This is a genomic window from Pseudofulvimonas gallinarii (genome assembly GCF_004343305.1).
Classification (GTDB): domain Bacteria; phylum Pseudomonadota; class Gammaproteobacteria; order Xanthomonadales; family UBA2363; genus Pseudofulvimonas; species Pseudofulvimonas gallinarii.
In genome coordinates, this window is the sequence record NZ_SMAF01000025.1 from 1 (window position 1) to 46,195 (window position 46,195).

Annotated in this window: 45 protein-coding genes and 1 pseudogene; 29 read left to right on the top strand and 17 right to left on the bottom strand. The window is 68.1% G+C overall.

The window, feature by feature from the left end:
• Nucleotides 1-224 precede the first annotated feature (224 nt).
• Complete coding sequence (locus tag EDC25_RS12555) at nucleotides 225-908, bottom strand: YecA/YgfB family protein (protein WP_132577562.1); 684 nt, start codon at nucleotides 906-908, stop codon at nucleotides 225-227.
• Entirely contained in the window at nucleotides 905-1,681 is a 777-nt protein-coding gene (xth, locus tag EDC25_RS12560) for an exodeoxyribonuclease III (protein WP_132577563.1), read from the bottom strand. Before xth ends, EDC25_RS12555 begins: the two co-directional genes overlap by 4 nt.
• A gap of 109 nt (nucleotides 1,682-1,790) precedes the next feature.
• Here xth and EDC25_RS12565 point away from each other — a divergent pair, with 109 nt between their 5' ends.
• The 4 genes from EDC25_RS12565 to EDC25_RS12580 are packed head-to-tail and all read left to right on the top strand — an operon-like array spanning nucleotide 1,791 to nucleotide 4,898.
• Nucleotides 1,791-2,324, top strand: a complete 534-nt coding sequence (locus tag EDC25_RS12565) for a gamma carbonic anhydrase family protein (RefSeq protein WP_132577564.1) — start codon at nucleotides 1,791-1,793, stop codon at nucleotides 2,322-2,324.
• A 57-nt stretch (nucleotides 2,325-2,381) separates the two neighbouring features.
• Nucleotides 2,382-3,371, top strand: a complete 990-nt coding sequence (locus EDC25_RS12570; RefSeq protein WP_132577565.1) for a DUF2157 domain-containing protein — start codon at nucleotides 2,382-2,384, stop codon at nucleotides 3,369-3,371.
• The gene (locus EDC25_RS12575) at nucleotides 3,358-4,416 is read left to right on the top strand and encodes a DUF4401 domain-containing protein (protein WP_132577566.1); all 1,059 of its coding nucleotides are present in this window, start codon (nucleotides 3,358-3,360) and stop codon (nucleotides 4,414-4,416) included. Before EDC25_RS12570 ends, EDC25_RS12575 begins: the two co-directional genes overlap by 14 nt.
• Complete coding sequence (locus EDC25_RS12580) at nucleotides 4,413-4,898, top strand: GDYXXLXY domain-containing protein (RefSeq protein WP_132577567.1); 486 nt, start codon at nucleotides 4,413-4,415, stop codon at nucleotides 4,896-4,898. The genes EDC25_RS12575 and EDC25_RS12580 overlap by 4 nt, the downstream gene beginning before the upstream one ends.
• A 173-nt stretch (nucleotides 4,899-5,071) precedes the next feature.
• On the opposite strand, the gene EDC25_RS12585 is transcribed toward EDC25_RS12580, so the two are convergent.
• The 4 genes from EDC25_RS12585 to lepB all read right to left on the bottom strand — a co-directional run bounded on the left by EDC25_RS12585 (nucleotide 5,072) and on the right by lepB (nucleotide 7,958).
• Nucleotides 5,072-5,329, bottom strand: coding sequence for a YkgJ family cysteine cluster protein (locus EDC25_RS12585; RefSeq protein WP_132577568.1), 258 nt, complete (start codon nucleotides 5,327-5,329; stop codon nucleotides 5,072-5,074).
• A gap of 14 nt (nucleotides 5,330-5,343) precedes the next feature.
• Nucleotides 5,344-6,207: a shikimate dehydrogenase gene (gene aroE / locus EDC25_RS12590; protein WP_132577569.1), complete on the bottom strand. Its 864-nt coding sequence runs from the start codon at nucleotides 6,205-6,207 to the stop codon at nucleotides 5,344-5,346.
• Nucleotides 6,208-6,226: 19 nt separating this feature from the next.
• Nucleotides 6,227-7,219 (bottom strand): porphobilinogen synthase, encoded by a 993-nt coding sequence (gene hemB / locus EDC25_RS12595; RefSeq protein WP_132577570.1) that lies wholly within the window; start codon nucleotides 7,217-7,219, stop codon nucleotides 6,227-6,229.
• A 73-nt stretch (nucleotides 7,220-7,292) separates the two neighbouring features.
• The gene (lepB, locus tag EDC25_RS12600; RefSeq protein WP_132577571.1) at nucleotides 7,293-7,958 is read right to left on the bottom strand and encodes a signal peptidase I; all 666 of its coding nucleotides are present in this window, start codon (nucleotides 7,956-7,958) and stop codon (nucleotides 7,293-7,295) included.
• 205 nt (nucleotides 7,959-8,163) lie between these two features.
• Here lepB and EDC25_RS14760 point away from each other — a divergent pair, with 205 nt between their 5' ends.
• The 5 genes from EDC25_RS14760 (at nucleotide 8,164) to EDC25_RS12625 (ending at nucleotide 11,575) form a co-directional block, all read left to right on the top strand.
• Nucleotides 8,164-8,646, top strand: a complete 483-nt coding sequence (locus tag EDC25_RS14760; RefSeq protein WP_164483856.1) for an SPFH domain-containing protein — start codon at nucleotides 8,164-8,166, stop codon at nucleotides 8,644-8,646.
• Nucleotides 8,647-8,700: 54 nt separating this feature from the next.
• Nucleotides 8,701-9,357, top strand: a complete 657-nt coding sequence (gene rsmG, locus EDC25_RS12610) for a 16S rRNA (guanine(527)-N(7))-methyltransferase RsmG (RefSeq protein ID WP_123520655.1) — start codon at nucleotides 8,701-8,703, stop codon at nucleotides 9,355-9,357.
• Between the two features lie 10 nt (nucleotides 9,358-9,367).
• A complete protein-coding gene (locus EDC25_RS12615) occupies nucleotides 9,368-10,171 on the top strand; it encodes a ParA family protein (protein ID WP_132577572.1) in 804 nt (267 codons plus the stop codon).
• 18 nt (nucleotides 10,172-10,189) lie between these two features.
• Nucleotides 10,190-11,101, top strand: coding sequence for a ParB/RepB/Spo0J family partition protein (locus EDC25_RS12620; protein WP_132577573.1), 912 nt, complete (start codon nucleotides 10,190-10,192; stop codon nucleotides 11,099-11,101).
• Nucleotides 11,102-11,191: 90 nt separating this feature from the next.
• Entirely contained in the window at nucleotides 11,192-11,575 is a 384-nt protein-coding gene (locus tag EDC25_RS12625; RefSeq protein WP_132577574.1) for a hypothetical protein, read from the top strand.
• A gap of 71 nt (nucleotides 11,576-11,646) precedes the next feature.
• Here the strand turns inward: EDC25_RS12625 and EDC25_RS12630 are convergent, their stop codons facing one another.
• The 5 genes from EDC25_RS12630 to EDC25_RS12650 form a co-directional block, all read right to left on the bottom strand.
• The gene (locus tag EDC25_RS12630) at nucleotides 11,647-12,087 is read right to left on the bottom strand and encodes a hypothetical protein (RefSeq protein WP_132577575.1); all 441 of its coding nucleotides are present in this window, start codon (nucleotides 12,085-12,087) and stop codon (nucleotides 11,647-11,649) included.
• A 181-nt stretch (nucleotides 12,088-12,268) separates the two neighbouring features.
• Nucleotides 12,269-13,405 carry a PLP-dependent aminotransferase family protein gene (locus tag EDC25_RS12635; RefSeq protein ID WP_132577576.1) on the bottom strand — a complete coding sequence of 379 codons (1,137 nt, stop codon included), beginning with the start codon at nucleotides 13,403-13,405 and terminating at the stop codon, nucleotides 12,269-12,271.
• Between the two features lie 214 nt (nucleotides 13,406-13,619).
• Nucleotides 13,620-14,099, bottom strand: coding sequence for an Mpo1 family 2-hydroxy fatty acid dioxygenase (locus tag EDC25_RS12640; protein ID WP_132577577.1), 480 nt, complete (start codon nucleotides 14,097-14,099; stop codon nucleotides 13,620-13,622).
• Nucleotides 14,100-14,174: 75 nt separating this feature from the next.
• A complete protein-coding gene (locus EDC25_RS12645; protein ID WP_132577578.1) occupies nucleotides 14,175-15,413 on the bottom strand; it encodes a spondin domain-containing protein in 1,239 nt (412 codons plus the stop codon).
• A 1,090-nt stretch (nucleotides 15,414-16,503) separates the two neighbouring features.
• Nucleotides 16,504-17,397: a phosphoribosylaminoimidazolesuccinocarboxamide synthase gene (locus EDC25_RS12650; protein ID WP_132577579.1), complete on the bottom strand. Its 894-nt coding sequence runs from the start codon at nucleotides 17,395-17,397 to the stop codon at nucleotides 16,504-16,506.
• 61 nt (nucleotides 17,398-17,458) lie between these two features.
• On the opposite strand from EDC25_RS12650, the gene EDC25_RS14765 reads away from it, so the two are divergent.
• The 4 genes from EDC25_RS14765 (at nucleotide 17,459) to EDC25_RS12665 (ending at nucleotide 20,466) form a co-directional block, all read left to right on the top strand.
• The gene (locus EDC25_RS14765; RefSeq protein WP_240639582.1) at nucleotides 17,459-17,869 is read left to right on the top strand and encodes a c-type cytochrome; all 411 of its coding nucleotides are present in this window, start codon (nucleotides 17,459-17,461) and stop codon (nucleotides 17,867-17,869) included.
• Entirely contained in the window at nucleotides 17,866-18,612 is a 747-nt protein-coding gene (gene djlA / locus EDC25_RS12655) for a co-chaperone DjlA (protein ID WP_164483921.1), read from the top strand. The genes EDC25_RS14765 and djlA overlap by 4 nt, the downstream gene beginning before the upstream one ends.
• A 37-nt stretch (nucleotides 18,613-18,649) precedes the next feature.
• Nucleotides 18,650-19,363, top strand: coding sequence for a ribulose-phosphate 3-epimerase (gene rpe, locus EDC25_RS12660; protein ID WP_132577580.1), 714 nt, complete (start codon nucleotides 18,650-18,652; stop codon nucleotides 19,361-19,363).
• 77 nt (nucleotides 19,364-19,440) lie between these two features.
• Nucleotides 19,441-20,466 carry a sialidase family protein gene (locus tag EDC25_RS12665; protein ID WP_165910908.1) on the top strand — a complete coding sequence of 342 codons (1,026 nt, stop codon included), beginning with the start codon at nucleotides 19,441-19,443 and terminating at the stop codon, nucleotides 20,464-20,466.
• Nucleotides 20,467-21,213: 747 nt separating this feature from the next.
• Here the strand turns inward: EDC25_RS12665 and EDC25_RS12670 are convergent.
• From EDC25_RS12670 to EDC25_RS12680, 3 genes are read right to left on the bottom strand one after another with little or no spacing between them, the layout of a single operon-like run.
• Nucleotides 21,214-21,909, bottom strand: coding sequence for a rhomboid family intramembrane serine protease (locus tag EDC25_RS12670; protein ID WP_132577582.1), 696 nt, complete (start codon nucleotides 21,907-21,909; stop codon nucleotides 21,214-21,216).
• Nucleotides 21,910-21,928: 19 nt separating this feature from the next.
• Entirely contained in the window at nucleotides 21,929-22,783 is an 855-nt protein-coding gene (locus tag EDC25_RS12675) for a general secretion pathway protein GspB (RefSeq protein ID WP_132577583.1), read from the bottom strand.
• A gap of 4 nt (nucleotides 22,784-22,787) precedes the next feature.
• Complete coding sequence (locus EDC25_RS12680; protein ID WP_132577584.1) at nucleotides 22,788-24,356, bottom strand: ExeA family protein; 1,569 nt, start codon at nucleotides 24,354-24,356, stop codon at nucleotides 22,788-22,790.
• 412 nt (nucleotides 24,357-24,768) lie between these two features.
• On the opposite strand from EDC25_RS12680, the pseudogene EDC25_RS15055 reads away from it, so the two are divergent.
• Nucleotides 24,769-25,233, top strand: a pseudogene (locus EDC25_RS15055) (polysaccharide deacetylase family protein); the annotation flags it as partial.
• Nucleotides 25,234-25,421: 188 nt separating this feature from the next.
• Here EDC25_RS15055 and EDC25_RS12690 read toward each other — a convergent pair.
• A complete protein-coding gene (locus tag EDC25_RS12690) occupies nucleotides 25,422-26,126 on the bottom strand; it encodes a class I SAM-dependent methyltransferase (protein ID WP_132577586.1) in 705 nt (234 codons plus the stop codon).
• A 1,124-nt stretch (nucleotides 26,127-27,250) separates the two neighbouring features.
• On the opposite strand from EDC25_RS12690, the gene EDC25_RS12695 reads away from it, so the two are divergent.
• Both EDC25_RS12695 and EDC25_RS12700 read left to right on the top strand, forming a co-directional pair.
• Nucleotides 27,251-27,841 (top strand): hypothetical protein, encoded by a 591-nt coding sequence (locus tag EDC25_RS12695; protein WP_132577587.1) that lies wholly within the window; start codon nucleotides 27,251-27,253, stop codon nucleotides 27,839-27,841.
• 213 nt (nucleotides 27,842-28,054) lie between these two features.
• Complete coding sequence (locus tag EDC25_RS12700; RefSeq protein WP_243695122.1) at nucleotides 28,055-29,146, top strand: ISL3 family transposase; 1,092 nt, start codon at nucleotides 28,055-28,057, stop codon at nucleotides 29,144-29,146.
• 565 nt (nucleotides 29,147-29,711) lie between these two features.
• Here the strand turns inward: EDC25_RS12700 and putA are convergent.
• Nucleotides 29,712-32,888, bottom strand: a complete 3,177-nt coding sequence (gene putA / locus EDC25_RS12705; protein WP_377600843.1) for a bifunctional proline dehydrogenase/L-glutamate gamma-semialdehyde dehydrogenase PutA — start codon at nucleotides 32,886-32,888, stop codon at nucleotides 29,712-29,714.
• Between the two features lie 300 nt (nucleotides 32,889-33,188).
• Between putA and EDC25_RS12710 the strand changes: the two genes are divergently transcribed.
• From EDC25_RS12710 to EDC25_RS12750, 10 genes are all read left to right on the top strand, one after another.
• Nucleotides 33,189-34,244 (top strand): 2-dehydropantoate 2-reductase, encoded by a 1,056-nt coding sequence (locus tag EDC25_RS12710; RefSeq protein ID WP_132577589.1) that lies wholly within the window; start codon nucleotides 33,189-33,191, stop codon nucleotides 34,242-34,244.
• The gene (locus EDC25_RS12715) at nucleotides 34,241-35,464 is read left to right on the top strand and encodes a BaiN/RdsA family NAD(P)/FAD-dependent oxidoreductase (protein ID WP_132577590.1); all 1,224 of its coding nucleotides are present in this window, start codon (nucleotides 34,241-34,243) and stop codon (nucleotides 35,462-35,464) included. Before EDC25_RS12710 ends, EDC25_RS12715 begins: the two co-directional genes overlap by 4 nt.
• Before the next feature lie 382 nt (nucleotides 35,465-35,846).
• A complete protein-coding gene (locus EDC25_RS12720) occupies nucleotides 35,847-37,034 on the top strand; it encodes a peptidoglycan-binding domain-containing protein (RefSeq protein ID WP_207905715.1) in 1,188 nt (395 codons plus the stop codon).
• A 367-nt stretch (nucleotides 37,035-37,401) separates the two neighbouring features.
• Nucleotides 37,402-37,722 carry a BolA family protein gene (locus tag EDC25_RS12725; RefSeq protein ID WP_132577591.1) on the top strand — a complete coding sequence of 107 codons (321 nt, stop codon included), beginning with the start codon at nucleotides 37,402-37,404 and terminating at the stop codon, nucleotides 37,720-37,722.
• A gap of 50 nt (nucleotides 37,723-37,772) precedes the next feature.
• Nucleotides 37,773-38,051, top strand: coding sequence for a hypothetical protein (locus EDC25_RS12730; protein ID WP_132577592.1), 279 nt, complete (start codon nucleotides 37,773-37,775; stop codon nucleotides 38,049-38,051).
• Nucleotides 38,052-38,684: 633 nt separating this feature from the next.
• Nucleotides 38,685-39,560 (top strand): cytochrome c oxidase subunit II, encoded by an 876-nt coding sequence (gene coxB, locus EDC25_RS12735; protein WP_132577593.1) that lies wholly within the window; start codon nucleotides 38,685-38,687, stop codon nucleotides 39,558-39,560.
• Between the two features lie 23 nt (nucleotides 39,561-39,583).
• Nucleotides 39,584-41,194 (top strand): cytochrome c oxidase subunit I, encoded by a 1,611-nt coding sequence (ctaD, locus tag EDC25_RS12740; RefSeq protein WP_132577594.1) that lies wholly within the window; start codon nucleotides 39,584-39,586, stop codon nucleotides 41,192-41,194.
• 5 nt (nucleotides 41,195-41,199) lie between these two features.
• A complete protein-coding gene (locus tag EDC25_RS15110; RefSeq protein WP_279432527.1) occupies nucleotides 41,200-41,325 on the top strand; it encodes a hypothetical protein in 126 nt (41 codons plus the stop codon).
• Nucleotides 41,322-41,936 (top strand): cytochrome c oxidase assembly protein, encoded by a 615-nt coding sequence (locus EDC25_RS12745; RefSeq protein WP_132577595.1) that lies wholly within the window; start codon nucleotides 41,322-41,324, stop codon nucleotides 41,934-41,936. Before EDC25_RS15110 ends, EDC25_RS12745 begins: the two co-directional genes overlap by 4 nt.
• 4 nt (nucleotides 41,937-41,940) lie before the next feature.
• A complete protein-coding gene (locus EDC25_RS12750) occupies nucleotides 41,941-42,819 on the top strand; it encodes a cytochrome c oxidase subunit 3 (protein WP_132577596.1) in 879 nt (292 codons plus the stop codon).
• 103 nt (nucleotides 42,820-42,922) lie between these two features.
• On the opposite strand, the gene EDC25_RS12755 is transcribed toward EDC25_RS12750, so the two are convergent.
• On the bottom strand, nucleotides 42,923-43,141 hold the full coding sequence (locus tag EDC25_RS12755) for a twin transmembrane helix small protein (protein WP_132577597.1): 219 nt from the start codon (nucleotides 43,139-43,141) through the stop codon (nucleotides 42,923-42,925).
• A gap of 58 nt (nucleotides 43,142-43,199) precedes the next feature.
• Here EDC25_RS12755 and EDC25_RS12760 point away from each other — a divergent pair, with 58 nt between their 5' ends.
• Genes EDC25_RS12760 through EDC25_RS12770 form a run of 3 tightly spaced genes read left to right on the top strand, consistent with a single transcriptional unit; the run spans nucleotide 43,200 to nucleotide 45,632 of the window.
• Nucleotides 43,200-43,925 carry an SURF1 family protein gene (locus tag EDC25_RS12760; protein ID WP_132577598.1) on the top strand — a complete coding sequence of 242 codons (726 nt, stop codon included), beginning with the start codon at nucleotides 43,200-43,202 and terminating at the stop codon, nucleotides 43,923-43,925.
• On the top strand, nucleotides 43,922-44,470 hold the full coding sequence (locus tag EDC25_RS12765; protein WP_132577599.1) for a hypothetical protein: 549 nt from the start codon (nucleotides 43,922-43,924) through the stop codon (nucleotides 44,468-44,470). The genes EDC25_RS12760 and EDC25_RS12765 overlap by 4 nt, the downstream gene beginning before the upstream one ends.
• A 19-nt stretch (nucleotides 44,471-44,489) precedes the next feature.
• Complete coding sequence (locus EDC25_RS12770; RefSeq protein WP_132577600.1) at nucleotides 44,490-45,632, top strand: COX15/CtaA family protein; 1,143 nt, start codon at nucleotides 44,490-44,492, stop codon at nucleotides 45,630-45,632.
• Nucleotides 45,633-46,195: the final 563 nt, after the last annotated feature.

Below are 46,195 nucleotides of genomic sequence, written 5' to 3' on the forward strand. Positions count from 1 at the left end.
ATGGATCGGAGCGGATGGCTCGCCGGCACAAAGTCGGCGAGCTTGGCCACGGTGAACAACGACTCCTGGGTGACATCTGCACCACGCATCGCACGCCCTCGCTATACCTGAGTGCGGTATCGCAAATCGAAGGCGGCAAAGCAAGCGCTGGCGCGGGAGAAAAGCAACAGGCTGCTAATGCCGCGCGGACATCAATGGGCCTCCGGTGCTGCCGGGATGCGGCCTCAGTGGACCCAGCGCCCGCCGCGCTTGCGCGGCGTCGGCTTGGCGCGCACCGGCACGGCGGTATCAAGCTGCGGCGGGTTCTCGCGCCAGTAGTGGTAGAGGTCGATGACGGCGCTGGGGATCATCTGCAGGCAGCTTTCGCGCTCGCTGTCGTCGAGCGCCGGCCAGCGCGGATCGGTGTATTCCTCGAACAGGCCTTCCGAAAACGCCAGGGCCATGATCGGCGTCATGATCTCCATCAGCTTCGGATCGAAGCGCAGGCGCGGTTCCCACAGGTGCGCGCGCATGTCGACGCCCATCGAGAAGCCGGCGCACCAGCCATGGGCATCGACAACGATGTCGGGCTCGCCGTTCTCGGCGTCATCGTATTCGGACAGGATCGGCTCGTAGACGAGGTGCTCCAGCCCCTGTTCGACGCTGTGGTACAGGCGCAGGCAGAGGCTGGTCAGCTGTTCGGCCTGAAGGTGGCTGTCGAAGGCCTGATCGGAATCGAGCACGACCGGCAGCCAGTCATCGGAGACTACCGGCTGCGGACCCACGATCAGCGCCGTGACCAGTCCGTGCAGGCCGTCGAGCAGCAGGCCATCCTCGCCGTTGCGAGCCAGCAGCATCGCGTGCAGTTCGTCCAGTTCCTCGTTGTCCAGGGACTCGCCGAGCTGCGGCAGGAGCGGACGGTGGCTCATGACGTGGTGTCGGATAGCCGGACCCAGGCGGGCGCGTGATCGGAAGGGCGTTCCCAGGTGCGCGTCACGCGGTCGATGCCAACGTCGGCGACGCGCGCCTTCAGCGACTCGCTGACCAGCACCAGGTCGATGCGCAGGCCGAGGTCGCGACGGAACGCGGCCTGCCGGTAATCCCACCAGGAATACTGGCCGGGTTCGTCGTTGTGCAGGCGGAAACTGTCGTGCAGGCCAAGGTCGAGCATCGCGCGCAGGGCCTCGCGTTCCGGTGTCGAGCACAGGATCTGCTCGCGCCAGGCCTCCGGGTCGTGGACGTCGCGATCTTCCGGCGCGATGTTGAAATCGCCCAGCACCACCAGCTCCGGATGGCGCGCCAGTTCCTCGCGCAGCTGCGCGGTGACCGCATCCAGCCAGCGCAGCTTGTAGGCATATTTTTCGCTGCCCACCGACTGGCCGTTGACGACGTAGAGGTTGACGATGCGCAGGCCGCCCACGGTGGCGGCCAGGAAACGGCGCTGCGGGTCGTCGAGACCGGCGACATCGGTGACGACATCCGTCGGGGCTTCACGGGCGAGGATGGCGACGCCGTTGTAGGTGCGCTGGCCACTAAATACGCAGTGGTAGCCCAGCGCCTGGATGGCCGGCAGCGGGAACGCGCCGTCCTCCGACTTGGTTTCCTGCAGGGCCAGGATGTCCGGCGCGGCGTCCGCGCACCACTGCTGCAGGTGGGGCAGCCGCACCTTCAGCGAGTTGACGTTCCAGCTGGCGATCTTCATGGCCGGGAGTGTAGCCGACGGGCCCGGTGCCGGCGCCGGTGCGGTGGCTGGAGACGGCTGGGTGCCGGCCCGCCGTCAGGGCCGCAGTGGCGGCCGGTACAATGGCGGCATGAACATCCGTCCCTTTGCCGGCACGCTGCCCACGCTGGGTGCGCGTGTCTATGTCGATCCCGGCGCCCATGTCATCGGTGACGTGGTGCTGGGCGACGACGTTTCGATCTGGCCCGGCACGGTGCTGCGTGGCGACGTGCACCACATCCGCGTCGGCGCGCGCAGCAACATCCAGGACGGCACCGTCGTCCATGTCACGCACGACGGACCCTATACGCCGGGCGGCACGCCGACCCTGATCGGCGCCGACGTGACCGTCGGCCATGGCGCCCTGCTGCATGCCTGCACGGTCGAGGACGCCTGCCTGGTGGGCATGCATGCCACGCTGCTGGACGGTTGCGTCGTGCGCAAGCACGGCTTCGTCGGCGCCGGCGCGCTGGTCTCGCCGGGCAAGATCGTCGGTCCGGGCGAACTGTGGCTGGGCAATCCGGCGCGGCTGGTACGCCGCCTCAGCGACGTCGAGATCGAGGCGCTGTACTACTCGGCGAAGAACTACGTCGACCTGAAGAACCGTTACCTCGCGCACCCGTAAGCCGTCGGGCGCGGCGCCCCCTATCGCGGACCACAAGTCCAGTCCTACCATCGGCCCATGAACGACTGGGCACGGTGGCACGAAGGTACCCGCCAGCTCGACCTGCTGGCGCACTGGCGCGGCAGCGGTCACCTTGACGCCGAGGCCTGGCAGCGCGGTCACGCGCTGGTGGATGCGCCGGCCAGTGGTGCCCCCTGGCGGGGCGTCCTCGAGCGGCTCAGCCTCTGGCTGTCGGTGGCCCTGCTCGGCGCGGCGGTGATCTGTTTCGTGGCCGCCAACTGGGACGAGCTCGGTCGCTTTTCGCGGATCTTCGGCCTGCAGGCGCTGCTGGTGCTGGCGACGCTGGCTGCCTGGTGCTGCGGACTGGCGCGACCGGCTGGCCAGGCCGCCCTGTTGTTGGCCGGCCTGCTTCTGGGTGGACTGCTGGCCCTGGTCGGCCAGACCTGGCAGACGGGCGCCGATACCTGGCAACTGTTCGCATCGTGGGCGGTGCTGCTGCTGCCCTGGCTGCTGGCTGCGCAGAATCCACCGATGAGCCTGCTGTGGGCGCTGGTTTCCAACACCGGACTGTTCCTGTGGCTCGATGAGTGGACCGGGGGCGCCATGGTCTCCGGCATCGTCATCGGCCTGTTCAATCTCGGGCTGGCCAGGCTCTGGCTGTTCCTCGGCCGCCGCGTCGAAGGCCTGGCGGGGCGACTGGGACCGCGCTTGCTGTTCACGGCCGGTCTTTTTGCGCTGACACTGGCGGCGGTCGCTGACGTGTTCGGCTGGCAAGGCACCCGCGGTGGCGGCCTCGTGGTCTGGCTGGTCGCCGCGCTGGGCGTCGCCGCCGGGTCGCTGCGGCAGCGCGACCTGGCGGTCCTCGCGATGGCGATCCTGTCGGCGGTCGTGGTCGTCACCACACTGCTTGCCCGCCTGGTCTTCGATGCCCTCGACATGTCCAGCGGCGGCCTGCTGCTGCTGACGGTCGCCGTGCTCTCACAGGTCGCTGTCGCCAGTGATCGCCTGCGCCGCCTCCACGCCGGGTGGACCCATGAACGGACCTGAGGCAGAGGCACTCTGGCTCCGACTGCGCGAGGCGGGCGTGGTCAGCGGCGACGCGCCCATGCTGGATCCCGACGCCACCGCGCCCTGGCCGATCCGGCTGCTCGGCGGCGTCGGCGCCTGGATCGCCGTGCCGCTGCTGCTCGGATTCGTGCTCGCAAGCATCGACTGGAACGGCGCGCACGGCATGGCGCCGATCCTGGTCGGAGCCATCCTGGCGGCCGCATCGCTGCCGTGGCTGCGCGGGGGCCGCGATGAATTCCAGCGCCAGGCCGGTACCGTCGGCAATCTCTGCGGCCTGCTCGTCATCGCGGTCGGCATCGCCAGCGAAGGCTCCAGCACCATGGTGGCGCTGGTCATGGCCGGACTGGCGGCGGTGATGTTCAAGCTGTCGCCGCAGTGGCTGCACCGCTTCCTGTGCGCCGGCGGCCTCGTGACCAGTCTGATCTGGCTGCTCGTCGCAGAGCGTTTCGCGGCCGAAAGCCTGGCGCTGGTGCAGGCGCTGCTGGTCTGGGCGACCGCCGCGGCGTGGCTGTTGCGCATCCATGTCGATCCGGTGCGTTATCCGCGCAGCGCCATCGATCCCTTCGCCTGGGCGTTGACCATCATCGCGTTGGCCGCGGCGTGGTTCGGCAACTGGCTGACGGGCTATGGCCATGACATTCACCTGCGGACGTTGCAGGTGCTCAGCGTGGCGGAAGCCGCCATGCTGCCGGTGGTCGCCGGCATCCTCGTCGTTCCCCGCCGGGAAGTACTGGGCATGGCCACGACCGTCGGCCTGATGCTGGCGACGGTCGTCCTGGCCTGGCTGTGGCGCTGGGCGCCCGGCGTCTCGCTGTCGATCAGCCTGCTGTTGCTCGCCGTGCCGATGGGCGCATCGGTCCTGCTGCTTGTCAGTGTGCTTTCGCTGGCAATTTCATTGCTGCAGTACTACTTCCAAATGGCCGACACCTTGCTGGCCAAGTCGCTGGCGCTGGCCATCGCCGGCGGCGTCGTTCTGGCCCTGCACTTGATCCTCAGGGCGCGCGCGCGCCGGGTGGCGACATGAACTGGCGGCGCTGGACCGTGCCGGGTGGACTGGCGCTGGTGCTGGCCGTGGTCAACGCCGGCATCATCAGCCGGGAACGGCTGGTGCGCGAAGGTGAAACCGTGCTGCTCGAACTTGCGCCGGTCGATCCGCGTTCGCTGATGCAGGGCGATTACATGGCGCTGGCATTCGCGCTCGCGCACGAGGTGCCTTCAAGTGGCGACGACCGGCACGCCGATGGCTACCTGATCCTCCAGCGTGATGCCGAAAGGCGCGCCACCTTCGTTCGCGTGCAACCCGCCGCGCAGCCGCGTGCCGGCGACGAGCTGGCCCTTCGATACCGCGTCCGCGGCGGCCGCGTGCGCCTGGTCAGTAATGCCTGGTTCTTTTCGGAAGGCCAGGCTGAGCGCTATCAGCCCGCGCGCTGGGGCGAGATGCGCGTCGGCGACGACGGCGAAGCGCTGCTGGTCGCGCTTCGGGACGAAAATCTGAAGACGCTGTAAGGGCGCATCCCGGGCGAGCGAACAACACACCGTGACGCGGCATGTCCGCGCCGCGTCCGCCGGCATGCCCATATCCCGTGGCTGTCCGACGCCGCACCCGGCATGGCAGTCCGCTGGCGCGGAACGAAAGACTCTCGGCGCGATCCCGTGCATCGTCCAACCGCGCGTGGCGATCACGCCGTTGCCGTCGCCGCCTCCAGATCCAGCAGCCAGGCGAGCGCTTCCTCGCGATGGCTGCCGCACATCGCCGGCTCGGCACGCAGGCTGGAACAGACGGCCGGCCGTTCGGGACGACCGAACAGGGCGCAGCCGAGTTCGGCGGTCAGCTGCACGCAGGGAATGCCGGCCGGTTTGCCGCCGGGCATGCCGGGAATCGGCGAGCTGATCGACGGCGCGATGCAGCAGGCGCCGCAATGTGGCCGGCACTCCATGGTCGACGCCGGGCTCAGGCGCCGGCGCGCAGCGTGTCGTACACGGCATCGGCATCGGGCTCGACGCCGTGCCACAGCGCGAACGACACCGCCGCCTGGTCCACGAGCATGCCCAGGCCGTCGAAGGCTTCGATGGCGCCGGCACCGCGTGCCCAGCCGAGGAAGCCGCTGGCGAATTCGCCGTAGTTGAGGTCGTAGGCGATCGCGCGCGGCGACAGCAGGCGCATCGGCAGGTCGATGGCCTGGCCGTGCTTGCCCGCGGAGGTGCCGTTCACCACCAGGTCGAACAGGCCATGTTCGGCGAGGTCGTTCCAGTACACGCTGTGCACGCGGCCGGGTTCACCCATGCGCAGCGCCAGCGCGTCAGCACGTTCGGGACGACGCGCGGCGATCACCACCTCGCCGACGCCGCCATCGAGCAGCAGCGGCAGGATGCCGGCGACGGCGCCGCCGGCACCGAGCAGCAGGGTGCGGCGGGCGCGGATGTCCTGTTCCTTGCGCCGGCACAGGTCGTTGATGAAACCCTCGCCGTCGGTGTTGTCGCCACGCCAGCCGCCCCCTTCGAGGCGCTGCAGGACGTTGACGACTCCGGAGCGTTGCGCGCGCGGCGCCAGTTCGTGGCACAGCGGCACCACGGCCGACTTCACCGGCGTGGTGATGTTGGCGCCGAGGCCGCCCTCGCGCTCGAACTGCGCGAGCGTGTCGGCGAGATCGGCGGCCTGCGCCTCGATCAGTTCGTAGTGCAGGCCGATGCCGCGCTGCTCGCCGAACAGTGCGTGGATGCGCGGCGACCGCGAACCGGTCAGGGGATGGCCGAACAGCGCGTAGCGCCGCAGGTGCGGGGCGACACCGTCGTCGCGCAGGCTGGGTGCTTCCATGGCGGCCTCCCGTATTGACTCAGCCAGCTTCGCGCAGCCAGCGCGCGGCGTCCAGCGCGAAGTAGGTCAGGATGGCATCGGCGCCGGCGCGCCTGATCGAGACCAGCGCTTCCAGCGCGCAGGCACGCTCGTCCAGCCAGCCGTTCTGCGCCGCCGCCTTCAGCATCGCGTACTCGCCGCTGACCTGGTACACGAAGGTCGGCACGCCAAAGTGGTCCTTCACGCGACGGACGATGTCGAGGTAGGGCAGGCCCGGCTTGACCATCACCATGTCGGCGCCTTCCGACAGGTCCAGGTCCACTTCGCGCAGCGCTTCGTCGCTGTTCGCCGGGTCCATCTGGTAGGTGTACTTGTTGCCCTTGCCAAGATTGCCGGCCGAGCCTACGGCGTCGCGGAACGGGCCGTAGAAGCTGGAGGCGTACTTGGCGCTGTAGGCGAGGATGCGTGCGTTGACGTGGCCATGGTGTTCAAGCGCAGCGCGGATCGCACCGATGCGGCCGTCCATCATGTCGCTGGGCGAGACGATGTCGGCGCCGGCCTCGACGTGCGACAGCGACTGCCGCACCAGCGCCTCCACCGTCGCGTCGTTGACGACGTAGCCGTCCTCGTCCACCAAACCGTCCTGGCCATGCGTGGTGTAGGGATCGAGGGCGACGTCGGTGATCACGCCCAGTTCCGGGAAGCGCGACTTCAGCGCCGCGATCGCGCGTTGCGCCAGGCCGTCGGGATTCCAGGCCTCGGCGGCATCCAGGCTCTTGGCACCGGCGCCGACCACCGGGAACAGGACCAGTGCCGGCACACCCAGCGCGACGGCCTGTTCGGCGGTGCGCAGCAGCGCGTCGATGTCCTGGCGCTGCACGCCGGGCATCGACGGCACGTCGACGCAGCCGGGGCCGTCATGTATGAACACCGGCAGGATGAGGTCATCGGCATGCAGGCGCGTCTCGCGCATCAGCCGGCGGGAGAAATCGTCGCGGCGCATCCGCCGCATGCGGGTCAGTGGATAGCTCATGGCAGCCATTATCCGCCCAACCGTCGCCGGGCGGCTTGACCATGGTCAGCCGCCAGTGCGTTTTCCGCCAGCCTCAGGCCTCGTCTGGCATCGCCGACAGCGATCGGAAGAAGCGGTCGCGGCGCGGCAGCCAGCCGTTTTCGTAGTCCAGGGAAAATACGACGGCGCCGGCGCGGCCGACCAGTTCGCCACGCGGCACCAGTCCGTATACCCGGCTGTCGGCGCTGTTGTCGCGGTTGTCGCCCAGCACCAGGTAGTGGTCCTCGGGAATCGTGACCGGCCCGAAGGAGGACAGCCGGTTGCCGACCGGATGGCGACGCACGTAGTGGCGCAGCTGGCCCAGCAGTTCGATGGCCACGTCATCGTCGCTGGCGGTCGCCGGCACGTAGGCGACTTCCTCGCCATTGATCCGCAGCCCGTTGTCGACCATCGCGACGGTATCGCCGGGAAGGCCGACGACGCGCTTCACCAGGCGGTTGTCGGCCGCGACCGAATCGAAGACGACGATGTCGCCGCGCTGCGGCTCACCGGTGCGCCAGATGGACGTACCCAGCAGTGGCAGCCGGAGGTCGTAGGCCATCTTGTTGACGAGGATGCGGTCACCGGCGCGGATGCTCGGGTCCATCGAAGTCGTCGGAACGTCGTTCCAGTCGGCGAAGGAACTGCGGACCACCACCATCAGGGCGATGAAGACCAGGAAGTGTCGATGGCGGTGCAGGAAGGCGGCGGGGCGGGGCATGGGATCCGGACCAGTGTGGAGGAATCCCCGGTCGACCGGGCGACCCGGACCGAGTTCCCCGGAACCGGTGCTTTTCCCGTTCCCGGACAGCGTCTTGCGCAGGTCATTAAGAAAGCGTAAAAAAGTCACTGCGAGTTCAGCTAAACCCGGTAAACTGTCGATTCACAGCAGTTTTTTCTCGGATAAACGCCCCGGTCGAACCTCCATGTCCATCCTCGCGCCCGTTTTCACGACCCTGACCGCCCTGGCTTTCGCCCTGGTCTGGCTCGCACGGGTGCAGGTCGCCGAGGGCCAGGTGGCGGTGCTCCGGCGCTGGCAGCGCAGCAGCAAGGTGCTGGGCCCCGGTTCCTACTGGCGCCTGCCGGTCCTGGACCGCATCGAGCGTCGCGAACCCAGCATCGGCCGCAGCGTCGAACTGCACGACCACGAGGTGTCCGCCGATGGCACCTGGCACGTCCAGGGCCGCGTCTATTTCCAGATCGTTGACGCGCCGCAGGCCGCGCCGGCGCTGGGCCGCCTCGAAGAGACGGTCACCGAGGAGCTGGACCGCCTGTTGCCGGAGTTCCTCCCGGAGCATCGCGACGAGCCGGCAGACGCCTTCAACCAGGCGCTCAAGCAGTCACTGAATGCGCGCCTGCGCCGCCGCGGCATCCTGGTCGCCCGCACGCAGATCCGCGCCGCCGCCTGATCCGGCGCCGGCCGGCAGGCCACCACCCGCCCAGTCGGGCGATACTTCCCGCGCATGAGCGATCTTTCCCACCTGGCGCCCGACCTCGAGCGCGGACTCGCGGCCATGGGCCTCGAACTACCCGCGCGGGCGCGCGACGACCTGTTGGCCTACCTGGCCCTGCTCGCGCGCTGGAACCGCAGCTACAACCTCACCGCCGTGCGCGAGCCGGCGCAGATGCTTGTCCGTCACCTGTTCGACAGCCTCGCGGTGCTGCCGCATGTGCCCGGTCACCGGATCGCCGATGTCGGCGCCGGGCCCGGTCTGCCCGGACTCGTGCTGGCGCTGGCGCGTCCGGACCTGGCCGTTCTGTCCATCGACAGCAACGGCAAGATGGCTCGCTTCCAGCGCGAAGCCATCCGGGTCCTCGGCCTGGGCGAGCGCTGCCGGGTCGAACAGGCCCGCGTCGAAGCCGTGGATGGCGGCGGCGGATTCGACACCGTCACCTCCCGGGCCTTTGCCAGCCTGCCGGATTTCGTCGCCGCCAGCAGGCACCTGCTGGCGCCGGGCGGGCGCTGGCTGGCGCTCAAGGGCCGTCGTCCCGACGACGAAATCGCCGCCCTTCCGGACGGCGTCTGGGTCGAAGCGGTGCTGCCGCTGCACGTTCCGGACTTGGCAGAGCAGCGCCATGCCATCATCATGGCCGGTCCGTCAACCGAGACAGCCGCCTGACTACCGGGCCATGAGCCGCATCATCGCCATCGCCAACCAGAAAGGCGGGGTCGCCAAGACCACGACCTGTGTCAATCTCGGCGCCGCCCTGGCCGAGATGAATCGTCGTGTCCTGGTGGTGGACATGGATCCCCAGGGCCACGCCACCATGGCCGCGGGCATCGACAAAGATGCCGACGCGCCGAACGGTTGCGCCGTGCTGCTGGAAGAGTCACCGATCCAGGATGCCATCGTCCGCACGGAAACCGGCCTGGACGTGCTGCCGGGCAACAGTGACCTCACCGCCGCCGAAATCAAGCTCATGGACGGACTGGCGCGCGAGCATCGCCTCGGCAACGCGCTGAAGTCCGTGCAGGACCGCTACGACTACATCCTCATCGACTGTCCGCCTTCGCTCAGCCTGCTGACCATCAATGCGCTGACGGCGGCCGACAGCGTGCTGATCCCGATGCAGTGCGAGTTCTTCGCGCTCGACGGCCTCACCAAGCTGATGAAGACGATCGAGGCGATCAAGGCGCACACCAATCCGCGCCTGGAGATCGAAGGCCTGCTGCGCACCATGTACGACGGCCGCAACAACCTCGGCCAGGACGTCTCGGCGCAGCTGGCCGCGCATTTCGGCGACAAGGTCTACCACACCATCATCCCGCGCAATGTGCGCCTGGCCGAGGCGCCCAGCCACGGCCTGCCGATCACCGCTTATGATCGCGACTCGCGTGGCGCCATCGCCTACCTGGGCCTGGCCGGCGAAGTCCTGAAGCGGGAGCGGGACAGCCATGCCGAGGCGGCGCCGGCCGCCGCCGCGCACGGTTGACGAAGAGGAAACGGAAGAATGGCGGCAGCGAAGAAGCGCGGTCTCGGCCGCGGACTGGATGCCCTGCTCGGTAGTGGCGCGGTGCGCCCGAGCGCCAGCAGCGGCGTGACCGACGGCGAGGTCGCCGTTGACGAGGGCGAGCTGCGTGAACTGCCGATCGACAGCCTGCACGCCGGTCGCTACCAGCCACGACACAACTTCGAGCCGGAGGCGCTGGAGGAACTGGCGCAGTCGATCCGCGCCCAGGGCCTGATCCAGCCGATCATCGTCCGTCCGCACAATGGCGGCTACGAGATCATCGCCGGCGAGCGCCGCTGGCGCGCCGCGCGCCAGGCCGAACTGACCCAGGTGCCCTGCCTGGTGCGCGAAGTCGACGACCGCACCACAGTTGCGATGGCGCTGATCGAGAACATCCAGCGCGAAGACCTCAATCCGCTGGAAGAGGCCACCGCGCTCAAGCGCCTGATCGACGAATTCGACCTCACGCACCAGGAAACCGCCGATGCCGTCGGCCGCTCGCGTGCCGCCGTCAGCAACCTGCTGCGCCTGCTCGACCTGCCCCACGCGATCCGCGACCTGGTCGAAGCCGGGCGCCTCGACATGGGCCATGCCCGCGCGCTGCTGACATTGCCGGAACCGCTGGCGCTGCGCCTGGCCGACCAAGCGGCCAGCGAGGGCTGGTCGGTGCGCCAGCTCGAACAGGCCGCGCGCGAAAATCCGGGCGCGACGACCCACGGCAGCCCGCGTTCCGGCGGCAAGCCCGCAGTCTCCGCCGATCCCGACATCACGCGACTGGAGCAGGAACTGGCCGAACGGCTGTGCGCGCCGGTCAGCGTGCGCCACAGCCGCGGCGGCAAGGGCCAGCTGGTCATCCGCTACCACAGCGTCGACGAGCTCGAAGGCATCCTCGAACGGCTGCGCGGACACTGATCCGGCGCACTTCGGTGGCACTTACATCCGATCGCGGTCGGGCGTAGCGTGCGCCTGCCGGCAGTCCGGCCGGCTCACCAGGAGCGCAGGATGGACCTGCCTTCGTACTTGGCCCTCGCCGCCGTGATGGCGGCACCCGCCGCCTCCGCCACCGGCATTGCCGGCAGCGTTGCCATCAACGGTTTCGACTATTCACCCCCGACCCGGCAGGTCGAGCCGGGGCAGACCATCGACTTCGCCGCGACCGGCTTTCATCCGCTGAAGCTGGACGACGATGATTCGGTGACGTGTACCCAGGATTGCCACGTCACCTTCCTCGGCTTTGGCCACTACGGGTTCTATTGCGGGAACCACGGCAGTCCCGGTGGCAATGGCATGTCCGGCGTCATCGGCGTCGTTGGCGACCCGGATTCGGCGCCGGTGTTCGTCGGCAGCTTCGAGCACGCGCTGATCGCGCCGCGGGTTCCCGGGTAGCGCAGCCTCCGGCCAGGCAAAAAAGCGACGGACGCCGAAGCGCCCGTCGCTGTCCACATTTATCCGCCCGCTTACTCCTGGGGCGGCGCTGCGCGACGCATCCCGCCGCGATGGCCGTGTCCATGGCCCTTGCGGTGACCACCGCGCTTGCCCTGCCAGGCCTCACGGCGCTCCGCCATCAGGCTTTCCAGCTTGGCCTTCTGCTCGGTGTTGAGCACATCGCTCAGCTTCACCTGGCCTTCGCTGTGCAGCGCCATGCTCTCTTCGCGGTGCCGCTGGTGCAGCGCGCGGCGGGCCGCGCCCTGTTCCGCGAAGATCGTGCGGACCTGCAGCGCCTGTGCCTGGGTGAGGTTGAGTTCGGCCGTCATGCGCTCGACGCGGCGGTCCAGCATCTTTTCGAAGCGTTCGGCTCGATCGGTGCGCTCGGCGCGTTCGCCGGTCGAAGGCTGGGCCACGGCGAAGCCGGTAGCCAGTCCCAGTGCCAGCGTGGTGGCGATCATCAGCTTGTTCATGGTGTCTTCTCCGTGTTTCATCCGGGCCGCTTGCCCGTGGTCGCCACAATGACGGCCAAGATCGAAGCCAGCGTGGAGAAATCGCGGAGAACGCACAAGGGCCGGAAAATCCGGCCCTCGTGGTCAGGTCGCACTCAGGTTTGCGGCGCCGATGCAGCCACGACCGCTGGCGATGCCTTCGTCAATCGCTGCCGCGCGCAGCGGTCACCAGCGACATCGTGTAGCTGCCCTTCGAGCCATCCAGCGATGCGGCGACGAGGCGGCCTTCGCCATCGGCATCCAGCGTGACGATCAGGCGCGCGCTGGTGCCGCCACCGCCGTCATCGTCCTGCGCTTCCTGATGGAAGGTGTCGCCATCGAACACGCCCCACTTCAGGATCGGATCGAAATCGCTGGAGTCCATGCGAACCTCGACGCGCTGGCCCGGGCGGCCCTCGATGCGATAGGCGTCGAACGGCATTTCCTCGTCCGGCGTGAAGGCGTCGCTGTCGTCCAGCTTGCCGCGGATCGCCTCACCGACCTTCGCGGTCTGGAACACGATCGGGCGCGGTGCCGGCGGCTCGCCCACCGTCACGGTGAAGGTGCCGTTGGCGCCACTGCCGATGGAAGCCAGGCGGATCGCCGCCTCGCCGCTGGCCGGCAGGGTGACGGTCAGGCGCGAATTCAGGCCGGGTCCGCCGTCGTCATCGCTGGCGGTCTCGAGGAACTGGCCATTGCTCCACGTGCCGTAGCCCAGCACCGGATCGAACTCGTTGGCGTCCAGGCTGATGCGCACGGTCTGGCCGCCACGACCCTTGACCAGCCAGATGTCATAGGGCTGACCGGAATTCTCGTCTTGTGGCGAGTCTTCGCCGAGGCGACCCTGGGTCGGCGTGTTCAAGGACACCTGGCGCAGGCTCGGGCGTGGTGCCGCCGGCGCCTCGGTCACGCTCAGCGTGTAACTGCCGGCATCATTGGCGCCGATCGAATTGGCGCGGATCTGCAGCACGCCGCTGGCAGGCACGGTGGCGGTCAGCAGCGAATTGGTGCCTCCACCGCCATCGTCGTTGTACACGCAATCGTCCGAGCAGCCCGGCGCGGCGGTGGTGCCGGCGGCCAGGTAGGCATCGAACGATGCCGAATCCATGCGGATGCGGACCCGATCCCCGGCGCGACCGCGATAGGTGTACAGGTCATAGGGCGTACCGTCATCGGCCTTCGGGCTGGCGGCGCTCAAGGAGCCGTTGAGGCTCTGGCCGAGGCGGATCGGCGTCTGGGCCAGTGCCGAACCGGCGACCAGCGCGCCCATGATGGCGACGGCGAGGATGCGGGATGTCATTGTGGTTCTCCACGTTTTGGGGGCAAATCCGCCGGCCTTCGCGCGACGGGGAAACGGGCGCCGCCGCGGCGGGCCATGCGGTGCGCGGCGGCTGAGTGGTTAGACGCAAGACGGGGCGGATATGCGCCAGTCCCCCTGCCGAACCACGACCACGTCACTGTACTTCGTTCAGGAAGCGCAGGACAGGGCGGTCATCTTCGTCCAGTCCGGGTGGTCAGAAGCGCAGGCCAAGCCGCCGCAGCGTCTTGCCCATCAACCAGGCGGGCCCGACCAGCAGGTAGAAGAGATCGGTGAAGAAAGACGGTCGCCGTCCTTCGAGCAGGTGTCCGACGAACTGTCCGATCCAGGCGATCACGAATACCGCGATCGCGACAAAGAGGAGGGTTCGCGGTCCCAGTTCCCGGAACAGCAGCGCCGTCAGCAGGCCCAGCCCCGCCATCGCAACCGCCATCGACAGCCCGAGCACGCGGGAGTGGCGGTAATACCAGAGCACCGCCGCCAGCATGGCCATGCCGGCCCAGAGTCCGGGCTTGAACAGCGACGATGGAACCGGGATCACCCAAAGCGCGGCGATCACGCTCCACACGATCAGCGGCACGCAGATCCAGTGGATCAGGACATTGGTGCCGTTGCGATGGTCGTCGGCGTAGTGGTCGAAATAGCGGTCGATTGCGCGCGTGGCTTCGGCATCCATGGCTGGCGGTCGTATCGGCAGTGAAGCCGCAAGCATACGACCGCCAGCGAAGACGAGGTAGCTGCAGCGCACCCCTCAGGGCGTGACGGCCGCGCACACATCCACGGCGCTGGGCGGCACCGGGCCCAGCCGGTGGATGTCATAACCGCCCGAGGGCCAGTTGGCATCCTCCGCCGTCCAGGTGATGGACCCGGTGGTACAGGACGTGAACGTCAGGGTCACCTGGCCCCACGGCGTGCGCTCGACCAGCGCCGGGTTGTCGCGGGATGCGAACACGCCTCCCTCACTGACATGAAGCGGAACGCTGACTTCGTTGGCGTAGGCGTGGGCCATCCCCGACAACCACACCGGCTCGCCGCTGCCATCCGGCGCGTAGGTGTACCAGTAGACGAGGATCCGCGGCGCGTGACCGGGCTGTCCGGGCGGCAGCAGTTCGATGTTGAAGCCCTCGCCCGCGCGCTCAGGGTCGTACCAGGAGCCGGCGACATGCCAGCGTGGCGCCTGTGTTTCCCGGATAACCAGCCGGCCGAGGCGATAGCCGGGCACGGTGAAATCCGCCGCCTCGGGGTCGTAGTGGAGCTGGGTGCCGCCCACGTCGGCCGTCGCGCCGAGGATGCGTTGCGGCACGCCGTCAGGATTGCGCAGCGATCCGTTCAGTCCCGGATGAGGCTGGGCCGTTCCTTCTCCACCGTCACAGGGTTCGACCAAGGTGCCGTCGAGCAGGCGGACGTCTGCTTCGTCGTTCTCGCACAGCCCGGCATCGAAGACCTGGCTGCCGAACAGCTCGATCGAGACAGGTCCCTTGAAGCGACCCTGCTCATCGAACAACTGGACCTGCCGCGGCTCCTCGTTGCCGACGAAGGCATCGTCGCTCGGCCTGACCGCTGCCAGATACGAGAAATAGCGATGTTCGTCGGGCCGGACCTCAAGCGTCGCGATGCGATCGCGCGGTTGCCCCGGTCGTGGCAGGAAACCAACGACCCCATAGGGCACGTGGTACATCGACCCGAACACCGCATTCCCCTCGAGGCCGGAAATCGGAGGATGCAACACATTCAAGGCGCCCATTGCGCCGAGCTGCTGGAAAACCGGCTCGAGTGCCTCGGGAACGGGACGGGCGTGATCGTAGAAATCGAACTCGCCATCGTGGGCGGCGACCAGGAATGCCGGCACATGGATGCCGTGCTCGGGTGTTTCCGGAAACCATTCAACGGTGAGATGAGCCCGCGCCCCCTGTTGCGCAAACACGGACGAGGGCGCGATGGCCGCCGTGGCAGCAAGAGCGAAGGCGAACAGGGTTGAGTCATGACGCATGGAGTTCTCCTGTATCGGGATAGCCTTGACGGCGACCAGACGGGGCCACCTGCCGTGACCTGGCAGGTGACAGAGCTGCGTCCTGCATGCGCTGCGGAGAATAGTCCGCGCACGCGCAATCCAAAGAAATATCCACTAGCGTGGATAGGCCGAGTATGCACGAGTCGCATTGCCGGTGCGACCCGCGGTCTGGAATGCGTCGGGCAACCTGCAACATGCGCCGCGCCAGCCATGCGCGGCGATTGGGCGGGACGCCCCGGTTTTCGAACCTGCCAGCTGCCGAGCCGGGGCTGGACCGGTACCAGCACAGGACAGGCATCGGCCGGCGCAGATCAACAAAGGGCTGCCCGCGACCCAGGATCGCGAAGCGGCCAGCGCGCTCCTGCGCCGGCGGCATGCAGGAGGAAAGCGCAACGCCCGAGCGTCAGGAGGCTGATTCCCGCCTTCGCGGGAATGAGGCGGCTGAACCGGATTGACGATCAACGACGGAATGTTCCGTTGTGCTGCCGCCGTTTCGCCATGCGGCCGCATCCAGCAACGAAGCGCATCCCTGTGTAGATCGCGTAGAAGTGTTCCCGGGTCGATCCCGACAGGGTGTTCCAGGGTCAAGCGCGTCTGCGTGTTCTAGGGTCAAGCGCGTCGGCGGGTCGCAGTCTCGCGCGGCAGTCGAGAGGCTTGTCATCCGTCATCCCCGCGAAGGCGGGGATCCAGTGCTTTCAGCGCCCACGAGGCTGGATTCCCGCCTTCGCGGGAACGAAGATCAACGGGACGGTATGTTCCGTTGTGCTGCCGCCGTTTCGCCATGCGGCCGCATCCAGCAACGAAGCGCATCCCTGTGTAGATCGCGTAGAAGTGTTCCCGGGTCGATCCCGACAGGGTGTTCCAAGGTCAAGCGCGTCTGCGTGTCCCAGGGTCAAGCGCGTCGGCGGGTCGCAGTCTCGCGCGGCAGTCGAGAGGCTTGTCATCCGTCATCCCCGCGAAGGCGGGGATCCAGTGCTTTCGGCACGTCAGGAGGCTGGATTCCCGCCTTCGCGGGAATGATGGACAACGGCGGCAGGTGCGGTCCTCACCCGGGGCGGCGCCGCGCGAATCAGCCCTGCGGCGCGGTGAGGCGTTCCAGAGCTTCACGGTAGCGGGCGACGGTGCCGGCGATGACGACGGCAGGCAGCCGTGGGCCGGGCGCTGACTTGTTCCAGTCCAGCGTTTCCAGGTAGTCACGCACGAACTGCTTGTCGAAACTCGGCGGATTGCGACCGGGCTGGTAGGCATCGGCCGGCCAGAAGCGCGAGGAATCCGGCGTCAGCATTTCGTCGGCCACATACAGCGTGCCGCCTTCATCGACGCCGAACTCCAGCTTGGTGTCGGCGATGAGGATGCCACGGCTGGCCGCGTAGTCGGCAGCGAAACGGTAGATCGACAGCGTCGCGTCGCGAACGCGCTCGGCGAGATCGGCGCCCACCAGTGCCACGACCTCGTCGAAGCCGATGTTGGCGTCGTGGTCGCCGATGGCAGCCTTCGTGGAGGGCGTGAAGATCGGCTCCGGCAGCGCATCGGCGATCTGCAGGCCGGCCGGCAGCCGGATGCCGCAGACAGAACCGGTAGCCTGGTAATCCTTCCAGCCGCTGCCAATCAGGTAGCCGCGAGCGATCGCCTCGACGGGCAGGATGCGCAGGCGCTTGCCAACGACGCTGCGCTGCCGGTAGCTGGCCACGTCGATGCCTGCCGGGAGCACCGATTCCACGGCATCACCGGTCAGATGGTTCGCCATCAGGTGCGCGGTGCGCGCGAACCAGAAATTCGAAAGCGTGGTCAGGATCTCGCCCTTGCCGGGAATCGGATCGGGCAGGATCACGTCGAAGGCACTGAGGCGGTCGCTGGCGACGATGAGCAGTCGCTGCGCGTCCAGGGCATAGACGTCGCGGACCTTGCCGCGATGGACCAGGTCCAGTCCGGGCAGATCAGACTGGTAAAGCACGGAAGGCATGGCGTTCGCTGAACTGGCGGGCGGGGTGCACAGTGTAGTGCGGTTAGAATCCGCGGCCATCATGCCTGCTTCACGAGACGCCCCCGAACACGTCGTCCGGCCGTATCCGTGCTGGCGGCTGCTGCCTTGGCTGCTGCTGGCCGGATGCGGGCAGACGCCGCCGGAAGCCCCGGCGGAAATCCCGGAGGCGGCCGTTTCCGCCACGCCAGCGCCTGCCGGGACGCGCGCACCGCACCAGCTTGGCCTCTGCGCCGCCTGCCACGGTCGCGACGGCATCGCGGTCGCCGCCAATACGCCCAACCTCGCCGGCCGCGATCGCGACGAACTGCTGGCGGCGATGGCGGAATACCTGGACGGCCGCCGCGACTACGCACCCATGCGCGCAATGCTCGGGCCGATCCGGCCGGCCGACCGCGAAGCCCTCGCGGACTGGTTCGCCGCCCAGCCACCGGCGCCGGCCGTCACGCCGTGAACGCCCTGGCAGCGCTGGTCGGAGCCGTCGTCGGCCTGCTGCTGCTGAGGCACTGGATCGGTGCCGCGACCGGCGCGAGCCTGGGCTGGCTGATCGCCAGCGGCGTGCTGCCGCGCCTGTTCGGTGGATTCCAGACCGGCCACGGCGATGCCCTGATGCCGGCCGTCTTCACGCTGCTTGGGCGCCTCGCCAAGGCCGACGGCCAGGTCAGCCGGGCTGAAATCGACGTGTGCGAAGCCCTGATGGACCGGCTGCAGCTGCAGCCGCGCGCGCGCCATGCGGCCGTGGGCGCGTTCAATGCCGGCCGTCGCGACGACCACGATTTCAGCGAGGCCTTCGCCACGCTGCGCGACGCGCGCCGCCATGGCAGCCTGTTCCTCAACCTGTTCGTCGACATGGCACTGGCCGACGGCGAGCTGCACGCCGAAGAGCGCCGGCTGCTGGGCAAGTACGCCTGGATGCTGGGCCTGCGTGAATCCGCGCTGGAAACATTGCTGCTGCAGCGCGCACGAGGCGGTACGCGTGGCGGTGGTCATGCCGACCCCTATGCCGAGCTCGGACTGTCGCCCGCCGCCAGCGAACAGGACATCCGCCGTGCCTTCCGGCGCCTTGTCAGCGAGCACCATCCGGACAAGATGGCCGCGCGCGGCGCGCCACCCGAAGCCGTCCACCTGGCGCAGCAGCGCACGCAGGCCATCCTCGCCGCCTATGAGCGCATAAAATCGGCGCGCGGCATGAAATGAACATCCTCATCCACCGTACTTGCAACGGGAAAGCACCATGAAGCAGTCCGCGGTGATCGCACCGTCCATCCTTTCCGCCGATTTCGCACGGCTCGGCGAAGACACGGCACGCGTGCTCGCCGCCGGCGCCGACTGGGTGCATTTCGACGTGATGGACAACCATTACGTCCCCAACCTCACCATCGGCCCGATGGTTTGTGGCGCGCTGCGGAAGTTCGGCGTCACCGCACCCATCGACGTGCACCTGATGGTCAAGCCGGTGGACCGCATCGTGCCCGACTTCGCCAAGGCCGGTGCCTCGCTGATCTCCTTCCATCCGGAGGCCAGCGAGCATGTCGACCGCACGCTGGGCCTGATCCGCGACAGTGGCTGCCAGGCCGGACTGGTGTTCAATCCGGCGACGCCGCTGAGCTGGCTGGACCACGTGATGGATCGCATCGACCTGGTGCTGATCATGTCGGTGAATCCGGGTTTCGGCGGCCAGAAGTTCATCCCCGGCGCGCTCGACAAGCTGCGCGAGGCGCGCCGGCGCATCGACGACAGCGGCCGGGCGATCCGCCTTGAAATCGACGGCGGCGTCAACGTCGACAACATCGGCGCGATCGCTGCCGCCGGTGCCGACACCTTCGTCGCCGGTAGCGCGATCTTCAACAGCGGCGACTACGCGGAGACGATCGGCGCAATGCGCCGTGCCGTTGACGGCAGCGTACCGCCGGAGGTGGCGATGTTTCCCGGTACGGTGCCGCACTGAGGACCGCCGTGATCCGTACGCGGCCTTTTCCGCGTACTGTCGGGTGGATTCCTGCCCCTAACCTGGAGATGGACACGATGCGAACAGCCTGTGCCGTGTTGGTCGTTGCGCTGGGTTCTCCTTGTGCCGTGGCGCAACAGATCGTGGTGGGCGGAACCGGCATCGACTACCAGGCCAGCGTTGCCGTGCCCTGGAAGGCGCCGGACCGGCGCGTACTGGCGTTTGAGCGCCTCGACGGCAGCGCCACCGGCGACATCTGGCTGACCCGCTCCGAAGACGGTGGCGACACCTGGGACACGCCTGTCAGCATCGTCGCCAGCTTCGTCAACGAGCGTCATCCGGCCCTGGTGCAGACCGGCGAATCGGCCTGGTCACTGTTCCACTTGAGCAATGCCAGCGGCGGCTTCCGCATCCACCGCGCCACCTCCAGCGATGCCGCGAATTTCTCCGCCTCCGCGCCGGTCGACCTGGGATGGCCCACCGGCGGCGAGATCAATCCGCATGTCATCCGTCGCGATGACGGCACCCTGGTCCTCGCCTACCAGCGCCTCGGCGGTGCCGCCTACATCGCCATTTCGGAGGATGACGGCGCCACCTGGAACACGCCTCCCATCCAGGTCACGACGGGCAGCGCCGCATTGCCGCGCATTGCCTGCCGCGAGGACGACGACACCTGCCTGCTGGTCTACCAGACGGGCAGCCAGGACCTGACGCTCTGGGTGAAGACGAGCGCCGACTTGCACGACTGGTCGGCACCGGCCCGACCGCTGACCAGCGACGGCAACAACCACGACCCGCTGCCGCTGGTTCTGGCCGACGGCAGCTTCGTGGTGCTGTGGTCGCGCATGGCGAGTGGTGGATTCCAGGTGTTCTCGACCCGTTCGCATGACGGCGTGACCTGGCAGCCGCCCATGCAGCACACCGAGCGTCCGGGCCTGCACAACGTGCAGCCGCATGCCGTGCCCGCGTCTTTGCCCGGCACCGTCGAGCTCTACTGGGGCGCCGCGCAGCTGCCAAACTACGGCGACGTCGATATCGCGCGCGAGGCGATGGTGCTGGTCGCCGACTGGCTGTTCCGGCACGACTTCGAAACAGTGGAGTAGGCGCGCGGGGCGCCCACGGCGCCGATCACGGTTCCGGCCCAGCAGGCGGGCGCTGCTTCTGAAACAGGTCGTTCGCGCGGCCGAACGCGCCTTTGACTTCAAGGAAAGCGGCGTCGGCGCTGGTAACGCCCCATGGATAGGGGTCCCCCGGCTATTCGGCCTGATGTGACGCCTGACGGGCGGTGTCGGGAGCAGCCGTCTTTGCCGACCTGGGTCGTTGCGTACCCTGTTTTCGGCAGCGTCGGATCATCCTTTTCCACCGTGCCTGGACCTTCAACTCCGCATTCCTGCTCCATCACTCCGCCCTGGCATCGGCTTGAAGGCATCGGCGCAGGCCCTCTACGGCACCACGACAGGGAAGGGCGTTGATGGGGTTTCCAGACCACGGCCGAGCCGGAACAGGCCCCGTTGGCCCCGATGGGAACCGAAGAGACCGTCAAAGAGGTCTGGGCAAACGCGCAGCCGTATTGCCGCCCTGGACGTGTTTTCACCTTCATGCGGGCGTTCCATGTCAGGCGGATGTCTCCATCGCCGACTCGAGGGGATCGCCAGAGCGCTTGCATCCAGCTTCAACCGGGTCGGCCATGCCGACAAGCGCGGATTCGTCGTCCCGCACAAGAACGTCTGGCCCGCGTCTTCTTTCAGTGTTCACAGACTTGCCGCTGGCGGTCAGATGCGCGGATGTGAAGTCCTGGCCGACCGGAAGGTCCTGCGTCTGCCGTCAAGCGGCCGCAACGGGGTTTATGCCTACAAGCCCCGCAGCCGCCGCATGCGCCGGTAGACCGCGGGGCGGCAGGCCATGGCGAACAGGACGCCGACCATGAAGCCGGCGACGTGCGCGATCCAGGCGACGGCGCCGAGCGTGGGATTGACGTAGGCCATCAGCACCTGCAGCAGGATCCAGAAGCCGATCAGCCAGAGTGCGGGAATCCGCACGAATTCGAGGAAGGCGCCGAGCGGAATCACCAGGCCCAGTTGCGAGCGCGGGAACAGGGTCAGGTAGGCGCCGACTATGGCGGACACGGCGCCGCTGGCGCCGATGATGGCGCCAACGCGATCCGGCATCGAAAGTGCGGTCGCGAGGTTGGCGAGGCCGCCACCGATCAGGAACAGCGCCAGGAACAGACCGCTGCCGAGCCGTCGCTCCGCCGCCAGGCCGAAAATGAGCAGGAAAAGCAGGTTGCTGACGACATGCAGCAGGTCGGCGTGGATCAGCATGGCGCTGAACAGGACCACAGGACGCAGGTCGCCAAGGTAGTCGAGCCATCCCTCACCGAGGTCGAACAGGCGCGCGGGCACAAGGCCCCAGGTGGTGACGATGCTGAAGAAGCGCGCCTCGCCGATGTTCGCCAGCCAGAGGTAGGCGAACACGATCAAGGCCAGGAGCAGGGGCGTGGCCCAGCGCGGCCGGCCGCGGGATCGCTCGTCGACGTGGACGAACACGGCGGCCGTGCCCGCGCGCTCAGCCCCGAGAGGGGTACAGGAAGTCGGTGTCCTTGAAGCGGATCAGGACGCCGTCGGGACGGATTTCCACCACTTCCAGGCCACCTTCAAGGGGCTGGCCGTCGCGCGCGCGCACGCCGTTGATGATCGCGAAGCGGCGTTCGGGGTCGGCGCTGTACATGTGCATGGTCAGCGCGATCTGCGGGATCTCGCGGCGGACGGCATACGGCAACTGGTTGAAGGTGGGCACGGCATTACCGGGTTGCGCGGCGGCGGGTGCCGGCGGCGGCGTCGGCGCCACCGGTGCGCTGGCGGGCGCTGCGGGCTGCGCGGCAGCAGGCGGGGCTTCGGCAACCGGGGCCGGCGCGGCCGCAGCGGCGGCGGCTTCCGCGTCGGTGGGGATGTCGGCTGCGTCGGGCACGGCCGGCTGTCCGTCGGCTGCAGGGGCGGCCGCGGGATCCTGCGCCGGGGCCGTCGGGAGATGGCGCGGGCGGAAGGGACCGAAACTGACCTGCGCAGGTTCCGTTGCAGGCGGGGTCGAGGGTTCGGCTTCGGGGCGATCGACCTGCGCCGGCGCGGTGACGGGTACCGGTGCAGGGGGCACGGCAGCTGCGGCGTCATCGGATAAGGCCGGGCTGGCGGACACCGGCCGGGATTCCGCCACCGGATCATCGGCCTCGGTACCCGCTCCACTGAACAGGCCGCCGGCCCAGGCCGCGACGAGCGCGACGCCGGCAATGGCGGGCAGCAGCCAGGCCGGCCGCTGCTTCCGGGCGGGTTGCCCCTGGCGCATGATCGGCGTGCTCAGGGTCGGCGGGACACCGCGCTGGCGCTCGGCTTCGGACTTCTTCAGGGCGTCGAGGATCGAGGACATGGGCTCATTCTATAGGCTGGCCGGATTGCGGCCGGTCGGGCGGTCCCAGCCTCGGACCGCCTTCGAGCAGGGCGGACAACAGCCACCAGGTTTCCGGACCGACCACGGCGTCGGCACGCACGCCGAACTGGCGCTGCAGCCGCCGGATGCGTTCATCCTGGTCTGACAGCGGCGAAAGCGATCGGTTCGATTCATAGCGGTCGAGGGCCGGTCGCGCCCAGGCGGGCAGTGGCCCGCTGTGGATGGCGCTGACCGCCGCCGGCAGGCTCAGCAGCGACACGTATTCGCCGGGCCACAGGGACTCGAGCTGTCCGCGCGAGACCACCTGCGACTGTGCACCAGCCACGGTCGCCTGGTCGGCATCCAGCCCGGTGAGTACCAGTCCGAGGTCGCCCTGGTCCTGCGGCAGGATGAGCAGTACCGGGCGATCGAGCAGGGCCAGCTGGGTCAGGTTGCCGCGGCTGCGCGCGCAGTAGAGGTTCTGTTGCAGCCGGAACGGGCATTCGATCACCCGCTCGACCAGTGCCGGCGAGGACTCGATGCCATGGACCCGCAGCAGCGCCTGCGCCGCGACATCCGGCGGCGCGCCCTGCAGCGCAGGCTCCGGCGCCAGCGTTTCCGCGTCCACAATGTCGTCCACCAGCGGTTCGGGATGGCGCTTCGTCCAACCGTTCCAGGCCAGGAACACGATCGCGGCCAGTGCCAGCAACGCGATCGCGGCCAGCGGCCAGGCACGACGGCCGATCATGTCCGCGACAGGGCGATCCAGCAGTTCGGCGGCAGCGCGATCGACGACGCGCGCATCGAGCTGCGTGCGGTCTTCGGCGTATCCGGCCACCAGCGCGCGCTCGGCGATCACATTGATCAGCCGGGGCACGCCGCCGGAATGGCGGTGGATGGCTTCCTCGGCCGCTGGCGTGAATGGCGAACGGCGCAGGCCGGCCACCGCCAGGCGATGACGCAGGTAGGTGGCGGTTTCCTCGCTGTCCAGCGGCGTCAGGTGGTAGCGGGCGGTAATGCGCTGCGCCAGCTGCCGCAGGTCCGGGCGCGCCAGCAGCTCGCGCAGCTCCGGCTGGCCGAGAAGGACGATCTGCAGCAACTTCTGCGTCGCCGTTTCAAGGTTGGTGAGCAGGCGCACCTGTTCCAGCGACTCCACCGACAGCTGCTGTGCCTCGTCGAGGATCAGAACAACGCGCAGGTCGCGCGCATGTGCGTCCAGCAGGTATCGGTTGAGGGCATCGACCAGCGCCTTGCTGCTGCCGCGCGCTTCGCCGACGTCGATGTGCAGTTCCTCGCAGATCGCTTCCAGCAACTCGACCGGATTAAGGCGCGGGTTGAGCACCAGCGCCACCCGCGTGTTCTCTGGCAGTTGCTCCAGCAGCAGGCGACTGAGCGTGGTCTTTCCGGTGCCGACTTCGCCGGTCAACTGCACGAAGCCGCCACTGCCGCCCTGGGCAATGCCATAGACCAGGTGCGCCAGCGCATCGCGGTGGCGGTCGGAAAGGAAGACGAAGCGCGGGTCGGGCGTGATGGAGAACGGCGCCTCGGCCAGGCCGTAGTGCTCGAAGTACATGGGGATAGCTTAGCGCGCTGCCCGGCGGCCATTCCCCGGATGTGCACGACTTCGCGCCGGCGCGATTAGCCTGTACCGTTCCGGATGCATCCGGCCACACCGTGGCGCCACCAAGACGGAGAAGCTCCTTGCACCCACGCGCCAGGCCAGTGCGGCATCCACGACAACGCGCACGCGGTCTGCTCCCGGTGCCATGGGGAGGCGGGAGGATCGAGCGCATGGGGGCGGATGGCGCCCATCGCGTGGGCAGTGGTGATCCCTGTCGTTCTCAGCGCGCCACGGCCGCCGCCCGCGATCGGGACGTTCATCGATGAGCGCCACCCGCGAAGCCGCCCGTGGCTCCGGAAACCTGCGGCGCACGATGCTCTGCCTGGCGATCGTCGGCCACGTCGCTGCCGCCGCCTGCGCATGGATGGGCGAATGGGCCTGGGCCTTGTGCGTACTCCTGCCGGCGGCGTTCGTGGTCGTGCATGGTTCGCTGTGGCCGCACTCGCCGTTGTTCGGCCCCGTGCTGCGCAGCCTGCCCGCCAAGGAGCGTCTGGTCTGGCTGACCTTCGACGACGGTCCCGACGACGACACCGATGCGCTGCTCGATGTCCTCGACCGTTACCGCGCGCGGGCGACGTTCTTCCTGGTCGGCGAGCGGGCGGCAGCGCAGCCGCAACGCGTACGCGCCCTCATTGAACGCGGACACCGCATCGGCAACCATTCGATGACGCATCCGGCCGGCCGCTTCTGGATGCTGACGCCGGCGGCATTCGAGCGCGAACTGCGTTCAACGCAGGACACGATCGCCGGCATCACCGGAATCCGGCCGCGCTGGTTCCGCGCTGTCGCCGGCCTCACCAATCCCTGGCTGGATCCCGTCATCCGCCGCAACGGCCTGCGTCGGGTGTCCTGGAGTGGCCGTGGCTTCGATACCGTGGATGGCGACGACGCCCGCGTGCTGCGCCGGCTCGTCCGCGCCATCCGGCCGGGTGCGATCCTGATGCTGCATCAGGGCCTGTCGCCGGGACGCTCGCCACAGCTTGCAACGGCCCTGCTGGACGAGCTTGCCGCGCGCGGTTACCGGACCGTCGTGCCGGAGCCGGAGGACTGCCTGGACGCGACGACCAGCCAGTTGTTGAAGGGCGTGCGTCCCCAGAGTGGTGTGAAGGTCGCGGTCAGCCCGTGCGAGGACAACTCCGCCGCGAGGGCGTCGCGGCCGGGATAGCGCGTCGGACCGGCGTTCATCCAGCGCAGCCAGCGCGACAGCACATCGACGCCACGGGTCACATGGCTGCGCCAGTTGCCATCGGCCAGCCCGGTGCGGATCACCAGGCGACCTTCCTGCGACACCCGCGCCGCGACATCGGCCAGCAAGGGTGACTGTGCTTCCGGCGGCAGGAACTGCAGGACATCGAGCAGCGTGACGCTGCCGCGATGGTGGGGAAGCCCGGCGGTCGCGTCCACGGCCATCAGCCGGGCATGCGGCAACTGCGTTCGCGCGATGGCGAGTCGGCCCTGTTCGACCTTGCCTCCGTCGTTGTCGACGCCGGTGTACTCCAGGTCCACGCCACAGGCTCGCAGCGCATGCACGAGCAGGCCGATGCCGCAGCCGATGTCGAGCAGAGGCGCCCGGGTATCACGCAATGCTTCGGCGACGCCGCCGTAAAGCGGATCGCTGCCCAGCTTGCTGCGCGCGTACCAGTACAGCCAGCGGTCGGGCAGGAAGCTGTCGGCGATGCGACGCCGTATCCCAGGATCCAGCGGCTGCGGTCCGGTGCTCATGCCCACGCCGTCCTGCGTTTCGCGGCCGATGGAAGTGCGCAGTCGATGACGCGGGTACCTTGCATGCCGCCTTCTCCCGGCGCGGTCGGCGCCCGTGTCTGCGTGGAAGCGACGCATGGTAGCAACGCCTCGCCGGACGCGTGGGTCTGGTCCGCTGCCGGGACAAGGGTGGCCGCAACCGTTGCCGCCGACAGGCAGGCCGTTTGCCGGAGAGGTGGTCATCGCAGGGACCGGCGACGCCCGCTCCGCCGCCGCACGGACGGTCGGGCGTGATGGCATGGGCCTGCCTGGTCCGGATGCAGGCATCTCCCTTGCGGTTGCGGCGACGGAGGCACAGCGGCCATGAAGGACCGGCGACCGCTTTCGAACTGGGACCCTGGGCGCCCGCGCCTCTCCGCCGACGTTCTGGCTGCCACCCGTGTTCCTGCCAACAATGGCCTTGGCAACGGCATCTTTGGCTGGGCCAGCCCGGACCGTCTCGCGGGATACCGGGTGTCGCTGGAGGCGACGGCGATCCCGCTTCCGGTCCAGCCCGGTTGCACCCGCAGACGGTGCACGGCGGCCGGCTGGCCATCCCGGAACAGTGCCTGCGGCTCGGGCAGCGGACGCGCATGTGAGCGATGACCTCCTGCTGGCGCCGCCGGGTGTACCCGAAGGCACCTGCGCGACGATCGCGGTACGGGCCCATCCTGCCGAGCACTGTCCCACGATCAACCGGAAGCGGCCCGTGCATCCCGCCGTCTGGTCGACGGGACGCCAATGGCAGCGCGTCGAGCCGTTGGCCATGGCGCCGGAGGGCGCCCGTTTCCGCCAGCCCGTCCTGGCGGACGGCCAGGACAGTCGCCTTACCGCTACAGCAGAGGCCCTTTTCGTCCCCATCTTCCTGGCTGCGAAGACAGGAACGGCATCCGCGTCGACGGCTTCGAGCCGCGGTCCTGGCCGGTCATGGGCACTCGGCGATGGCGGGGGCCGTACGGCCCGGGGAGGGGTGTCGCGGCGTTCGCGCGGAACGACCGGGCACCGCTTCGGCCCGCCGGCGAAATCGCCTGTGCGCCGCCGTGGCGAACAGGATGACGTTTTTGCGCTTCCTTCCCGCAGACATGTCCATCCCTGGGGAACAATCCATGCACGCAGCCATCACCGGGCTCTTCCTGGCGGCACTGACCACCACCGTCTGCGCTGACGGCACGCCCACGGGCACCAATCTCATCGTCAATGGCGGCTTCGACGGTGGGCTGTCCGGCTGGCAGGTCCTCTATGAGCGTCCCGCGACCTGGTGGCCGATGGATGCCAACGGCGATCCGGCGTCCGGATCGGCCTTCCTGCGCAACGCCTACGTCGGCAACGGCGCCACGAGCGCCATCCTGATGCTGTGCATCCCGGTCAAGGGTGGCGAGACCGTGTATGCCAGCGGCGACGTGCTGTTGCCGGAACACATGGATCCCGAAGGCCATCGGGCATCGATTCTCGTCTGGTCGCATTTCGGCGAGAACTGCTTCGCGGACGGCGAACCGGTCACGTATCCCACGCTGTACGAGCAGGGACCGGACTGGCAGTTCATCGAAGGAACCGGCGTCGTGCCGCCGGGCGCCGACTTCATTTCGGTGATGCTGGGCGTGGGCAAAAGCCACGACGTCACGGAAATCGGCGACGCCTACTTCGACAACATTTTCGTGGGTCTTCGTGATTCCGAGTGGGTGATTCGCGGGTCATGATCACGATGCGCCCCGCGCTGGCGTTGAATTTGCGGTCCATCGGCGGCGCCCGGATTTCTGGCACGCTTTGGTCATGGCCAGATCCCATGCAAGGCAGCGTCGCCTGCTCGACGCATATCGGTTCCGAGGCTTCCGACCGCAAGCGCAGGTCAAGGGCGTGTTCGGCGATCCCGAGGCGCGCGTCGTCACCCTTGTTCGGCGGGGAAAAAAACGATCTGCGGTGCGTGCGGCTCGAATCAGCTCGGCTGGTACGACCGCAAGACGCGGCGGGTACGCGATCTGTCCTGCGGCGACACGCGCGTCTGGCTGGACCTGGAAGTCCGTCGCGTCGACTGCAGGCGCTGCGGCAAGGTGAAGACCGAGCGGCTCGACTTTCTGGCCGACAATCCGTTCTACACCAAGCGTTTCGCCTGGCACATCGGACGGCGTTGTCGGCAGGCCACCATCAGCGATGTGGCGAAGGAGTTCAAGCTCGACTGGCAAACGGTCAAGGCGCTGGACAAGCAGTACATGGCCGAGCAGGTCCGCCGTGCCGGGCTGCCCGGTCCGAAAGTGATCGGAATCGACGAGATCTCGATCCGCAAGGGCCACACCTACCGCATCGTGGTCAGCGACCTGATCCGCAAGCGGCCGATCTGGTTCGGCGGCGCCGACCGCTCCGAAGCCAGCATGGGCCAGTTCTATACCGCGCTGGGAACAAGGAAATCTGCGGGTATCCGCCTTGCCGTGATGGACATGTGGCGCCCGTTCCGCACCGCCACTCAAGCGCACGCGCCCAAGGCAGCCATCCTGTTCGACAAGTTCCACGTCATGCGCCACCTGGGCGAGGCACTGGATGCCGTGCGCAAGAGCGAGTACGCCCGCCTGGCCGGCCGCGACCGGGCCTACATCAAGGGGCAGAAGTACACGCTGCTGTCGAGTCGAGAGAACCTCAGTCTCGACGGCCGGGCCGCACTCAAGCGCTTGCTGACGGCGAACAAGCGGCTCAACACGGCCTACCTGCTCAAGGAACGGTTCGGTCAGCTGTGGGACTACCGCAGCGAAGCGTGGGCGCGAAAGTACTTCGACCAGTGGCGCGCCTCGCTGCGATGGCAACGCCTGCCGAGCTTCGAGAAGTTCGCCGCCATGATCGAGCGACACTGGGACGGCATCGCCGCCTACTGCAGACCCGAGAACAAGGTGTCGCTCGGCTTCGTCGAAGGACTCAACAACAAGATCCGCGTCATCCAGCGACGCGCCTACGGCCTGCGCGACGAGGAGTACCTGCGACTGAAGATCCTCACCTGCATGCTGCCGGAGCTGTGAGAATCCGTGACAGTACCCACACGATTTCACGAAGACCCATTTTCGTAAGCATTGAAAACACGAATGCGATCTTTGCCGACGGCTTCGAACCCTGAGCAGCCCGGCGCGCCGTCGCACGGCACTTGAGGCAACCGGACACCCCGCCCACCAGAACGGACCGGGCCGCTATCCCGCTTCAGCCCGTACCGGCGGCGCTGAACGGCGCCATCCGCGATGTACGGTGTGCCGCTGCCCGGCGATGAACCGGTTCCGGTGAGAGCGCCGGAACCCGCGGTCGGCGCGGCGCCAGTGTCGTAAGTGCCCGTAGCGGCCCGCTGCGCAAGCCTTGCGCGGTGCCGCGGCCCGCGCCTGGCCGGGATCCCTCCCCGCGGGATCACTGCGTCAGGCGTTCCCGGCTTCGACACGATAGTCCGGGCGTTCCGCGATGGCGCCCGTCCACAAAGGCCGGTTTGCCCGCGCCCGGGCGCTGGCACACATGTCCGCTCACCCGCTCACCCCGCATGCGCGCCTGTGTCCGCCTGCAGGGACGCTGTGGCGCCAGCGCAGGCGTTGCGAACCGGGATGGTCAGGCGTCCAGCGTCAGCAGGCTGGCATTGCCGCCCGCCGCAGTGGTGTTGATGGTGACGGTGCGTTCGCTGGCGAAGCGTGCGAGGTAATGCGGGCCGCCCGCCTTCGGGCCGGTACCGGACAGGCCTTCGCCACCGAAGGGCTGTACGCCGACGACCGCGCCGACCTGGTTGCGATTGACGTAGCAGTTGCCGGCGCGGACGCGCGAGACGATGTGTTCGACGGTGTCGTCGATGCGGCTGTGTACGCCCAGCGTCAGGCCGTAGCCGGTGGCGTTGACCTGGTCGATCACCGCGTCGAGGTCGCGCGACCGGTAGCGCAGCACATGCAGGACGGGGCCAAACACTTCGCGTTCGAGCACCGACAGCGCGGGAATCTCGAAGGCATGCGGTGCAACGAAGCAGCCATGGCTGACCGACTCCGGCAGCGTGACGGCGTGGATCAGACGCGCTTCCCTGTGCATGCGTTCGATATGCGCCTGCAGCGTGCGCCGCGCATCCTCGTCGATCACCGGGCCGACGTCGGTGGACAGGTTGGCCGGATCGCCGACGACCAGCTCCGCCATGGCGCCGGCCAGCATGGTCATGACCTTGTCGGCGATGTCGTCCTGCACCAGCAGCACGCGCGCCGCGGAACAGCGCTGGCCGGCCGAATCGAAAGCCGACACCAGCGCATCCTTGACCACCTGTTCGGGCAGCGAGGACGAGTCGGCGATCATCGCGTTCTGCCCGCCGGTCTCGGCGACCAGCGCGGCAATGGGCGCATTGCGCGCCGCCAGTGCGCGGTTGATCGCCCAGGCGGTCTCGGTGGAACCGGTAAACGCGACGCCGGCGACGCGTGCGTCGCTGGTCAGGGCGGCGCCGACCGTGCCGCCGTCACCGGGCAGGAACTGCAGGACCTCGGCGGGCACCCCGGCGTGGTGAAGCAGCGTCGTTGCCAGGTGCGCGACCAGCGTCGTCTGTTCAGCCGGCTTGGCGATGACGGCGTTGCCGGCGACCAGGGCAGCGGCGACCTGGCCCACGTAGATGGCGAGCGGGAAGTTCCAAGGCGAAATGCAGACAAAAACGCCGCGGCCGTGCAGGTGCAGCTGGTTGCTCTCGCCGGTCGGACCCGGCAGCGTCAGCGGCGTACCGAACTGCCCGCGCGCCTGCTGCGCGTAGTAGCGCAGGAAATCGACGGCCTCACGCACTTCGGCGATCGCCGCTGCCAGGGACTTGCCGGCTTCGCGCACGCACAGCGCGATCAGTTCCGGCCGGCGTTCCTCGAGCAGGTCGGCGGCCTTGAGCAGTGCCTGCGCGCGTGGCTCGACGCCGCCCCGGTCCCATGCCGGCTGCGCCTTCACCGCGGTGTCCAGCGCGCGCTGCACCAGCGCCGCATCCGCCGCCTGCCAGGCGCCGACGCGCTGGCGGCGGTCGGCCGGATTGGTGACGCCACGATCGGGCGAGCCAGCCGTGAAACCCGGCACCAGCGGCGTCGCCGTCCAGGTGCGGTCGGCGGCACTGATCTGCGCGGCAAGCGCGTGGAGGTCGGCGTCGTTGGCCATGTTGAATCCTCGGGAATTACGGCGGCTGGCACCGTACAGATCGGCCGGCAGGGGAATGTGCGGATGCGCCTTCGGCTCGTTCGCGGCGACCGTGCCGACCGGATCGGCGACCAGGTCCGACACCGCCAGGGACTCGTCGACGATGCGGTTGACGAAGCTGGTGTTGGCGCCGTTCTCCAGCAGGCGGCGCACGAGGTAGGGCAGCAGGTCCTCATGGCTGCCGACCGGTGCATAGACGCGGCAGGCCAGGCCGCGGTCACCCTCGCCGATCACCGCCTCGTACAGGTCTTCGCCCATGCCGTGCAGGCGCTGGAACTCGAACTGGCGGTCGCCGGCCAGATGCTCGATCGAGGCAATCGTATGTGCGTTGTGCGTGGCGAACTGCGGGAAGAAGGCGGCCGGATCGGCCAGCAGCTTGCGCGCGCAGGCCAGGTAGGACACGTCGGTATTCGCCTTGCGCGTGTACACCGGATAGCCGTCGTGGCCATTCTCCTGCGCGCGCTTGATCTCGGCATCCCAGTACGCGCCCTTGACCAGGCGCACGCACCAGCGGCGGCCGTGGCGATGCGCGCGTTCGGCCAGCCAGTCGATCACCGCCGGTGCACGCTTCATGTAGGCCTGCACTGCCAGGCCGAAACCGTTCCAGCCGGCCAGGTCCGGATCGGCGAACACCGGCTCCATCACTTCCAGCGACAGCTCCAGCCGATCGGCTTCCTCGGCGTCGACGGTCAGGGCGATGCCCTGGTCGCGCGCCAGGCGGGCGAGGTCGAGCAGCTTCGGTACCAGCTCGGCGAGGACGCGCGCGCGCTTGGCGACTTCGTAGCGGGGATGCAGCGCCGACAGCTTCACCGAGATGCTGGGCGCGACATAGATGTCGGCATACGGACCGGCGGCACCGATGGCACGGATCGCGTCCTGGTAGGACGTGAAATAGCGTTCGGCATCGCGCGTTGTCAGCGCCGCCTCGCCGAGCATGTCGAAGGAATGGCGGTAGGCGCGGTTGTCCTTGTCGCGCGAACGCTTCAGCGCTTCCTTGATGGTGCGGCCCATGACGAACTGGTGACCCATGATCTTCATCGCCTGGCGCACCGCCAGCCGGATGACCGGTTCGCCACTGCGACCGATCAGGCGCCGCAGCGCGCCGCTGAAACTGCGCCGCGTGTCTTCCGACAGCGCGACCAGGCGCCCGGTGAGCATCAGGCCCCAGGTCGAGGCATTGACCAGCACCGAATTGCTCTTGCCCAGGTGCTTGTCCCAGTCCGCCTCGCTCAGCTTGTCGGCGATCAGCTTGTCGGCGGTGTCGGCGTCGGGGATGCGCAGCAGTGCTTCGGCCACGCACATCAGCAGCACGCCTTCCTCGCTGGACAGGTCGTACTGGCGCATGAAGGACTCGACCGCCGAGGCCTGGCTGGCGCGCGCGCGTACCGCCTCGACCAGCGCCGCGGCGCGCGCCAGCACGCGATCGCGCTCGTCGGCCGGCAATGTCGCCTGCGCCAGCAGCGGTGCGAGGCAGGCCGCTTCATCGGCGTGCCACAGTGCCGTCATCGCGGCGCGGGTGGCGTCCGGCGCCGGCGGCAGCTCGTTCAACAGGATCGGATTCACGGCGGCGGGTCGTGCGGCTGGATTCGGGATGCGAAGTGTAGCCGTCCGTCGCAGCTGCGGGCGGGCGGATCATCGGCAGCGCAGCCGCACGCCACCGTATGGCGAATCGCCATGCCCGGGTCTTGCTGATGCCGGGGACAGGCGCGGCTTGCCGGCCGGCAGGAAGGCGAGTCCGGACAGGGCGATTGCCCGGCAATGGTCCCGATCCCGAGGCCTGGCTGCCCACGCTCGCCACCGCCAGGCGTCGCGGGTGACAATGCGCCGCATGCAGTCAGGATCATTGCCGCGGCTTCGCGCCGCGATCGCGGCCACCGCGCCGGGTGGCTGGCGATGAGCGCGACACCCGGCGACCTTGACGGCCGCGAGGGGGCCGGCGCACGCATCGCCGTGTTCGGGACAGGCAGCATCGGCGGCTGGCTGGGTGGTCGCCTGGCCGGCCATGCGCGCGTGGCACTGGTCGCGCGCCCGCAGGTCGCCGACGACATCAGCACGAACGGCCTCACGCTGACGGCGTTCGATGGCTGGCAGCGGCGCGTTTCGCCGGGAGAAGTCGAAGTGGTCACTTCGGCGGAAGCGGTTTCCAACGCACGGCTCGTGCTGGTGACGGTGAAGTCGGCGGGGACCGCGCAGGCCGGCCGCGAACTGGCCCGGCACCTGCGGCCGGGCACACTGGTGATCAGCTTCCAGAATGGACTGCGCAACGCACGGATGCTTGCCGCGGAGCTGCCCGACTGCACGGTCCTCGCCGGCATGGTGCCCTACAACGTCGTCCGGCTCGGGCCGGGCCGCTGGCACCAGGGCACGTCGGGCCGGCTGATGGTGGCCGCGCATGCGCAGCTGGCGGCTTTTCTGCCGCTGTTCGAAGCGGCTGGCCTGCCTTTGCAGCCGCGTGGGGACATCGCCGCCGTCCAGGCCGGGAAACTGCTGCTCAACCTCAACAATGCCATCAATGCACTGGCGGACATCCCGCTGCGCGAACAGCTGGCGCAGCGTGGTTGGCGGTGCTGCCTCGCGCTGGCGCAGGCCGAAGCGCTGCGGGTTTTCGCTGCCGCCGGCATCGCGCCGGCGCGGGTGACGCCGTTGCCGCCGACGTGGCTGCCGGCATTGCTGCGCCTGCCCGATGCGCTGTTCACGCGTCTGGCGGCGCGGATGCTGCGCATCGATCCGCTGGCGCGCTCGTCGATGTGGGAAGACCTGGCCGCCGGGCGGCCCACGGAAGTCGACTGGATCCAGGGCGAGATCGTGGCACTGGGTGGCCATCATGGCCTGGCGACGCCGGTCAACGCGCGGCTGGTCCAGCTCGTCCACGAGGCCGGCCGTCAGCGACGGGCATGGACTGCCGCGGCCTTGCTGGCCGACCTTGAAGCCGCGGCGATGACGGCATGAGCCGCCCGGAAACCGCCGCCCGCGCCGCTGGAGCCGGGCACGACGATTGGGATGTCATCGTCATCGGTGCCGGCGCCGCCGGCCTGATGTGTGCGATCACCGCCGGCGCGCGCGGCCGCCGTGCGCTGGTGATCGACCACGCCAACAAGGTCGGCAAGAAGATCCTGATGTCCGGTGGTGGGCGCTGCAATTTCACCAACACCGGCACCACGCCGGCGCAGTACCTGTCCGCCAATCCGCACTTCTGCAAGTCGGCGCTGGCCCGCTACACGCCGGCGGATTTCATCGCGCTGGTTGACAGCCACGGCATCGCCTGGCACGAAAAGGAGCTGGGCCAGTTGTTCTGCGACGGTTCCTCGAAGCAGATCGTGCGCATGCTGCTGGACGAGGCGGAGGCGGTAGAGGTCCAGGTGCGCACGCACTGCAGCGTCGGCGACATCCGGCGACTTGAACAGGGCGGATTCGTGCTGGCGACGACATCCGGACGGCTGGCCTGCGAATCGCTGGTGATTGCCACCGGTGGCCTGTCCATCCCGAGCATGGGCGCCAGCGGCTTCGGCTATGAGCTGGCGCGCCGCTTCGGCCACGAGGTGCTGCCCACGCGCGCCGGACTGGTGCCGCTGACGCTGTCCGGCAAGCACCTGGAGCGCATCAACGACCTGTCCGGGGTGGCGCTGGACATCTCGGCGCACTGCAAGGGCGTGGCCTTCCGCAACCGCATGCTGATCACCCACCGCGGCCTCAGCGGGCCGGCGATCCTGCAGATCTCGTCCTACTGGCGGCCCGGCGACGAGCTGCGGCTGGACCTGCTGCCCGGCGAGGATGCGCTGGCCTGGCTGCAGCGCCAGCAGCACGAGCGCGGGGCCGCCGAGCTGAAGACGGTGCTGTCCGAACACCTGCCCCGACGCCTGGCGCAACGCCTGTGCGAGGTGTGGCTGGAGAGCCGGCCGATGCGCCAGTACACGCCGGCGCAGCTGCATGACATCGCGACGGTACTGTCGGCGTGGCCGGTGGTCGCCAGCGGCACCGAGGGCTGGCGCACAGCGGAAGTCACGCTGGGCGGCGTCGATACGCGCGGCATCTCCTCGAAAACCATGATGTCGAACACCGTGCCCGGCCTGTTCTTCATCGGCGAAGTCGTGGATGTGACCGGTTGGCTCGGCGGTTACAACTTCCAGTGGGCCTGGGCATCGGGACACGCCGCCGGCTCGGTCGCCTGAGCGACATCACGCTGTCGGATGACTGCGGGGCGACATGCCCGCCCAGCCCCGGAAGACGCGTGCGCAGCGGAGAGCCCGGCGCGATCCGCGACGAAGGGTGCGCCGGCCCGCCGCACAGCGCGGGCGCACAGCGTCCAACATGGACGGACTGCCCGCACACCCCGCCGATCCGTGACCGCCATCACGCTTGATGGGTTGACCTGGCGCGCTCGGAAGCCTGTCAGAACACGATTGTCATCGCTGTCATCAGTTTGTCATCACCTCGACACCGGACAGGAATGACCGCCCGGGCCGGGCGATTCCAACGTCGGTGGCGTCGGCCCTACCCGCACCTGCGGCGGGCACGACGTGTTCACTACGCCAACGAGAGGGGAATGCAATGATGAAGCTTCGAACATTGGCCGTTACGGTCGCGCTGACGATGTCCGTATCGCTGTATGCCTGCGAGAACCATGCGGACGCATCGCATGGCCATTGGGACGGCAGCGACCCGTCCGCGCAGGCATTCGATCCGTCAGTGGACGCCAGCCACGACTGGCTCGCCGCGGCTGCCGCAGGCCCGTCGACGGCCGATCTGGTCGCGGCACGGGAGGCGCTGGCAGCCCGTCTGACTGCCGACGAGGACGTCATCGAGATCGGGTACGACGCCGACGAGACGCCGTGGGCGCTGGTGCTGGGCGGCTATTGCGAAGCCGACGACAACTGCGTGCAGTACACCCGGCGGCTCAGCCTCGCTCAGCCCGTGGAAGGCAGCGACGAGGCCGGACCCGGCGAGGATCTGGCCAAACAGCGCCAGGTCACCCAGGACGATGGCCTGTCGATCTATCCGAAGGCGCTGCCCAACCTGCACATGGCCTATGTGGTGATCCAGGCCCAGGTCGAGCCGTTCCGCGGCAACCAGCCGGGCCTCAACGGCGACCCGTCCGTCAAGCTGGTGCAGCAGGCACTGAACGCCAAGAACATCAGCACCACGGTCGATGGCTGGTACGGCAACGGCACCACGGCGGCCTATGCGACCTGGCAGCGCCGACTCGGCTTCACCGGTCTGGATGCCACCGGCATTCCCGGCCCGACCTCGCTGACCTCGCTGGGCCAGAACCGGTTCGTCGTCACCAACCGGATCACGGTGGGTTCGCGCACGACGTTCTCCGGCAAGGCCGTCAACCAGCGCACGCGTTCGATGCTGCTGGAGGCGCAGCGCCTGTTCGGCAGGAGCATCACGGTGACCCAGGGCTCCTACAACGCCGGCGGCGTCTCGGCATCGGCCGGCACGCATGGCGGCGGCGGCGTCGTCGACATCAGTGTATCGGGCCTGTCCGAGACGCAGCGCTGGCAGCTGGTCCGCTCCCTGCGCCGTGTCGGCTTCGCCGCCTGGTACCGCACGCCCTCGCAGGGGCCGTGGAATGCGCACATCCACGCCGTTGCGATTGGCGATACCGACATGTCGCTGTCGGCACGCAACCAGGTCGCGGACTACTACGTCGGCAAGAACGGCCTGGCCAACCATGCCGCCGACAACACACCTTCCGCCTACCGCGTCGCCTTCACCTGGTGGGAGAAGTACAACTGACCTGGCCGGTCGTTCGATCCGGATCCGACGCGACATGCGGTCGTCGGTCCGGATCGTCCGATAGCGTTGGCCGATCAACGCCGGGAGGCCGCGGTGCCCTTCCGGCGTTCTCCGTCCGCCTTTCCTTTTCCGTTCCCGCTTCGACAAACGCCGCCGGTCCGATGCACGGAGAGGTCGTCAGTCGGGCGCTCCAAAAAACTGTGGGCCGGTGGCGCATGCCGGCATCGCATCCAGCAGGTCAGCGTCCGTGCCGCAGTATCCGGGCGAACCGGCGCCAACCCGGTGAAGCCGCATTCAGGCCCCGCCGTTCCCTCCCGATATCATGGCCGGCGCCGTGGACTTTCCCTGCGGCAGCGCGAAGGTAGACATGGACCGCATTGACCAACAGATCCAGCAGGCGTTGGCGGCGCTGACGCCGACGCACCTGGAAATCACCGACGAGAGCCACCTGCACAGCCGTGGCCTGCAGACCCATTACAAGGCGGTCGTCGTCAGCGACGCGTTTGCCGGTCTGCGGCCGGTTCAGCGCCACCAGCGCGTTTACGCCGCCCTGGGCGAACTGATGCCGCGCTTCCATGCCATGGCCCTGCACACCTACACGCCCCAGGAGTGGAGCGAACAGGCCGCCGCGCCGGATTCGCCGCGCTGCCTGGGCGGCAGCCGCTTCGACAAGGCCGCTCCGGGCTGACGACCCGCGAGCGGACGCGCATACTTCGACCTCCCATCACCGGAGGTCCCATGATCCTGAAGAACCTGCGTCGCGCCGGCCTGCTCGCCATTGCCGCCCTCGCGCTCTCCGCCTGCGGCAGCGAAGCCGACCGCGCCTATTCCGCCTGCATGGACCAGGTCGAAAAGGGCGTGGCCGAACTCACCCGCGACGGCGGTACCGCGGCCGCGGCGATGGTGGACATGACCCGGAACATGGGCAAGGCCGCCTGCGAAGGCCTGCGCGAAGCCTGCCGGAATGATCCCAACGGCGGCCTGTGCCAGGGCGCCATCGCCGAGATGAGCAAGTAACCGCTGTTTGCCGCGGCGCCGCTGCGGGCGCCCGCCCGGCAGTTGCGCCGTGCCGGAATCCGGCGTCCGGGACCGTGAAGTGCCGGACAGCCGGCCCGCGGTGTCGGCGGGTACGGACGAATGCGACATGGGCAGTCCGTCGGCACGCCCGGGGGCACGGTCCCCGCGCGCCGGGCGACCGCGGCTTCGCGGCTGTCCGGATGAGTTCCGCCCGATCGCAGGCCTTGTCGGCCGGCGCGACGGCGTCCCGGGGGCGCCCGGACGGCGCCTGCGACTTCACCGCGGCAACTGGACGTTCCGGCCCATCGGGCGGCTGAACGCGCCGCGCGGTTTGCTACCTGCAGGGCTAAAGCCTAGAATTGCGCCGTTTAAGGCGGAGCGAGGCCTTTGGGCGTGAGGACGGAAGCGGCCTGCACGAGCCCAAGGTCCGTTTTACCTTGAATCAGAAGGACTTGCGGGTGCGGGAGCGTCCGCGGCGATAGTCAAGGCAGGGACGGGTCAGGAGCATGCTCCTTTCACGCCAGGCCGGCGTCGCTGCAACGTACGGCCAGGATCGACGCGTTAGCGCGACGGAACACCGGACCGGGCGGCCGCCGGACCAATGCGGACATGATGCGAATCTAAGGTGAAGCGATGACCCCACGACGCGTGCTGGCAGCCCTGGCCATTCTGGCCTTGACGGCGGTGCAGGCCCAGGCCAATCCCGAGCCCTGGCAGCTCAACATGAGCCCGGGTGTCACCGAGACCAGTCGCATGGTCTATGACATCCACATGCTGATCCTCTGGATCTGCGTGGTCATCGGCGTGCTCGTTTTCGGCGCCATGGGCTATGCGATCCTCAAGTTCCGCAAGTCCAAGGGTGCGGTGCCGGCGAAGTGGAGCCACAACACCACGGCTGAAATCATCTGGACCGTGATCCCGGTGCTGATCCTGGTCGGCATGGCCTGGCCGGCGACCAACACGCTGATCCACATGGCCGACACCGACGACGCCGAGCTGACCGTCAAGATCACCGGCTACCAGTGGCTGTGGCGGTACGAGTACGTCGGCACCGACGTCAACTTCGTCTCCAAGCTGGACCGCGATTCCGACCGCACGCGCATGCTCGGGTCCGGCCTGAACCCGGCCGACGTCCGCACCGGCGACCAGAACACCTACCTGCTCAATGTCGACAACCCGCTGGTACTGCCGACCGGCACCAAGGTGCGCTTCGTGATCACCGCCAACGACGTCATCCACGCCTGGTGGGTGCCGGTGCTGGGCTGGAAGCAGGACGCCATCCCGGGCTTCATCAACGAGGCCTGGACGCGCATCGACACGCCCGGCACCTACCGCGGCCAGTGCGCGGAGCTGTGCGGCAAGGACCACGGCTTCATGCCGATCGTCGTCGAAGCCGTCCCGCGCGAGCAGTTCGACGCCTGGCTGGCGCAGAAGGATGCCGAGGCGAAGGCCGCGGCCACCGCCGCCAACGTTCCGGCCACCGGCGACGCGCTCGCCGTGGTGCAGTAACCCATACGAATCGAAGGTAAGCCATGGCCACGCACGCCGCCCACCACGACGATCACGACCACAAGCCCGGCTTTGTCGATCGCTGGTTCTTCGGAACCAACCACAAGGACATCGGCACGCTGTACCTGCTGTTCTCGCTGCTGATGTTCTTCATCGGCGGCTCGATGGCGCTGATCATCCGTGCCGAGCTGTTCATTCCCGGCATGCAGATCGTCAATCCGGAATTCTTCAACCAGATGACCACGGTGCATGCCCTGGTCATGATCTTCGGCGCCGTCATGCCGGCCTTCGTCGGCCTCGGCAACTGGATGATCCCGCTGATGATCGGCGCGCCGGACATGGCGCTGCCGCGCATGAACAACTGGTCGTTCTGGATCCTGCCGTTCGCCTTCCTGATGCTGCTGTCGACCCTGTTCATGGACGGTGGTGGCCCGGCCGGTGGCTGGACGCTGTATCCCCCGCTGAGCCTGCAGGGCGGCAACAGCATGCCGTTCGTGATCTTCGCCATCCACATGATGGGCATCAGCTCGATCATGGGCGCGATCAACATCATCGCGACGATCCTCAACCTGCGCGCGCCGGGCATGGACCTGCTGAAGATGCCGGTGTTCGTGTGGACCTGGCTGATCACGGCGTTCCTGCTGATCGCGGTGATGCCGGTGCTGGCCGGTGCCGTCACTATGCTGCTGACGGACAAGTTCTTCCTGACCAGCTTCTTCAACGCCGCCGGCGGTGGCGACCCGGTGATGTACCAGCACATCTTCTGGTTCTTCGGTCACCCCGAGGTCTACATCATGATCCTGCCGGCGTTCGGCGTGGTCTCCGAGATCATCCCGACCTTCGCCCGCAAGCCGCTGTTCGGCTACCAGGCCATGGTGTACGCAACCGCCTCGATCGCCTTCCTGTCGTTCATCGTCTGGGCGCACCACATGTTCACCGTCGGCATGCCGCTGGGTGGTGAGCTGTTCTTCATGTACGCCACGATGCTGATCGCCATTCCGACCGGCGTGAAGGTATTCAACTGGGTGTCGACGATGTGGAAGGGCTCGATGACCTTCGAGACCCCGATGCTGTTCGCGCTCGGCTTCGTCGTCATGTTCACCATCGGCGGCTTCTCGGGCCTGATGCTGGCCATCGTCCCGGCCGACTTCCAGTACCACGACACCTACTTTGTCGTCGCCCACTTCCACTACGTGCTGGTGACCGGCGCCGTGTTCTCGATCATGGCGGCCGCCTACTACTGGCTGCCGAAGTGGACCGGCGTCATGTACAGCGAGACGCTCGGCAAGTGGCATTTCTGGCTCAGCACGTTCTTCGTGAACCTGCTGTTCTTCCCGCAGCACTTCCTGGGCCTGGCCGGCATGCCGCGCCGTATTCCGGACTACAACATCGCCTTCTCCGACTTCAACATGTGGTCGTCGATCGGCGGTTTCGGTTTCGGCCTGAGCCAGCTGCTGTTCGCGTGGATCGTCATCAAGTCCGCCCGCGGCCATGGTCCGCGCGCCACCGCCCAGGTCTGGGAAGGCGCCAAGGGCCTGGAGTGGACGGTGCCGTCGCCGGCCCCGCACCACACCTTCACCACGCCGCCGGTGATCGACGACCGCGTGCTCGCGCACGGCGACGTCACGCACTGAAGGACATGAGCAGCAGGACGATGACCGGCAAGGACTCCCGCCGCGGCGTGCGCATCACCGTCACGGTGCTGGTGCTGATCGCCCTGGCCGTCTATGCCGGCTTCATCCTGCGCGGGGTGCTCAACGCATGAGCACCCCGCAGTCCAGCAACAGCGGACACGAAAACCGCCGGCTGCTCGGCAAGGTGGCGCTGGTCACCGCCGGCGCTTTTGCGTTCTGTTTCACGCTGGTGCCGCTGTACCGGATCGCCTGCGAGCAGGTCTTCGGCATCCGCATGAACGACAACGGCGCCGTCGGCGTCGAGGGCATCGGCGCGCTCGAGGTGGACCTGTCGCGCACCGTGAAGGTGCAGTTCGATGCCAGCATCCACAACGAGAGGGAATGGCGTTTCGTTCCCGACCAGGTCGAGATGGACGTCCATCCGGGCCAGGTGCTGGAGGCGTGGTACACCGCCACCAACCTGACCGGCGACACCCTGGTCGCGCAGGCGGTGCCGGACGTGGCGCCCAAGCGCGGCCTGCCGTACTTCAACAAGACCGAATGCTTCTGCTTCACCGAGCAGCTGTTCGAACCCGGCGAAATCCGGCGCATGCCGGTGCGTTTCTTCATTTCGCCGGATCTTCCGGACGAGGTCAGGACACTGACCCTGTCCTACGCTTTCTACAACAATGAGCACGCCACCCGTCGCGAGCAGGCCCGCATGGCCGACGCGACCGGGTCCATCGACGCAACCCGAGGTTGATCCCATGGCGAACCACGCGCCCGATCAGAACATCTACTACGTCCCGCACGGCAGCAAGTGGCCGCTGGTCGGCTCGATCGGCCTGTTCCTGCTGGTCGGCGGATTCGCCAACCTGATGAACGGCAATCGCACGCTGGGCCTGCCGATGACCCTGGCCGGCGTCGCGATCATGCTGGTCATGCTGTACGGCTGGTTCGGCAACGTGATCACCGAGAGCGTGCGCGGCTTCTACAACCGTCAGGTCGGCACCTCGTTCCGCATGGGCATGATCTGGTTCATCTTCTCCGAGGTCATGTTCTTCGCTGCCTTCTTCGGCGCGCTGTTCTATGCCCGCATGCTGTCGGTGCCCTGGCTGGGTGGCGAAGGCGACGGCGTGGCGACGAATGCATTCCTGTGGCAGGGTTTCGAGCCGGCCTGGCCGAGCAACGGCCCGCAGTCCATCGGCGGCGAGTTCGGCCTGATCCCGGCCTGGAGCGTGCCGCTGCTGAACACGCTGATCCTGCTGACCTCCGGCGTCACGCTGACCATCGCGCACCACGCGCTGAAGGCCGGCAACCGTGCCCAGCTGCTGATATGGCTGGGCGTCACCGTCCTGCTCGGTTGCGTGTTCCTGTTCTACCAGGCCGAGGAGTACATCCACGCCTACCGCGACCTGAACCTGACCCTGGGCTCAGGCGTCTACGGCTCGACGTTCTTCATGCTGACCGGCTTCCACGGACTGCACGTCACGCTCGGCACGATCATGCTGGCGGTGATCTGGTTCCGCTGCCTGAAGGGCCATTTCACCAAGGACGACCACTTCGGTTTCGAAGCGGTGGCCTGGTACTGGCACTTCGTCGACGTCGTCTGGCTGGCGCTGTTCCTGTTCGTCTACGTGCTCTGACCGCACGTGCGCGGCGGTGGCGCCGCGCACAGGATGGAATGGCCGCGGAGACGATGTCCGCGGCCGGCCCCGGCAGCCTGAACGGGCCGGGGTCGTTCCGGGCTCAACCGTAAATGCCGTGCGGCTTGATGATGCCGGTCCACATGCCCAGTGCGACCAGGCCGATCAGCAGCACCGACAGGGCGACACGGCGCGTCAGCGCCCAGGCCATGCGCTTGCCTTCGCCCTTGTCCTTCATCATGTAGTACAGCGCGGTACCGAGGTTGTAGACGATCGCGATGAAGAAGGCGATGACGATCAATCGGGTTGCGATGGGGCTCATGGTGTCGTGCCGTGTCAGTTCGCGCGAAGTATAGCCACGCCTGTCTGGCTGCCCGCTGATGGCCCTGTTCCGACGCCCCTCGCTGCTGGCCTGCGCCCTGCTCGCCGCCGGCCTGGTCGTTTTCATCAGCGCCGGGCGCTGGCAGTACGGCAAGGCGGTGCAGAAGGAAGCCGAGCGCGATGCCTGGCAGGTGTCGCTGGCACTGGCGGCGCGGCCGGCCCAGGCCGGAGACTGGAACCGTTTGTCCGGTTATGACCGGGTGGTCGTGCGCGGCGAATGGCTGCCGCAGCGCTATCTGCTCGACAACCAGATCCGGGAGTCCCGGTCCGGCGTCGAGGTGTACGCGCCGCTCCGCGTTGAAGGCGGTCCCGCGCTGGTGGTATCGCTGGGCTGGCTGCCTTACAGCGGCGCCCGACGCGAGCCGCCGGCACTGGCGGAGCTGCCGACGGCCAAGGTCGAACTGACCGGCATGCTCACGCCGCCGACGGCGCATGGACTGCGCCTGGGACGCGCCTGGTCGGACGCCGACGGCTATCCCAAGCTGATGCCGTACTTCGCGCTCGACGAGATCGCCGCTGACGCCGGCGTGGCGCTGGACACGCGTGTGTTGCGCGCGCAGCCGGCGGAAGGTTCTCCGCTGCAGCAGACGTGGCACCCGGTGATGTCGATGCCGCCAGAGCGGCACCGCGCCTATGCCTGGCAATGGTGGTCGCTGGCGATCGCCATCGTCGTCGTCTTCCTGATCGTGCATCGACGTGCACGTCCGAGTCCGAGAACGCCATGAATCGCAAACGAATCAGTCGCGGCACCATGATCGGCGTGGCGGTGCTGTTCCTGACGCCGTTCATCGTCGCCCTGGTGCTCAACCGCCTCGGCTGGCATCCCACCGCTACCCGCAATAACGGCGTGCTGGTCCAGCCGCCGGAAGCGCTGGGTGAGCTGGAACTGCGCACGCGCAGCGGCACCGGCATCGCGGTGGTGAATCCCGATCATCGCTTCACGCTGGTCGTCCGCCTGCCGGCGGTCTGCGACGACGCCTGCATGCAGCGGCTGGATGAACTCTACCGCGTCCGCTACAGCCTGCACCGGCATGCGCCTCGGCTGGCCATCGCGCTGGTCGCGCCGGCGGTAATGCCCGACCTGCCCGAAGCCCTGAACGTGCTCGACGAAGGCAGCGTCGACCGCCTGCATGAAGCGTCGCCGCGCTTCGCCACGCAGGCGGACTGGAGCGGCCTGCTGGTCGACGACAAGGGTTTCCTGATGCTCGAATTCCCGCCGGACCTGGAAGCGCGGCTGATGCGCCGCGACCTCGGCCGGCTGATCAAGTAACGCGGCCGGAGCCGATGCCATGACCGATTCCCTGTTCCGCAATGTCGCACGCGTCGCCGTCGCCCTGGTTTTCGTGGTCATCGTGCTGGGCGCCTTCGTGCGTTTGTCCGATGCCGGCCTGGGTTGCCCCGACTGGCCGACCTGCTACGGCAAGGCGACCTGGCCGCGCCACGAGCACGATGTCGCGCGCGCCAACGAAGCGTTCCCGGAGCGCCCGGTCGAAACCCACAAGGCCTGGCGCGAACAGGTGCACCGCCACTTCGCCGCCACGCTGGGCGCGCTGGTGCTCATGCTCGCACTGCGCGCCAACTGGCGCGTACCGGTGCGCCGCTACGGCATCATCGCCGCGGCGGCGGCCGCCGCGGCCGGGACCTTCCTCTACATCGCCGGCCAGCATGCGGTTTCAGTCGTCGCCTCGGTGGTCGCCCTGGGCGTGCCGCTCGCGCTGGCCGTGTACAGCAGTGGGCGCCAGGGTGCGCCTGCCTGGTCGCGCTTCACCGCGGTACTGCTGGCGCTGATCCTGTTCCAGGCCATGCTCGGCATGTGGACCGTGACCTGGAAACTCAAGCCGATCGTCGTCATGGGCCATCTGCTCGGCGGCCTTTCGGTGCTGGCGATGCTGGTCTGGGCAAGCGAGCGCAGCCGCCTGGCGCCGAAGGTGTATCCCGGCGCGAGCTGGTTGCGGCCGTGGGTCTGGCTGGGCCTGGCCGTGCTGACGATCCAGATCGCGCTGGGCGGCTGGACCAGCGCCAACTACGCGGCGCTGTCCTGTGGGCTGGATTTCCCGCAATGCCTGGGTCAGTGGTGGCCGGCCACCGACTTCCGCGAGGCCTTCGTGCTCTGGCGCGGCATCGGTGTCGACTACGAGGGCGGCATCCTGGATGCGCCGGCGCGCACGGCGATCCAGCTCAGCCACCGCATCGGCGCGATGGTCACGGTGGCGGCGGTGCTGATTGTGGTGGCGGCACTGTTCCGCGTGCGCGGCATGCGTGGGCCGGCGCTGGTGCTGGCCGCGCTGCTGGTGGTGCAGGTCGCGCTGGGCATCGGCAACGTCTGGCTCGGTCTGCCCCTGCCGGTGGCGACCGCGCACAACGGCGTGGCGGCGCTGCTGGTCGCCCAGTTCGTGCTGATCCTGTCGCGCCTGACCCCGCGCCGGGATTGATTGTCGGGCAGGATCGGTCACGTCCACGATCTCGTGGTAGTACGCGATCCATTCGTGCCGCCTTCACGGCTGGCACGAGCCTACGAGGTAGCAGACCCTGTCCTCGGGCGTCTCAAAGTTGGACCTGGTGTGGCCATTTTCGACAGTCCGAACGATACGGGCATCATGCGGGAAAGCTCGATGACCACCCTTGTAGACGACACAAGACGCCCACTTTCCGTGCAGTCAGTTTTCCATCAGCCTGGTCCCAAGTCGAACGGCTGGTGGCGCAGCATCGCGGGCGATGGTTGAGCATTGAGAGACCGATTTCAATGGTTCCGGCGAATCGATACGGACCATAGGACCTGGTGCGTCGCCAAGTGGACATCCGATACCTTCGCGGGTACGGCGGCACGACCCAAGCAATCGGAAATCGATCATGACATGGTTGCGCGTTGCCTTGATGGCCCTGCTGCTGAGCGCCGCGCTCTAGCAGCCTGTTGAAATTCGGTCAGACGAAGCCCGCGAGTTCTGCGGTTCTGGTGTTTTCGTGGCAATCAGCCGCCGATCAATCGCTTTTCCAG

Bases quoted from the DNA above. Each gene is read 5' to 3' on its own strand.
- EDC25_RS12555 (WP_132577562.1), bottom strand. From the start codon at position 908: ATGAGCCACCGTCCGCTCCTGCCGCAGCTCGGCGAGTCCCTGGACAAC.
- xth (WP_132577563.1), bottom strand. From the start codon at position 1,681: ATGAAGATCGCCAGCTGGAACGTCAACTCGCTGAAGGTGCGGCTGCCC.
- EDC25_RS12565 (WP_132577564.1), top strand. From the start codon at position 1,791: ATGAACATCCGTCCCTTTGCCGGCACGCTGCCCACGCTGGGTGCGCGT.
- EDC25_RS12570 (WP_132577565.1), top strand. From the start codon at position 2,382: ATGAACGACTGGGCACGGTGGCACGAAGGTACCCGCCAGCTCGACCTG.
- EDC25_RS12575 (WP_132577566.1), top strand. From the start codon at position 3,358: ATGAACGGACCTGAGGCAGAGGCACTCTGGCTCCGACTGCGCGAGGCG.
- EDC25_RS12580 (WP_132577567.1), top strand. From the start codon at position 4,413: ATGAACTGGCGGCGCTGGACCGTGCCGGGTGGACTGGCGCTGGTGCTG.
- EDC25_RS12585 (WP_132577568.1), bottom strand. From the start codon at position 5,329: ATGGAGTGCCGGCCACATTGCGGCGCCTGCTGCATCGCGCCGTCGATC.
- aroE (WP_132577569.1), bottom strand. From the start codon at position 6,207: ATGGAAGCACCCAGCCTGCGCGACGACGGTGTCGCCCCGCACCTGCGG.
- hemB (WP_132577570.1), bottom strand. From the start codon at position 7,219: ATGAGCTATCCACTGACCCGCATGCGGCGGATGCGCCGCGACGATTTC.
- lepB (WP_132577571.1), bottom strand. From the start codon at position 7,958: ATGCCCCGCCCCGCCGCCTTCCTGCACCGCCATCGACACTTCCTGGTC.
- EDC25_RS14760 (WP_164483856.1), top strand. From the start codon at position 8,164: ATGTCCATCCTCGCGCCCGTTTTCACGACCCTGACCGCCCTGGCTTTC.
- rsmG (WP_123520655.1), top strand. From the start codon at position 8,701: ATGAGCGATCTTTCCCACCTGGCGCCCGACCTCGAGCGCGGACTCGCG.
- EDC25_RS12615 (WP_132577572.1), top strand. From the start codon at position 9,368: ATGAGCCGCATCATCGCCATCGCCAACCAGAAAGGCGGGGTCGCCAAG.
- EDC25_RS12620 (WP_132577573.1), top strand. From the start codon at position 10,190: ATGGCGGCAGCGAAGAAGCGCGGTCTCGGCCGCGGACTGGATGCCCTG.
- EDC25_RS12625 (WP_132577574.1), top strand. From the start codon at position 11,192: ATGGACCTGCCTTCGTACTTGGCCCTCGCCGCCGTGATGGCGGCACCC.
- EDC25_RS12630 (WP_132577575.1), bottom strand. From the start codon at position 12,087: ATGAACAAGCTGATGATCGCCACCACGCTGGCACTGGGACTGGCTACC.
- EDC25_RS12635 (WP_132577576.1), bottom strand. From the start codon at position 13,405: ATGACATCCCGCATCCTCGCCGTCGCCATCATGGGCGCGCTGGTCGCC.
- EDC25_RS12640 (WP_132577577.1), bottom strand. From the start codon at position 14,099: ATGGATGCCGAAGCCACGCGCGCAATCGACCGCTATTTCGACCACTAC.
- EDC25_RS12645 (WP_132577578.1), bottom strand. From the start codon at position 15,413: ATGCGTCATGACTCAACCCTGTTCGCCTTCGCTCTTGCTGCCACGGCG.
- EDC25_RS12650 (WP_132577579.1), bottom strand. From the start codon at position 17,397: ATGCCTTCCGTGCTTTACCAGTCTGATCTGCCCGGACTGGACCTGGTC.
- EDC25_RS14765 (WP_240639582.1), top strand. From the start codon at position 17,459: ATGCCTGCTTCACGAGACGCCCCCGAACACGTCGTCCGGCCGTATCCG.
- rpe (WP_132577580.1), top strand. From the start codon at position 18,650: ATGAAGCAGTCCGCGGTGATCGCACCGTCCATCCTTTCCGCCGATTTC.
- EDC25_RS12665 (WP_165910908.1), top strand. From the start codon at position 19,441: ATGCGAACAGCCTGTGCCGTGTTGGTCGTTGCGCTGGGTTCTCCTTGT.
- EDC25_RS12675 (WP_132577583.1), bottom strand. From the start codon at position 22,783: ATGTCCTCGATCCTCGACGCCCTGAAGAAGTCCGAAGCCGAGCGCCAG.
- EDC25_RS12680 (WP_132577584.1), bottom strand. From the start codon at position 24,356: ATGTACTTCGAGCACTACGGCCTGGCCGAGGCGCCGTTCTCCATCACG.
- EDC25_RS12690 (WP_132577586.1), bottom strand. From the start codon at position 26,126: ATGAGCACCGGACCGCAGCCGCTGGATCCTGGGATACGGCGTCGCATC.
- EDC25_RS12695 (WP_132577587.1), top strand. From the start codon at position 27,251: ATGCACGCAGCCATCACCGGGCTCTTCCTGGCGGCACTGACCACCACC.
- EDC25_RS12710 (WP_132577589.1), top strand. From the start codon at position 33,189: ATGAGCGCGACACCCGGCGACCTTGACGGCCGCGAGGGGGCCGGCGCA.
- EDC25_RS12715 (WP_132577590.1), top strand. From the start codon at position 34,241: ATGAGCCGCCCGGAAACCGCCGCCCGCGCCGCTGGAGCCGGGCACGAC.
- EDC25_RS12720 (WP_207905715.1), top strand. From the start codon at position 35,847: ATGAAGCTTCGAACATTGGCCGTTACGGTCGCGCTGACGATGTCCGTA.
- EDC25_RS12725 (WP_132577591.1), top strand. From the start codon at position 37,402: ATGGACCGCATTGACCAACAGATCCAGCAGGCGTTGGCGGCGCTGACG.
- EDC25_RS12730 (WP_132577592.1), top strand. From the start codon at position 37,773: ATGATCCTGAAGAACCTGCGTCGCGCCGGCCTGCTCGCCATTGCCGCC.
- coxB (WP_132577593.1), top strand. From the start codon at position 38,685: ATGACCCCACGACGCGTGCTGGCAGCCCTGGCCATTCTGGCCTTGACG.
- ctaD (WP_132577594.1), top strand. From the start codon at position 39,584: ATGGCCACGCACGCCGCCCACCACGACGATCACGACCACAAGCCCGGC.
- EDC25_RS15110 (WP_279432527.1), top strand. From the start codon at position 41,200: ATGAGCAGCAGGACGATGACCGGCAAGGACTCCCGCCGCGGCGTGCGC.
- EDC25_RS12745 (WP_132577595.1), top strand. From the start codon at position 41,322: ATGAGCACCCCGCAGTCCAGCAACAGCGGACACGAAAACCGCCGGCTG.
- EDC25_RS12750 (WP_132577596.1), top strand. From the start codon at position 41,941: ATGGCGAACCACGCGCCCGATCAGAACATCTACTACGTCCCGCACGGC.
- EDC25_RS12755 (WP_132577597.1), bottom strand. From the start codon at position 43,141: ATGAGCCCCATCGCAACCCGATTGATCGTCATCGCCTTCTTCATCGCG.
- EDC25_RS12760 (WP_132577598.1), top strand. From the start codon at position 43,200: ATGGCCCTGTTCCGACGCCCCTCGCTGCTGGCCTGCGCCCTGCTCGCC.
- EDC25_RS12765 (WP_132577599.1), top strand. From the start codon at position 43,922: ATGAATCGCAAACGAATCAGTCGCGGCACCATGATCGGCGTGGCGGTG.
- EDC25_RS12770 (WP_132577600.1), top strand. From the start codon at position 44,490: ATGACCGATTCCCTGTTCCGCAATGTCGCACGCGTCGCCGTCGCCCTG.